The sequence below is a fragment of the Candidatus Phytoplasma ziziphi genome (assembly GCF_003640545.1).
GTDB lineage: Bacteria > Bacillota_I > Bacilli_A > Acholeplasmatales > Acholeplasmataceae > Phytoplasma > Phytoplasma ziziphi.
Window position 1 is genome coordinate 403,701 of record NZ_CP025121.1, and the last position, 57,671, is coordinate 461,371.

Genomic DNA, 57,671 nt, shown 5'->3' on the forward strand with positions numbered 1-57,671 from the left:
AAAATCACCGATGAATTAACCAAAAAACTAAATGAAGTTTCAGGCGATATCGTAAGAGAGTTAGTATTTAAACACTCTGATTTAGAACAACAACTAGAAGACAAAAACGTAGAAATCGAAAATACGAAAGAAGAACTAAAACAAAAAAATCCTAGTTATGCTCACTCCCAAAAACGCTACGAAGAAAAACAAAAAGAAAAACAATATGCTAAATTTTTTAAACCAATTACTAATAAATAATCATTAAATTTAACCTAATAACTTTTTTATTGGATATTTAAAATATAAAAATGTATAATAGTGATAATATTCATATTTTAATATTTAATAATAATTACTATTATTAGAAAGGAAATGAAATTTATGAATAATAATAATTTTTTAAAAAAACATTTAATAACTATCGTAGTTATTACTGGGATAATATTAGCAATTATAATTACTTATGGTAAAAAAGATAATAATATTCTAACACCTCCAACAACTTCAAAAATTATTGATAATTTAGAATCTTCAACAAAAAATAAAATCGCAGAAAAACAACAATTAATAAAAAAATTAGAAGAAGATTTTATGATTTTAAAAAAAAATTTTGAAATTAAAAAAAATGATAGTAATAAATATTATGATTCCACTAATGAATTACAATATTTAGAATCTGATCTAAACATGTTTTATAATTATTATTTAAAGGATTTAAAAGATTCGTTTACTTTCCCTAAAATATTTAATGGTATAAATATAACTAAATATCGTATAGAAGATATCATTAAAAAAAATTATTATGAAAATGAATTTAATCAAATTCAAGAAAAAATAACAGCATTTAAATATAAAATAAAACAAATAATTCCTAAATTTAAAATTACTCAAGATCATTATGATAAAGTTAAAGTTTATATCACATCAAAAACTGATGACAAATCTTTATTACCCAAAGAAATTTCCCCAGAAGAAAAAATAGAAATTGATCAAATTAGAGAAATGTGGAAACAATATTTAAATTTTCAAAACCAAGACCAAGCAAACATTGATAAATATCAAGAAGAATGTGATAATTTTCATCTCAAAATTCAAGAAATTAAAGATAAATTTCCTTCATTAGAATCAACCAATTTTGATTTACAACAAAAAATTGACGATAAACAAAAAAAAATTAATGTAAAACAAGAAGACCAAAAACAATTCAAATATTTGCCAAATCAACCTGAATCAATTAGAACAACGAGAAAAAACAACTATGATAGTTTGCAAGCCGAAATTTCTAAATTACAAGACGAACGAAATGAAATAATGCATCAAATAACTCAAGTTTCACTCCAAATCGCCAATTTAGAAGCTGATCAAACAATGTACGAAAATATGTTATCTCGTGCCATCAAATTAAGAGATTCAATACAGTGTGATTATGATGAAACCTCCACAAATCGTCTATTCGGCTCCCCCCTTTCCGAACTTCAAAAACTCTACGAAATCACCCCATCCGAGGGATAAAAAATTAAAGGAGTTATGAATTAATGTTTAAATTAAAAAAACATTTATTTTTATTTCAAATAATTTTATTTATTTTTTTAGGATTATTATTTGTCATTGACAATAATAAACAAGTAATGGCAGCTCCTAATGAAGAGTTTGTTGGTAATATGAGAATCGTTAATGTAACTTTTTCAAATATTAATATTATTAAAAATTTTCAACCATTTTCACAATATTTTGATTTTACACTAACTGGTCCACGTTATAATGGAAACATAGCAGAATTTGCAATGATATGGAAAATTAAAAATCCACCTCATAATTTATTAGGTGTTTTTTTTGATAATAGTACAAGAGATGATGAAGATGATAAATATACTTTAGAAGAATTAAAACAAATGGGTAATGGAGCTGAAAGTATGTATATTTTTTGGCAATATGAACAAAAATAATTTTTCTGAATTAATAAAAGGAGTTAAAATAATGTTAAATTACAAAATCAATTTAAAATAATAAGGTATTTGTTTGTTTATTTTCTTGGGATTATTATTTATTATTAAAAATAAACAAGTGATGGCGATGAATAATAGTCATGTTTCGCCAAATAACGGACATGATAATAATCATATTAATCTTGAATTACAATTTAGTATTTTACGAGATTTAAATTTGCAACAAAATAGAATAATTCAACAAATTTTTAATGCTAGAAATAAATAACTCTTCTGAAGAAGTTATTAGCCATTTTATGAGGCAAAATGTTGAATTAAGTAGTCGTATCGCTGTTCAACAAATTATTGTTCCAATGCGATGCCACAACAAAACAATCCAAATCAATCAAATAATCCTAAAAGACTTTAAATAATTTAAAGCATATTTTATTGTTATTATCAATATTAAATGAGAATTAATTAATGTTTAAAATCAAAAATAATTTATTATTATCGAATATATTTTTATTTATTTTATTAGAATTATTATTCATCATTAATAATTATCAAGTTATGGCAATGGATAATAACGATATATCTGAAAATAATTCAATTGTTGATAATAATAATGAATATAATACTTTTAGAAACTTATTATTAAATCAAGGAAGAATATCTTAATAATTGATTAATGCTCTTTTTAATCATAGTCCAGAAACAGAAATTAATGTTTTATTACGTCAATTACAACAAATACATCAACAAATAATAATTTATCAACAAAGACAACTAAATAATCAGGAACGAATGTTAAGAAATTTTGATAATAACACAACAAGAATTCAATTAGAAAGAGAATATTTATCGTTAACACAAAAGGATGATAACAGCTATCAATAATACGCCACTTTATGCTTCAGAAGAACAAATAAATAATTTAAGAAATATTCAATCAGAAATAGACCAAAATCAAAGACAAATTAATATTATAATACAACAAACCCAACTAAACCCAAATCAACCAAATAATTCTAGAAGATGTTAAATAATTTAAAATGTATTTATTATTATCATCAATATCAAAGGAGTTTTAAAATAATGTTAAAATTTAAACATAATTTATTTTTCTTGAATATTTTTCTATTTATAATTTTAGGAATGTTCTTAATTACTAATAATTTTCATCAAATAATGGCTGCGTCTAAAAACAATGGAAAAGATATAATTTCATCCAAGGAAGAAGCAAAAAATAATGTAAAAAAATATTACGAATTATATAATACTCTTGAAAATTATTCAGAAGAAGAAAGAAATAAAATTATTCAAATGTTATCAAATCCAGAAATAATAAAAACATTAGAAGAAAAAATTAAAGAAACTAAAACTCAAGAAAAAGGTTCTTTTTCCAAAAAACCTGATAATTTAAAAAAATAATTTAAAATTAAATCTTATTAATTAATTAAGGCCTTTTCAAAGGGTCTTTTTTTTATTTAACAACACACACAACTTGGAAAGGAAACAAAAAACTATGTTAATAAAAAAAATCTTTCAATCTCTACCTAGTAATCTCATTTTTTTCGTCATCACCTTACTTTCATTTATTCCAATTATCACCATTTATTATGTCATTAAATTCTACCTTTTAACCATTAAACTAAGCATTAACCAACTAAAACAAGGAATAGTGGTTCAATTTTATCAATATTTAACCACGAAGCAACCCAATCATGTGGAAATTAATCAATACTTAGTTAACTAAGTTAAACAACAACCTTAAAACTATAAGTGATTATTTCTTTACTTATCAAAATCAATGGTTAAACTTAGGTTTATTAACAATTATTTTATTATTTCTTCCCCATTTTTTATATCTAATTGATTTTCTTTTTAAATGTCTTTATCATATAATTAAATTTATTTATTATTTAGGAAAATATCTTTTTTCATTATTAAAAAAAATTTTTAAGAAAGGTAAATAACCATGCAAATCAAACTATCACAACGTACCAAAGAATGGTATCAACACCGCAAACAATATATTAACGCTTCCGAAATTGCTTCCATTACGGGGTTAGACCCTTTTCGTTCCATGGAACAGTTAGTTCATGATAAACTCTTTGGTACCACTTTTACCACTAATCAATATACTCTCCATGGCCAAAAAATGGAACCTATCGCGCGACAGTTTTTCATACAAAAAACCAATTTAATTTTCGAAGACACCATTTTCACTGATGATCAAGTTAACCTTTTTTCCGCATCTTTAGATGGATACAACAAACAACATCAAGCTGTTTTAGAAATTAAATGTCCTTTTGTTAATGAAAACCAAGAAGTCTCATCCGCTTGGACTAGTTTTTTAACCAATCCTCATTTAGAAAATATTCCTCAATACTACTGGGCCCAAGTTCAATGTCAACTTTATTGTAGTCAAGCTAAATTTGCTTACTTTTTGGTTTATTTTAACGACCAAAACTATCATGTGGTACGAATTTATCAAGACAATAACTTCATTAATAAAATGATTGCAGATGGTAAAAAATATTTAGAATTACTACACAAATCCAAACAAGAATTATCACAAACAACTTATTTAAAACGATTAAGTAAATTTAAATAATAATTAAAACTCTAAGACCTTCAAATTGAAGGTCTTTTTTTATGCCCAAATTTCAAACCAAATTGGTTCCTTAGAAAGTAAACAAATAATGTACGAAGGAATGTTATCTGGTACCATCAAATTAAGAGATTCAATACAGTGTGATTATGATGAAACCTCCACAAATCGTCTATTCGGCTCCCCCCCTTTCCGAACTTCAAAAACTCTACGAAATCACCCCATCCGAGGGATAAAAAATTAAAGGAGTTATGAATTAATGTTTAAATTAAAAAAACATTTATTTTTATTTCAAATAATTTTATTTATTTTTTTAGGATTATTATTTGTCATTGACAATAATAAACAAGTAATGGCCATAGATACTAACAATAATAATTTAGTTTGGCAAAACATCACTAGAAATAACAACAAGATGCGCGAATACACAACAGAAAGAAACAATATAATTGAATATATACTGATGACCGACGAACAATTACAACCCCAACGTCTCCAAAATTTAATAATGCTTCGAGATAATTACAACGAATTAATTCGTAATTTAGAACAACAAAACAATTTATTTTATCACATTATCAATAATAATAATCGCAATCATTAACATATATCCACATATAAGATTCTCTCTATGAGAATCTTTTTTTGTTGTAATTTATACAAAGATATTTGATAATTCAAGTAGTCAATAAATAAATAAAAATAAATAACAAAAAGTAAAAGAAAACAAACATAAACTAAAGGAGTGGGTAAAAATGCAAGCGCAAGATTATTTAGGCATAGTTGCTATTATAGTTGATATCTGTATTCCATTAGTTTGGTTATATTTAGGACATAAGTTTCTAAAAAATCAACAAATAAATCAACAAGAATATGAAAAACGACAACAACAAGAAAAACAAGAATACGAAAAAAAACATCAAGATCATTCATACGCAAAGTATTTTATTTTACACAATTTTATAATAAAATCCACATCTAAGGAGGTGTCACCAAATTATGCGTTCAACCAAAATTCCCTTTATTTAAATATTTAAAATATTTAATAATTATTTTAATAACAATTTTTATTTCATTTTATATTTTTGCGCAACCATATTTTCACTGTCACCACAAGTTCCCTATAAAACTAGCTGAATACGAAGCCATTAAACAAGAATGGTTGACAACTCAACCAAAACTCAAACGTTATGATATCAGAGTTTCATCAAGGAAAGATATTCCTAAAATTTTGGAATATTTTGAAATTAAAATGGAAACGACAAACATATCGATAACACCTTCATATAACCGTAGTGCCGACAAATACATTGATTTGTATTTAAAAAAACCACCAGAAGGTCTCTTAGGTGTTTATTTTAAATCAAGATTTAATCCTTTTAATGAAGAATATCCCGTTAAAGACAATGAATATACCTTATAAGACCTTTTAAAATACGAAATCGCCATTGAAGAAGCTTTTGTCTTTTGGGACGCTAATGTAATTCTTAACGAAATAGAACCTGAAATCAATTTAATAGAAACCAATATTTTTGCCGACCAAATCCAAAACAAAGAAAAAATCATTAATGATTTTTTAATTAAAAATAATGTTATCAAAGAACCAATAACCATTAAATTAGGCTGTTATAACGCTACCCCTAATACTGGTTTAGTTTTACTTTTGCCGAAAAAAACCTTAAATAATCTCAATAAAACTGAAATAGATGCTATTTATTTTGACGATGGTATTAGAATTTTAAGTGTTTCTCCCCAAACCAAAATTACTTCAGAAAGTATAGAAGATTTACTACAACTTTCCAATGGTGCTAAAAACATCTATCTTTTTACTTTTGATATCTACAAAAAAATAATAAAAATTGACCTTCCCGACTCTGAAAACCCTTATGAAGCTATTCGCAATTGGAAAAGAGATAATAACTTTTATAATTTCGAAGGAAAATATAACCAACGCCTAATGCGATTTCACGCAGACATTGAAGTGAAAAAAGAATCTATTATTGATAAAAAATTTGATCTATCAACTGACGTTACAATAATAGAACATATTTTTGAAACTAAAAATACAATTTATTACATCATCTGCCAAGATTTATCATTTAAACTTAATTTGTTAGACAACTATCACACTCAATATTTAAATTGGCTAAAACAATGTTATATCCAATATAACGGTTATTATACAGTTAATGAAGTCCGAAGTAAAATCGGTCGTTCTAACAAAACCCTTTATGATGAAAACGGCAACACCCATTATTATACATATCAAGAGGGTTGGATCTATGATAATTGGCAGATTGACGGTGTAGAATGTGTTGATAAAAGATATTATCAATTTTTAGATACTACTCCGCCACCCAAAAAACCCAAAGAATTAAATTAATTTTTAATTCTTTTTTTATTACAAAAATTTAAATTCAAAAAAAAGAAAGAAGGCAAAACTAATGAAAGATCAAATTAAAAAATTAGAAAAACAAATTAAAAATAAAAAGGAAATAAAAATGACAAACCAAAAAAAAGAATTTAATATATTTGATATCGCTAAATATCTTTTAGACAATTGTCTTCAAAAATATGGGAGCGGTATTACACAAATACAAAAATTATTATATTATGTGCAAGGAGAATATTTAATTCGTTATTACAAACCATTATTTAATGAAGAAATTCAATTTTATCAATATTTAACCACGAAGAATTCAAATTATCATGTGGAATCTATTTAATACTTGGTTAACTAAGTTAAATAATATTCTTCATAAAATAAGTAGTTATTTTCTTATTTATCAAAATCAATGGTTAAACTTGGGTTTATTAATAATTATTTTATTATTTATCCCTCATTTATTATATTTAATTGATTTTATCATTAAAACTATTTATTACCTTTTCCGTTTATTTTATTATTTAGGTAAATATTTGATATTATTAATTAAAAAAATATTCAAGAAAGAAGAAAAATAAAAATGCAAATCAAAAATTTAAATCAACGTACCAAATTATGGTACCAACACCGCAAAAAATACATCAACGCCTCCGAAATCGCCTCCATTACGGGATTAGATCCCTTTCGTTCCATGGAACAATTAGTCCATGATAAACTCTTTGGCACGACTTTTACTTCCAATCAATATACTCTTCATGGACAAAAAATGGAGCCAATCGCACGTCAATTTTTTATTAACAAGACTAATCTAATTTTTGAAGATACTATTTTTACTGACGATCAGGTTAATCTTTTTTCTGCTTCTTTAGATGGTTACAACGAACAAAACAAAATCGTTTTAGAAATAAAATGTCCTTTTGTGAATGAAAATCAAGCAATATCATCCACTTGGACTCAGTTTTTAACTCATCCTCAACTCGAACATATCCCTCAATACTACTGGGCCCAAGTCCAATGTCAACTTTATTGTTCCCAAGCAACATTTGCCTACTTTTTAGTTTATTTTAATGATAATGATTATCATGTAGTCAGAATTTACTTAGACAATAATTTTATTACCAAAATGATTCAAGATAGTCAAAAATACTTAACTCTTTTAACCAAAGCCAAAAACGAATTAGAAAAAACCACTTATTTAAAACAATTAAGCAAAATCAAATAATTAATTCATACTTTTAGACCTTCAAATTGAAGGTCTTTTTTTTATACCCAAATTGAAAATTAAAGGAGAAATCAATCATGAAATTAATCGTTTTCGAAGGACTTGACGGGAGTGGAAAAACTTCTCTTATTCACGCCCTTCAACCCCAATTAAAAACCCCTCATCAACTGTATCAAGGTTTAGGGAGTAGTTCACTTGGGAAGGAAATTAGAGATTTATTTTTAAATTTTCAACAAGTAGATTATATCACTCGTTTTTATTTAAGTCTGGCTAATATGTCTCAAATCCAAGCGGAATTAATTGTTCCTCAATTAAAAAATAACCAATTAATTATCTTAGACCGTTGGTTACCATCTACTTATGCTTATCAATTATTTCCCTTTTCTAAGGAAAAGAAACAACTTTTACCTTTAAAAAAGATCTTTAAGATAAATCATGAAACTATCTTAAAAAAACCTGATTTATTAATTTATTTAGACATTGACCCTCTTATCGGAAGAACCAGAAAGAAAAATCAAAAAAACCATCAAAGAGATCTCATTGAAAGACAATCATTAACTTATTTTCAAAATGTTCGCCAAGGATATGATCATTATATCACTCATTATACTAGTGGAGTTAATAAATTAATTTTAAACGGAAGTGATTCTATCAAATCTAATGTCAAACAAATTATTAAACAAATAGGAGTACTATCAAATGGCGATCATAACTAAAAAGACCTGCCAAAATGGCAATACTTACATCTATTTTTCTAATGGAAAAATCAAAACCATTCATAAAGATGGCATCATTACCTGGAAAACAAAAAGAATTTTTAAAACTAAAAAAACCAACAAAAGACCTTAATTTAAAGGTTTTTTTTATTTAAAGAAAGGAATATCAAATGTTAAATAACCAAGATTTTTTTAATATTCAACAATTTAATACTAATATCCAAACTGTGGAAATCTTAAAATGTTTTTTTAAAAAAACTACCTTTAATCTTTCTGTTGACAAGTATATGAAAACCAATTACCAACAATTAAACCATTATTTTAACCAAAATAACATCAACTCTCAAAGTCAAAAAGTCATTTGTGGTAAAATCAATGAATATTTAATTTTATTATACTTAAACAATAAAGGAATCACTAATTTATACCCTCAAGTAAATTTATTTTTTATCCCTGACATTAAATTTGATTTAGTTTTATTTACTAAAAAGAAAAGAATCATCGCTTTTAATTTTAAAACATGTCTTCGTGAACGCTATAAACAAGCCATGATAGAGGCCCAACAACTCAAAAAATTAGATACTCGTTTTGAGTTTTATTTATTAATCAACAACGAACCAGAAACTCAAAGACTAAACAATAAAATCAACCAAGGAAAAATCCAAGGCATTAATCAAGTAATTAACTTATTTTCCAATTCAGCCAACAATTTCTTACAAAACTTAATTACCCGTCAATTCATCCCTTTTTCTAACATCAACATCATTAAAAAAATAAAAAAGGATTTAATATAAAATGTTAACCAACGAACAAAAAGCGTTAAAACAAATCATTTCCTATATGAACCAAAATAAAGCTGAACAATTAAGTTTTTATTTTCAGCTCATTGATCCACAATCTTTTTTAGATAAACAACATACAAAAATCTTTCAGGCCTTAAAATATTTAACTTTAGGAAAAATAACTAATCATCCCTTTGATAAAATAAAGTCTCAAAATGAGATAATCGAAGAATTACTCACCTATCTTCAAACCTATTTCCCCCAAGATAACTTTACTAAAGAATCATTATCTTTTTTAAGTGATGATTTTAGTAAGGAAAATAACCTTAATTTCTTAGATAACTTAAAACATACCTATACCCAAGAAAAACTGTTCCGACAACTCTTAAAATTTATTAGTCCTTCTTTTGAAAATCAAGATCCTTACACTAAAAACTTATATTACCAAGAAATCTTTGATAAATTAAGAAAATTTATGACTTTGATTCCTCACAAATCAGACCAAACCTTATTAACTTTAAATCAAATGTCCTCTTGTCATCCTGAGTTTTTTAAAACCGATCAACAATCCAAACAAAAAATCCAAGAAGAATATTACCGCTTATCAAAAACTTTCCGAGGCTTAAATCAAGCCACAAAAGGATTTAAAAAAAGTCAAATCATCACCATTGGGGGCTATACTGGATTAGGTAAAACCACTTTTGTCTACAATCTTCTTTTAGATATCGCCAAAACCAAACATCAAGAAACTAAACATTATCCCCATATGTTAGTTTTTTCTTATGAAATGACCTTAGAAGAAAATTTAAGTCGATTATTAGCCCACCAAACTCAAATTCCTCTAGATGTTATTTTAGATAAAAATTTGAAAGATTTAAACATCACACTACTCAAATACACGGAAAGGATGAAACAAGCCAAACAATTTTTTGTTAACATTAATTTATCGTTTAGTTATGACAAAAGTAAAAACATTGATTATATCATTGATTTAGTTTATCGCCTTCATTTAGAAAAAAAAGTTGAAATGATTGTCATCGATCATCTTCAAATTACAAAAGCCACAAATCATTTAGAAAATGACCGTCTAGCCATTGACGAAATTATGACTAAACTCAAACAATTAGCCATGGAATTAAACATCGTTATTATCATTCTCTCACAATTTTCGAGAGATACTTATAGCCATTACCAAGGAAAATCCCCTGAAATCACCGCTTTAAAAGGAAGTGGTGGTATCGAAACCAACTCCGACATCGTCTTAATGATGTCTGAATTCCAACCCAAACTATCCAAAGACCAAGAAAAACCTTTGAATATCTATAATCAAAATTGTAATCAATTATATTTAGCATCAAAAAACAATGAATCTCAAAAAATCATTGAATTATCTATTAAAAAGAATCGAAGTGGTACTAAAAAAAACTTAGTTTATCACTTTGAAATGACCACCCAAACCTTTCAAGAAATAGGTTATATCTTACCTTATCTATTAGAAAATTATTAAGGAATTTATCAATGAATTATCAAGAAAAAATAAAACACATCCAAATTCATTTCCCCATGTCAGTTTTATTAAAAAAATTAAATATCATACCACCAAACTTCAACCCCAAATATCGTTTCCCTTGTCCCATTCATCAAGGAAACAATCCTACTTGTTGTCATTTCACTTCTACTAACAAAATTCATTGTTGGAAATGTGGTCGAGATTACGATCTGATTGATGTTTATATGACTATCCGTCAAATTAAATCTTTTTCTAAAGCGATTCAAAGAATAGAAGGATTTATGAATTCTTTCGAATTTAAAACCTTAATCCAACAAGAAAAAGAAACAACGCAAACAACTACTAACCCTTTTCAACAACCATATCATCCAATTAAACCAAAACAACCAGTTGACGAACAGGAAATTAATATCAAAAAGAAACAATTATTTAAAAAAATCTCACCCTTATTCAACCAAATTAGAGATTATTATCATTATTTATTAACCATTAATCGCAACAACGAAAGCCAACCAGGAATAGAATATTTAACTCAAAAAAGAAAACTCACTGTAGAAACTATTAAAGAATTTAAACTAGGCTATGCCCCATTATCTGATAAACCTTTATCTTTTCGGTTAGTAAATTACTGTCAAAAGAAAAATATTAATATCGATAAATTATTAGAATATGGTTTTATCAAAGAAAAAACTAATCAACAAAGAAAAAAATATTATCATGATACTTTCCATGGTTCAATTATTATCCCCATTGAAAATGGTTATCATCAAACTTTTCATTTTTATCAAAACCATTTTCGCGAAGTTTCTTACTTTCAACCAAAATATCAATCATTAAATAATTTTAGTAAAACACCGACCTTTCATTTTAGTTATCGTTTTTTTGAAGCGTTACCTTTTATCAAACAAACAAAAACCATTATCATTCATGAAGGTTTTTTTGATGTCATTAGTTGTTGGCAAAATAGTATTAAAAACGTGGTCGGTCTCATTTGTGTCACTCAATTACTTTCTCAATCTCAACTAGAAATTCTCAAAAAAGAAAATATCAAAGTCATTATCGCCTTAGATAACGACGAGACAGGCCGAAAACGAAGTGAAGCCTTAGGAGAACAACTTAAAGAAGCAAACTTTTATACGAAATTAGACACATTTTACCTCCTTACGACCAAACTTGTAAAGATGTCGATGATTTATTACGTCAATACGGAAAAGAAGCATATCAAAAATGTTTTTTAGACCCATACATTACTTATGAAGAGGCCAAAAATAAAATCATCGTCGATTTAGCGGTTCATTTCTTTGGCGAAGACAAAGTAGAAGTAATTAATTAAATTATTATTTTGTTACACCAATATATAACATCTATACATATAAATACATTAACACACTCTCATAAAAGTATATATAAACCTAAATTCAACTATTTAGGGTTTTTATTTTTATAACAAACAATCAAAAAGGAGAAAACAAATGAAAACAATTATAGAAAAATTTATTAATAATGGCAGGAAAAAATTTATTGGTGAATACGATAAAGAAACTGAAACAGCCATTAAACAAATTCATTATCAACCTGATGGAACATCTATTAAATGTGTATATGAATACGATAAAAATAATAAAAAGCCATTTAAAAAAACTTATTACCGATCTGACGAAAAAATTCTTAAAAGTGTATATGAATACGATAAAGCCACAGGTAAACTAGTTAAATATACTTATTATCAATTTGATGGTAAAACTATTAATTTTGTAACTGAATACAATAAAAATACTGGTAACAAGGTTAAAAAAACTCATTATCAATCAGACGGAAAAACTATTAGAAAAATAACTGAATACTAAATAACCCAAAAGGAGAAAAAAGATGAAAAAAGATACCAATCAAGAAATTAGAATCGGAGGTTGGAACACAAAAACCACCCCTAACGACTTAACCCAAATTAAAAACTTTTTAAAAATATTAAAAGAAGATTTAATCAATCTCACTATTATTGCTCATTCTAAAAAGAAAAATACCTACCAAGAAGCTAATTACCGTCCGAAAAACCAAACTCTCTTTGTCGATCCTCAAATCTTAGAAGAAATGAAAAAAACAAAAATAACCTTAATTAATGATAATTTCTCTTCTAGTAATAGGTAAACTATTACTTTCTGATTTAACCCCGCTTAAAAGCCAAAATAACCCCCTTAAACACCTATTTAATATCTTCCAAATCAATTATAAAAATGAATTTAAAAATATCATCAAAGAATTAATCGGGAAAATTGATGTCAACCAATTAAAAACTTTACAATTATATCAATTAGACCCTCAAAAACTAGATAAATACCATAAACCCATGAAAACTAACTATAAAAAAGGGTTAAACATTATTTATTATCGAAAAGAAGACTTAAAATATATTCAATTCTTTTTAACAAAAGATAAACAAGGATATCGGGTGAAAAAACTACATCCTATGTATAAATATTTAATAAAAAAAGAAAACTAACAACTTTATAATACTTTATAACACTTTACTAACAGTTTTATAACAGTTTTATAACAGTTTACTAACAGTTTGTCTTTAAAAATAATCTATATAAAGACTAACTTATTCAACCAGTGATATTTTATATTTTATATTGATATATAATAATGATATCGATATTTGATATTATCGCATTATCATTTTTAATATCATTATTATTTATCGATATCATAAAAACCTCTTTTTTAAGTAATTTTATTTTTTTAATTTATTTCAATCATTAAATCAAATTTAATTTTTAAATTAATTGCCTTACCAAGTATTTATTTATTATATATATGAAAAAAAAGATGAAAGCGCTGAAGAGCTTATTTATCCAATAAAAAATCTTTTAGAGTTATAATAATTGATGTATTTGAAAATAATTGGTATTAAGATGCAAAAATTAAAACAAAAAATTAAATTATTACAAAAAATTATTGAAAAAATTAAAAAAATTGATAAAAAAATGGTTTTTCATTTAGTCAACCAATTCAATCAAACTCTTAATTTAACCACTATTTTAAAAACAATTCAAATTAAAAGAAGTACTTATTATTATTGGTTGAAAATGAAAAATAAACTAAAAGAAAAAGAAGAAAAATACCTGTTACAACAAAAAAGAATTAAAGCTTTATGTCTCCATTATCAATATTTTTACGGCCATCGAAAAATCACTGATTTATACCAAAAAACCTTTAATGAATTTATCACCAAGAAAAAAGTTTACACCATCATGAAAAAAAATAACATTAATTGTTGTTTAAGAATTAAAAAAAATTTTACTTATCGTAATTTAAAAAATAATCTCCAAATAATTCCTAATTTAATCAATCAAGATTTTATGGCCACCAAACCCCTCCAAAAACTCTTTACTGATATCACTTATTTCAAAACTAATCAAGGTTTTCTTTATTTTTCTTGTATTATTGACTCTTTTAACAACCAAATAATCGCTTCACATGTTTCGAACCAACAAAATAAAAATTTAGTTTTAAATACTATTAAAAAAATTACCTTTATTAAAAGAACCTTGTATTATTCATTCCGATCAAGGCAAAGTTTATCAATCAATCAAAATTCAAAAAAACTTTAACGAAAAAAGGTTTTTTAATCAGCATGTCAAGAAAAGCCACCCCTCGTGATAACGCCGTCATTGAAAACTTTTTCGGCCAAATGAAAAGTATTTTACAACATCAACATCCATTTTTATTTCAAAAATCTCCTGATAAAATGAAAAAATTAATTAATCATTTTCCGAAATTTTGGAATACTAAATGGATTTTAACTAAATTAAACAATTCAACTCCATCTCAATATATTCAAAATTTGAGATAAATTTTTAGTTGATGTAAAATAAAATAATATAACCTTGTAAAAGGTTATTTTAGTGCGCCTTTTTTTAAGAAAAATAATATAATTAATAATAAAAGTTAATTTTTTTTCATTTTGTTGGAGAGTTTTTCACTTTTTTTACCTAACTATATAGTGTAAGGGTACAATATTTAAAAAAATATCTTTTGAAATTAAAGAATTATTAAAAAAAGTTTAGACACTTTTTAATTCAACAAAATATTTCTTTAGTTTGAAAAGATATGAAATTATCTATTAATTTTTTAGTCTTAAAGAGTTATTTTAAAATAAAAAGTGTCTAAACTTTTGGAACAGTCCAGGTAATAACATTGGATGGAATTATCTCAATGATATATGGTCAAATAATAATACTTGTTTCAAATGTGAAACTTACGACTATAAATACATCATGAACTGTCCTTTCGGCAAAGTCAAACAAGACAAACAAAAAAAATAAGAAAATGATTATAACACAGTCCCACAACATTAGAAAAACTATTGTTTGTTTAAATCTAGAGAAACATGGAGTGGTAAGAGAATAGATGGCTTATTTCAATATTTAGATAAAAATTTATATTAGTTTGTGCGATACTACAATATTTCAACCAGACGACAATAAGACTATCAGTCCCTATTAGTATGTGAATAAAAATAATTATGTAATCCATTATTATGGAGAATATAATTATTTCAATAATACCTATGCTTTTAAAAATCTTTCTATTGGCGATGAAATGAAATTTTCTGATAAAACGAAAGTTAAATTTAATGGTTATTGTGGCCGCCGCAACCACCTCTAACTAAACCATTTCATATGCAATAATCAAAACAAAAAGAACTTATTCATTTAAGTTCTTTTTTTATTTTAAAAGTGTTTAAATTTCAAAAAAAGTTATAATTAAAATAAATAAAAAAGGATAAAAAATTATGCAAAATATCAAAAAAAACACAAATTATAAAAAAAATATTTATATTACATTAATGATTTTAATTTCTATTTTAATTTATTGTTTAATTAATAAAAATAAAAAAATTAATATAGTTAATAAACAAATAACATGGAATCTAAATCCATCAACGGAAAAAGAATATAATATAGCCTTAAAACAATGGGAAAATCAGTGTTATTTTAAAAAAGGAAACGAATATATCGGTAGTGAAATTAAAAATAAAATAGGAAACAATAATAAAACTTTACATTGTTTGCGAGGAAATATAACGAGAGGTAGTGATGGGATAAACGGAGAACAAACTCGAGAAGTTAATTCAGAGTTGAAATATGAATATATAAAACATTATTTTTCTTCTGATATTATGCGTTTTACCAATACAATTGAGTTTCCTATCTATTTTGATGATAAATGGTTAATAAAATTTGACACCTATTGCGACACTACGCCTCCACCAGTTAAACCATAATCTATGAAATAAGGGCGCAAATATACGATATAATGTCGCAATTTAGCCAATTGCCATGCTCGTAACGAACATATTCAAAAAGACGTATCTTTATTAAAATATTCTAGAAATTATTAAAAATATTTAAAAGATTATCAACATTTGATAATCTTTTTTTTATTATTTTTTTAAATTAAATTTAATTATTATTGTTAATCAATATCATAAAAATAAAATAATAAGAAAATTTAATTTTCTTATTATTTTTAAATGCCTAAATTTCGTTTTAAAACAATAAAATTATTTAAAATGTATGTTATTTAGGTCATTTCACTTTTGGTCTTTTTTTGTTTTTTTGGGATATAGTATAGTGTAGGAGTTAATTAGTTTTTTAATTAACCAATAACTAAATAATATTTTTTTTATTTTAAATAATCTTTTAAAGGAATTAATTTCAAAATTAATCTTTTAATATTTTTTCTCTATTTTAAAAAGTACCACATTGTGAATAAGTCCACCTTTTTTTGCCTTTTGGTGAAATATCAATAAAAAATTTTCCAAAATCAATTAAACTTTTTAATTATCAACAAAAATTTTAGTATAATTTTTAATTATGGGTTTATTATTGATTATAAATATAATATTATATATTTGATTTATTTCAAATTTATTTCGAAAATAATTAATAATCAAAATATAAAAAAACTTATATTAAAAAAATAGTTATTTTTTTGATAATAAATAAGTTATTAGCACAAGATAAAATTAAAAAAATATATTTTTGAATAATTATTTAATTTTTTTAATATTTTTTAAAAAAATAAAAAGAAATGATTTTAGAAAATGAGAATATTACCTTATGAACTTTATCCATATAGTTCGGATTTATCTTTATGTGCTCTCAGAAAAGAGTTTGGGATGTATGATTATTTTTTAAATAATCAAAAAAATAATAAATCTATGGAACTTTTTTTAAAAAAAGGACGAAATTATTTTAATTTATCTATTTATCAATGGATTCAAGAAATGAAAAAAAGAAAACATTATGTCAATAGTTTTCATTTTTTTTATGCATTGAATAATAAATATCAAATTATAGAAACAGATTTATTTTTAATTTTAGAATGTTGTATCCAATGGGAAATAAAATCTTTTGTCCCTTATAATACTAATTTGACTTGGTATCAAATTTTTATTAAGATTACCAAATTAAGAAAAGTTAATATCGAACAATTAGATTTGACACTTTATAATCAACTTTTGCAATGGTATAAAGTTAATTTTATGCGTTTAAACAAACAAGGTTCTTTAAAACCTTATCAACTGGATATGACTAAAGTTATAAAATATTTTAGCAAATTATTAAATTTTTAATTTTAATTTATAGAGTTTAACTTATGTTAGTTAAACTCTATTTTTTTTAGAAAATAAATTTTTTTTAATAAAAATTTGATTTTTAAAATTACTTTTTAAAACTTAAAATTAAGTTGGCGATTTAATATTTTTTTAAACTAAGACAATATTTAATATTTTTTGAAGAATTCATAAATTATTCAATTTTTTTTGTTTTTTTTTATTGTAAAATTAATATGTAGAAGTAATTTTGTAGAAATTATTCTCACAATTTTAAAAATATATTTAAAACATATTGAATTAGATAGGAAAACAAAATGATAGAAAAACAAATGAATAGAAAAATTCATATTCAAAGTTTTATATCTTTAATTTTTGTTTTTATGTTTTTATTTTTAAATGTTTTTTATTTAATAAAAATTGAAGCTGTTAATACGCCATTAAGTAATGATTTATCCCAAAAAAATTTAGGTGAAATTATATCTCAAGGCTCAACAGTTACTCAAGAAGAAATTATAAGTAAAATTAAAGAAAAAAATCAATCTTTAGTAAGTAAAGATTTAAAAGTCTCTGAGATAACTACGACTAAAGCTAAAGTTAAATCTGATGATTTTACAGGCGAAGTAGATGTTATTTTTACTGTTAAACAAAAGGAATCACCAAAAGTTGAATTATCTACTGTTGTAAGAACAAAAAATTTAGGTGAAATTATATCTCAAGGCTCAACAGTTACTCAAGAAGAAATTATAAGTAAAATTAAAGAAAAAAATCAATCTTTAGTAAGTAAAGATTTAAAAGTCTCTGAGATAACTACGACTAAAGCTAAAGTTAAATCTGATGATTTTACAGGCGAAGTAGATGTTATTTTTACTGTTAAACAAAAGGAATCACCAAAAGTTGAATTATCTACTGTTGTAAGAATAAAAAATTTAGGCGAAATTATATCTCAAGGGTCAACGGTTACTAATGATGAAATTATAAAACAAGTTAAAGACAAAAATACTGATTTAAAAGAAAAAGATGTTCAAGTAGCATCAATAACAGAAAATAAAAAAGCTAAAGTTAAATCTAATGATTATAAAAGCGAAGTAGATGTTATTTTTACTGTTAAACAAAAGGAATCACCAAAAGTTGAATTATCTACTGTTGTAAAAACAACAAATTTAGATACAATTGAAACTAAAGATACAAAAGTTACTAATGATGAAATTATAAAACAAGTTAAAGACAAAAATATTGATTTAAAAGAAAAAGATGTTCAAGTAGTATCAATAACAGAAAATAAAACAGCTAAAATAAAATCTACTGATTTTACAGGCGAAGTAGAAGTTGAGTTTGCTGTTAAGAAGAAAAGTTTTTTTAGCTTATTTATGATAGCCATTATTTTAAGTATAGGTGTAGCAGCTTTTGCTTTATTAGGTTATTATTTTTATGAAAAAAACAATAAAAAAATAGATTAAAATTTATTTTGAGTATATTTTAGATCGAATAATTAATTTTTTAATTATTCGATTTTTTTATATAAATAATTTTGAGTTTTTTATTGATTTATTTGTTAAATTGAAATATAATATTAATTGTGTTTTTGAGAATTAAATAAAATTGTCGAAATTTAATTTTTTAATTATTCGATTTTTTTATATAAATAATTTTGAGTTTTTTATTGATTTATTTTTTAAATTGAAATATAATATTAATTGTGTTTTTAAGAATTAAATAAAATTATCGAAATTTAATTTTTTATATTCAAATTAAAGTTTTGGGTTAAGAATTTTTAATATATTAATCATTTTTTGTATATGTAAAGTTCGAAAATAATTTATTTTTAGTTATAATAAAAAAAATTTAATTAAAAATATTTTTTTACAATAAAATAAAATATTTTTTGTATAATAATAAAGTTAAATTAATTTTATAAAAAAAATAAATTCTATAATTTATTCTTAATAAATATTTAATTGTTATTAAATTTATAAGTTAAAGATATATAAGAAAGTCATATATTTTTAATTATAAATTTTTGATTTTTTTAAAAAAAGTAAAACATTTTTAATTATAATTTAGTATAATTATAAATGTTGTTAAAAATTTATTTTAATTTATTTATTTGTTATACATTGTATTAAAATTGTTTGAGTTTTTTTGAGATAAAAAAATTATTTTTTGGATTTATTTTATAAATCGGAGGGGTAGCGAAGTGGCTAAACGCATCAGTCTGTAAAACTGCTCCGTAAGGTACGATGGTTCGAATCCATCCCCCTTCACCATTTGAATATTTTTTTATCTTATTTATTTAAAAACTTTTGTTTTTGAAAACTGAAGATGATATTTTAATATTAATTTTTAATTAATAAAACAAGATTTTTGTTATTAAAATATCAAAAATTTTATAAACCAAGAGTTTGATCCTGGCTCAGGATGAACGCTGGCGGCGCGCCTAATACATGCAAGTCGAACGGAGACCCCTCAAAAGGTCTTAGTGGCGAACGGGTGAGTAACACGTAAGTAACCTACCTTTAAGACGAGGATAACAATCGGAAACGGTTGCTAAGACTGGATAGGAAATAAAAAGGCATCTTTTTGTTTTTAAAAGACCTTCTTCGGAGGGTATGCTTAAAGAGGGGCTTGCGCCACATTAGTTAGTTGGTGAGGTAAAGGCTTACCAAGATTATGATGTGTAGCTGGACTGAGAGGTTGAACAGCCACATTGGGACTGAGACACGGCCCAAACTCCTACGGGAGGCAGCAGTAGGGAATTTTCGGCAATGGAGGAAACTCTGACCGAGCGACGCCGCGTGAACGATGAAGTATTTCGGTATGTAAAGTTCTTTTATTGAAGAAGAAAAAATAGTGGAAAAACTATCTTGACGTTATTCAATGAATAAGCCCCGGCTAACTATGTGCCAGCAGCCGCGGTAAGACATAGGGGGCGAGCGTTATCCGGAATTATTGGGCGTAAAGGGTGCGTAGGCGGTTAGATAAGTCTATAATTTAATTTCAGTGCTTAACGCTGTCTTGTTATAGAAACTGTCTTGACTAGAGTGAGATAGAGGCAAGCGGAATTCCATGTGTAGCGGTAAAATGTGTAAATATATGGAGGAACACCAGAAGCGTAGGCGGCTTGCTGGGTCTTTACTGACGCTGAGGCACGAAAGCGTGGGGAGCAAACAGGATTAGATACCCTGGTAGTCCACGCTGTAAACGATGAGTACTAAGTGTCGGGGCAACTCGGTACTGAAGTTAACACATTAAGTACTCCGCCTGAGTAGTACGTACGCAAGTATGAAACTTAAAGGAATTGACGGGACTCCGCACAAGCGGTGGATCATGTTGTTTAATTCGAAGATACACGAAAAACCTTACCAGGTCTTGACATACTCTGCGAAGCTATAGAAATATAGTGGAGGTTATCAGGGATACAGGTGGTGCATGGTTGTCGTCAGTTCGTGTCGTGAGATGTTAGGTTAAGTCCTAAAACGAACGCAACCCCTGTCGTTAGTTACCAGCACGTAATGGTGGGGACTTTAGCGAGACTGCCAATTAAACATTGGAGGAAGGTGGGGATAACGTCAAATCATCATGCCCCTTATGATCTGGGCTACAAACGTGATACAATGGCTGTTACAAAGAGTAGCTGAAACGCGAGTTTTTAGCCAATCTCAAAAAGACAGTCTTAGTCCGGATTGAAGTCTGCAACTCGACTTCATGAAGCTGGAATCGCTAGTAATCGCGAATCAGCATGTCGCGGTGAATACGTTCTCGGGGTTTGTACACACCGCCCGTCAAACCACGAAAGTTAGCAATACCCGAAAGCAGTGGCTTAACTTCGCAAGAAGAGGGAGCTGTCTAAGGTAGGGTTGATGATTGGGGTTAAGTCGTAACAAGGTATCCTTACCGGAAGGTGAGGATGGATCACCTCCTTTCTAAGGACATACATATAAAAATCATCATCTTCAGTTTTGAAAGACTTAGGTTAAAATATAAGTTTTTCTTTTTACAAAAAAAAGTGTTTCTCTTATATAAAAGACCAAAGGGCCTATAGCTCAGTTGGTTAGAGCACACGCCTGATAAGCGTGAGGTCGGTGGTTCGAGTCCACTTAGGCCCACCAATTTTATATCAGGAAATTATTTACTTCGAAGAAAGTTCTTTGAAAAGTAGATAAACATGATTTGCTTAATTCAATTAAAGTTGAAGAAAGTAAGGGCGTACAGTGAATGCCTTGGCACTAAGAGCCGATGAAGGACGCAATTAACGGCGATACATCATGGGGAGTTGTAAATAAATGAAGATCCATGAATTTCCGAATGGGGCAACCTACTACAGTAAAATTGTAGTTTTTTGATTGTAAAATCAAAAAGGGAACGCAGTGAACTGAAATATCTAAGTAACTGCAGGAAAAGAAAGTAATAACGATTCCGCTAGTAGTGACGAACGAACGCGGAAGAGCCTTGGATACTATTAACTAGTTACAAAATAAAAAGCAACTTGAAGTTTCTGGAAAGAAACACCAAAGAAGGTGACAGTCCTGTAAGGGAAAACTTTTTATCTAGAGTATCCTACAAGTACGGCGAGACACGAGAAATCTTGTTGGAAGACAGGAGGACCATCTCCTAAGGCTAAATACTTCTTAGTGACCGATAGTGAACTAGTACCGTGAGGGAAAGGTGAAAAGAACCCCGAGAGGGGAGTGAAATAGATCCTGAAACTGTATGCCTACAATTAGTCAGAGCTCGTTAATGAGTGATGGCTTGCCTTTTGCAGAATGAACCGGCGAGTTATGATATAGAGCAAGGTTAAGTTTTAAGGAACGGAGCCGTAGCGAAAGCGAGTTTTAAAAGGGCGTTTAGTTGTATGTCATAGACCCGAAACTGAAGTGAGCTAGCCATGAGCAGGTTGAAGTTTAGTTAATCCTAAATGGAGGACCGAACCAGGACACGTTGAAAAGTGTTTGGATGACTTGTGGCTAGGGGTGAAATTCCAATCGAACTCAGAGATAGCTGGTTCTCCCCGAAATAGCTTTAGGGCTAGCGTTGATTAACAGTTTTTATGAAGGTAGAGCACTAAATAAGTGATGGCTTCACCTCGAAGTACTGATCTTAATTAAACTCCGAATTTCATAAAAAACAATCAGCAGTCAGACTGTGGGTGATAAGGTCCATAGTCAAAAGGGAAAGAGCCCAGACCGTCAGCTAAGGTCCCAAAATTAATGTTAAGTGGAAAAGGAAGTGAAGACGTTAAAACAGCTAGGAAGTTGGCTTAGAAGCAGCCATCTTTTAAAGAGTGCGTAATAGCTCACTAGTCTAATGACTTCGCACCGAAAATTTATCGGGGCTCAAACATTATACCGAAGCTACGGATATTAACGTAATGTTAAATATGGTAGGGGAAGCGTTCTGATATCAGTGAAGCCATAGCGGAAGCAGTGGTGGAGAGATCAGAAGTGAGAATGCCGGTGTAAGTAACGAAAAGATAGGCGAGAATCCTATCCGTCGAAAACCCAAGGTTTCCAGGGGAAGGTTCGTCCGCCCTGGGTTAGTCAGGTCCTAAGGCGAGGTAGAAATACGTAGTCGATGGCAAGCAGGCGAATATTCCTGCACTAAAAAAACAACTGATGGAGGGACAAAGAAGGCTAGGCATGCCCTTTATATGGATTAGGGTTGAAGGATCAAGTTTGAGAGAACAGGTAAATCCGTTTTCTTATTCCAAAAAATGAGATTCGAAGGTAAGATGACCGATGTCATACTTTCAAGAAAAGCTTCTAGGGTTAATTGTTTTTTTACCTGTACCGCAAACCGACACAGGTGGGTAGGTAGAGTATACTAAGACGCGCGAGAAAACTCTTGTTAAGGAACTCGGCAAAATTGCTCCGTAACTTCGGGATAAGGAGAGCTTTTGTGTAAAAAGCAAAAGCCACAGAAAAGAAGCCCAAGCGACTGTTTATCAAAAACATAGGTCTCTGCTAAACCGTGAGGTGATGTATAGGGGCTGATGCCTGCCCGGTGCTGGAAGATTAAAAGGAGATGTCAGGGTTAAACCGAAGCATTGAATTGAAGTCCCAGTGAACGGCGGCCGTAACTATAACGGTCCTAAGGTAGCGAAATTCCTTGTCGGGTAAATTCCGACCCGCACGAAAGGCATAACGATTTGGGCGCTGTCTCAACAAGAGTCTCGGTGAAATCAAATTATCGGTGAAAATGCCGATTACCCGCGACAGGACGAAAAGACCCCATGGAGCTTTACTGTAGCTTAATATTGAGTTTGAGAAATTAATGTACAGAATAGGTGGGAGACGGAGAACTTTAGACGCCAGTTTAAAGGGAGTCACCTTTGGGATACCACCCTTTAATTTTTTATGTTCTAACCTGCGTAAGTGTATTACGAGGGACAGTGTTTGGTGGGCAGTTTGACTGGGGCGGTCGCCTCCTAAAGAGTAACGGAGGCGTTCATAAGGTTCCTTCAGAATGGTCAGAAATCATTTAGAGAGCGTAAAGGCATAAGGGAGCTTGACTGCGAGACCTACAAGTCGAGCAGAGACGAAAGTCGGACTTAGTGATCTTACGATACCGCATGGAAGGGTCGTAACTCAACGGATAAAAGCTACCCTGGGGATAACAGGCTTATCGCTTCCGAGCGTTCACAGCGACGAAGCGGTTTGGCACCTCGATGTCGGCTCATCGCATCCTGGAGCTGGAGAAGGTTCCAAGGGTTGGGCTGTTCGCCCATTAAAGCGGAACGCGAGCTGGGTTCAGAACGTCGTGAGACAGTTCGGTCTCTATCCGTCGTGGGCGTTGGAAATTTGAAAAGAGCTGTCCCTAGTATGAGAAGACCGGGATGGATATACCGCTGGTGTTTCAGTTGGTTCGCCAGAGCCATAGCTGAGTAGCTATGTATAGAAAGGATAAACACTGAAAGCATCTAAGTGTGAAGCCTCCTTTGAGATGAGATTTCCCTATGAGATCCCTGAAAGACTATCAGGTAGATAGGCTAGAGGTGTAAGAAGAGTGATCTTTTAAGCTGACTAGTACTAATAGATCCATTGACTTTGATTTTATGAAGAATTAAAAAGGTTATGTTTATCTAGTTTTGAAAGATCCTTGGTAATTAATGAAAGGGGAAACACCTGTTCCCATTCCGAATACAGCAGTTAAGTCCTTTCAACCTGAAGATAGTTTTTGATTACAAAAGCGAAAATAAGATTCGCCAAGGTTTACTTTAAGAGGATTAGCTCAGTTGGGAGAGCGTCTGCCTTACAAGCAGAAAGTCGGGGGTTCAAGTCCCTCATCCTCTACCATTTTATTTATAAAAGGCCAAAATAGCTCAATAGGTAGAGCAACTGACTTGTAATCAGTAGGTTACGGGTTCGATTCCTGTTTTTGGCACCACTAATGTCCCGTTAGCTCAGTTGGTAGAGCACTTGACTTTTAATCAAGGTGTCAAAGGTTCGAGTCCTTTACGGGACACCATTTTGTTATTATTTTAATAATAAAAAAAATATGTTTAAAAGCCTGGATGGTGGAATTGGTAGACACGTGGGACTTAAAATCCCATGGTTAAAAGCCGTGCCGGTTCAAGTCCGGCTCTAGGTACCATTTTATATAGGGGTTTTAGCTCAGTTGGTAGAGCACCTGTCTTGCACACAGGATGTCAGCGGTTCGAATCCGCTAAACTCCACCATTTAAAATAGTAATAAAATGTTATAATATAAATAAAATAATAAATACAAAAAATAAAATTAAATCAATAAATTATGGCGGTGTAGCTCAGCCGGTTAGAGCGTTCGGTTCATACCCGTGAGGTCGAGGGTTCGAATCCCTCTGTCGCCACCAAATGGACCTGTAGCTCAGCTGGTCTAGAGCTACCGGCTCATAACCGGTTGGTCGTAGGTTCGAATCCTACCAGGTCCACCATTATTTTAAAAAAATTTCGGAGAAATACCCAAGTGGTTTAAGGGGCCAGTCTTGAAAACTGGAAGATCTGAAAGGATGCGGGGGTTCGAATCCCTCTTTCTCCGCCAAAATTTGTTAAAATTATTTTTATTTTTTTTGTATTAATTTATTATGATCGCGGGATAGAGCAGTTTGGTAGCTCGTCGGGCTCATAATCCGAAGGTCGAAGGTTCAAATCCTTCTCCCGCAACCAATTAAAATTAAAAAAAGGTTTGATGGTGTAGTGGTTAACATGCTTGCCTGTCACGCAGGAGATCGCGGGTTCGAATCCCGTTCAGACCGCCATTTATAAGGCTCTGTAGCTCAGTCGGTAGAGCAGTGGCTTGAAGAGCCTCGTGTCGGCAGTTCGATTCTGCCCGGAGCCACCATTTAGATATAAATTTTTAATTACGCAAAGTTAATTTTTTTTAAAAAAAATTTTTAATATTTTATTATTTTAATTTTTTAATTAATTTATTATTATTTTATTTTTAAAAAATAATATTTATTTAGAAAGAAATAAGCAATTGAAAAGAATTAAATTTTTTTTAAAAAAAATTAATTTTATTTTTTTATTTATATTTTTGTTTTTATTAAGAGTTAGTTTAATCAATCTTAAAGCTATTAATAATGATGAAGAATCGAAAAAATATTATAACGAATTTGTAGAATCCACAAAAATCAGTGATGTCGTTGAGATTCAAGACAAAAAATACAATTTATCTACTAAACCAAAACTTAAAGTAGATAGTTTATTTTTTAAAGTAATAGAGCAAAATAAAAAAATATCTTTTGATTCTTTAAGACAATCAAATATATCTTTTGATGTTGAAAATGAAAAAATAGAAATTAATGATTTATTACAAAATAAATATAAAAAAGATTTACAGAAAAAACATGTTATTTTAGGATGGAAATATGATTTAGGGTCTTTTTTGTCTAAAAAAATAAGATTATTTTATGGAATTGATAATGTTCGTACTGTTTCGTGTTCTTCATTTCAAGAATGTTTAAATTTTAAACAGTTTATTTTTGGTTTATTGTATCATAATATTCCTAAAATAGATTTTTTATTTAATTTTTTAGATATTTCAGGTTTTAAAGAAGAATTTATTGATAATAAATATGATAAAATAGGTTTAGAAACTGTTTGTTTTTATTCTTTATTAACGAAAGATCCTTCGTTAGGATATTTTTATTTTAAAGATAAAGATATAAAAGATATTCATTCTGTTGATATTTCTTTTTGTAATTGCAAAATTTCCGGTTATTCTTTGATAGATTTGATTTTTGAAATAATTAATCTAAAAAATGAAGATTTGATTATTTTTAAACAACATTTGAATTCTTATATTGAACATTTAAGTAAAATGGATGAAGAAACAATATCAAAAAAAGAGATTGATGTTTTGCATGAAGAATTTTTAGAAAATATAATTGATATTGATGATATGGATATATTAGATAAAAAATTTCTTTTACATTTAATAAAAAAAATAAGTTCTATTTTTGTTCCTAAAATTTTTTCTCTTCATTGTTCTGTAGATCATAAAAATACAAAACCTTTAAAAGAAATGAATTTTGAATTATCTTTATTAAAAGAACATCAAACGATAGGTTTTTTGTTGAAGATAGAACAAAATGAAAATAATATATTTTATCTTTGTTTTTATGAAATTTTTAAAGACGAAAAGCAAAATGAAGAAAATTTACGATTGATAGATAAAATTTTCGTTTTAGATTCAAATACTAAAGAAAATTTATTTTTTAATCATTTAACTATTAATATTAAACAAAATAAAAAAATTTTTTTAAAAAAAATTAATTTGTTTGGATTCGATTCTGTTCATTTATTTTCCTAAAAATATATAATGTGTTATTTTACATAAAATATATATAATATACAAAGAGTTGTTTTTATTTTAAAAAATAAAAAATAAAGGTATAATTTAATATATGAATTTTTTACAAAATGTTAGTTCCGATAGAGTTACCGAAAATGATTTTCTTGTTTTGATTGAAATTTCTAAAGGTAGTAAAAAAAAATATGAGATAGATAAAGAAACAGGTTTTTTAAAATTAGATCGTATTTTAAATACTTCTTTTGTTTATCCTGCTAATTATGGTTTTATTCCTTTAACTCATTGTGAAGATAATGATCCTTTAGATGTTTTTGTTTTATCACAAGAAACATTGGAGTCTATGGTTATTGTTCAATGTAGGCCTATTGGAGTTATTAAAATGATTGATAATGGCGAATTAGATAATAAAATAATCGCTGTTCCTATTCATGATCGTTCTATGGAAGTATATCAAAATATTAAAGATGTTCCGGTTCCTCTTTTGTCAGAAATAAAACATTTTTTATCTCATTATAAAGATTTAGAAAAGAAAACAGTTGTTATAGAAGATATAGAAGATAAATTTAAAGCATTTACTGTTATCACAAATGCTTTAGATAAATATAGAAAATTAAAAAAATAATTTAAATTTTTTTGTTAATTTGTTTACGAATATTAAAAAGATTCGAAATCATTTATGTATTTTTAATAAATGATTTCGGAAAATAAAAAAACAAAGTGATCGAAAATAATGATAAAAATAATTTTGAATAATAAAAAAGCTTTTTATGATTATTTTTTAGACAAAAAATATATTGCCGGAATTCAATTATTAGGCAACGAAGTAAAATCTATAAGATTAAAGAAAGTTAATTTACAAAATGCTTATATAAAAATTGAAAATAACGAAATTTTTGTTTTCAATATGTTTGTGGAAAAATATGAATTTTGTAATAAATTCGATTACGACGATAAAAGAAAAAAAAAACTTTTGCTGAACAAAAGAGAAATTTTGCAAATCAAAAACAAAACACAAGCTAAAGGATTAAGCATCATTCCTACTAAAATTATTTCTGATAGAAATTTATTAAAATTAGAGATTTATTTAGCTCGTGGAAAGAAAAAATATGACAAGAGATTAATCTTGAAAAAGAAAGACGATGATTCAAAAATTAAAAAAACTTTATCTTATATATAATAATGTATAATTTTTTATATGTATTTTATTAAATGTTATGCTTTCGATTTAATAAGAAAATATTATTTTTTAGACTTTAACCATTCATTTATCTTTTCTGTTATTTTGTTTATGCAATCGAACCATTTCTTAAAAATTTGATATTTTAAAGTGTCTTTGTTAGCTAAATAAAATTTTTCTTTCAATATTTCTTCTGATGCGAAATTGTATAAAATAGCTCCCAAAAAAGCTCCTAAAATAACGCCTATCAAAAAAATTAATAATTTATTTATGAACATATTTTTTTATTATATAAACCTCTTAGATATTTTTATTTTATTTATTTAAAAAAATTATTGATATAAAGATATCTAAAAAATATTTTTTTGTCAATAATTTTTATATTTTTAAATCATAATAATTTTAACATATTTATTGTTTGACAAAAATATTTTAATGAAATTTAAACCAAAAAAATAATATTTTAGGATAATTTAAAATCCTAATAATTAATATAAATTAATTATTTTTTTATATATTATATGTTTCGAGATAAATATGGATAGGTTTATAAAACATATTTTTATATAAAAAAATATTATAATAATTATGTATTATTTTATTAATGATGACATTTTTTGTTGTGGTGATTTATATTCTATATTAAATAAAAAAAAGGAGTTTTAAAATGCCATATATTGATAAAATTTTAGCTCGTGAAGTTTTAGATTCTAGAGGGAATCCTACATTAGAAGTTGAAGTATATACTTTAGCAGGTTTTTTTGGAAGAGCTATCGTTCCTTCAGGAGCTTCTACTGGGGCATATGAAGCAGTAGAATTAAGAGATAATGATTCTAAAAGATTTTTAGGCAAAGGCGTTTTGAAAGCAGTTGACAATGTTTCAAAGATTATCGAACCAAAATTAAAGAATGTTTCTGTTTTGGAACAAAATTTGATTGATAAAATGTTAATTGAACTCGATGGAACGCCTAATAAATCTAATTTAGGAGCTAATGCGATTTTAGGAGTTTCTTTAGCTTGCGCTAAAGCGGCAGCTAATTATTTAAATTTAGAATTTTATGAATATGTAGGTGGCGTTCAACCTAAACAATTACCTGTGCCTATGATGAATGTTATTAATGGTGGCGCACATGCATCTAATAATGTGGATTTTCAAGAATTTCTTATTTTGCCCACTAATTTTTCAACTTTTAAAGATGCTTTACGTTGTGGCGCTGAAATTTTCCATCATTTACACAAAATTTTGAAACAAAAAAATTTACCGACTACTGTAGGCGATGAAGGTGGATATGCTCCTGATTTGAATTCTAACGAAGAAGCTTTACAATTTATTATTGAAGCTATTAAAAATGCTGGTTATAAACCGGGAGAAGATGTTTTTTTAGGAATGGACGTTGCTGCTTCAGAATTTTATGATAAAGAACAAAAAAAATATGTTTTAGCTTCTGAGAATAACAAAACTTTCAGTAGCGAAGAATTAATTTCTTATTATGAAAAAATAGTAAATAAATATCCTATAATTTCTATTGAAGATGGATTAGATGAAAACGATTGGGACGGATGGAAAATTTTAACAAAAAGATTAGGTGACAAAATTCAATTGTTAGGAGACGATTTGTTTGTTACTAATGTTGAAAGATTATCTAAAGGTATCGAAAATAAAATAGGAAATGCTATTTTAATTAAATTAAATCAAATAGGTACTTTAACAGAAACTTTAGAAGCAATTGAGATGGCTAAAAAAGCTTCTTATACAGCTGTTATTTCGCATCGTAGTGGAGAGAGCGAAGATACTACTATAGCTGATTTAGCTGTCGCTACTAACGCAGGACAGATCAAAACAGGTTCTATTTCTAGAACTGATCGAATTGCTAAATATAATCAATTATTAAGAATCGAAGAAAAATTAAAAAATAGCCCTTATTTAGGATTAAAAAGTTTTTATAACTTAAAAAAATAATACTAAAAAGTAAATAAAATTAATGGGAGATTTTTTTGAATAAATTTGTAAGTTTAATTATTTTAGATGGTTTAGGGTTATCTTCTAAAAAAGAAAATAATGCTTTTTATTTAGCTAAAACTCCTTATTTAGATCATCTTTTCGCTAATTTTCCTAATACTACTTTAAAAGCTTCTGGTCAAGAAGTAGGATTACCCGAAGGTCAAATGGGTAATAGTGAAGTGGGCCATTTAAATTTAGGAGCTGGTAGAGTTATTGATCAATATTTGAATAAAATAAATAAATCTATTCGTAATAAATCTTTTTTTACTAACGAAGCGTTTTTAAAAGCGATAAAGCATGCTAAAACAAACAATAGCAAAATACATTTATTAGGATTAGTTTCTGATGGTGGAGTTCATTCACATTTAAGTCATTTTGAATCTTTATTAGATTTGATGATAGAGCATAAAATAGAAGATAGAACTTATTTGCATGTTTTTACAGACGGAAGAGACACTGATCCTTATTCAGGTTCGCAATATATTGAAAAAATTTTGAATTATGGTTGTCAAGTGGCTTCTGTAAGCGGTAGATATTTCGCTTTAGATCGTGATAATAATTGGGAACGTATTAATTTAGTTTATAATATGTTAGTCTCTGGAGAAGGTCCATTGATAAATTCTCCTTTAGAAGGTATCAAAAATTTTTATAAAAAAGAAATTACTGATGAGTTTATTCCGCCTTTTATTGTAGATAAAAAAGGTTTAATTGATGATAATGATAGTATTATTTTTGTAAATTTCCGTTCTGATCGCGTTATGCGTTTGGCGGTCGCTTTATCAAATCCTTTAATGACTTCGCATTTTAAGTCTGAAGGCAAAAGATGTTTTGAAGGAAAAAAACTACTTAAAAATCTTTGTGTAGTTTCTATGACTTATTATTCTCAACATGTCTCGGGAATAATCGCTTTTAAATCGGAAAGTTTAAAAAATGTTTATGGAGAAGTTATTTCTAATAATAAACTTCGTCAATTAAGAATTGCTGAAACCGAAAAATATCCTCATGTTACTTTCTTTTTTGACGGTGGTAAAGAACAAAAGTTTGAAAACGTTGATAATATTTTAGTCCCTTCTCCTAAAGTTCCAACTTATGATTTGAAACCAGAGATGAGCGCTTTCGAAGTTGCTGAAAAAGCCGAAAAAGCTATTTTATCTCGAAAATACCAAACTATGATTTTAAATTTTGCTAATCCAGACATGGTGGGGCATACTGGATCGCTTGAAGCAACCATTAAAGCAGTAGAAGCTGTTGATAAATGTTTAGAAAAGGTAGTTAAAGTTATTTTGGAAATTGGCGGAATTGCTTGTATTGTTGCCGATCATGGAAACGCAGAACAAATGAAAGATGAAAGAAATGAACCTCATACTGCTCATACAACTAATTTAGTTCCTTTTATTTTAGTTAATAGTAAATTTAATTTGAAATCAGGTTCTTTGTGCGATGTATCCCCTACTTTATTAGAATTGCTCGAAATCTCTCAACCAATAGAAATGACAGGAAAAAGTTTAATTTTATATTAATAAAATTTTTTCTTTATTAATTTATATTTTTAAAAATAATATATTAGTATATCAAAATAAGAGAATTAATACTTTTGATTTAAGAAAAAAATATAAAAAAATACAGAAAAAATTATTATTAAAATATTAATAACAAAATTTAATAAAAAAGGAATTATTATAAATGACACATAAAGAAGAAATAAATAAAATAGCAGTTTTAACTTCTGGCGGAGATTCTCCAGGAATGAATAGTGCTATTAGAGCTATTGTTTTAGCAGGAACTAAAAAAAATTGCACTATTTATGGCATTAAAGATGGTTATTTTGGTTTATATAATAATGAGATTGAAATTTTAACTCCTGATAATTTATCACGTATTATTAATGTTTCAGGAACTTTTTTAGGAACTTCACGTTTTCTTTCATTTAAAGATGATTTAAGTGTACGTCAAAAATGTGTACAAAATTTAAAAAAAATAGGGATTGATAAATTAATTATTATTGGCGGAGACGGTTCTTATAATGGGGCTACGAAATTAGAAGAATTAGGGATCAAATGTATAGGTCTTCCGGCTACTATCGATAATGATATTACTGATACAGATTTTACAATTGGTTTTAGTACTGCTGTTAATAATGTTATGGATGCTATTGAAAAATTACGAGATACTTCTTTATCACATAATAGATGTACTATTCTTCAGGTTATGGGAAGAAATAAAGGCGATTTAGCTTTATATGGCGGGATCGCCGCTGGTGTAGATTTGATTGTCACAAAAGAAAATTTTATACCTAAAAAAACGATTTTAGATAAAATCAAAAGTTTAAAAGAACAAAAAAGAAGACACGCTATTATTGTTATTACCGAAAATATTTTAAATGTTTTTGATTTAGCTAAAGACATCGAAAGTTATAGTGGTTTTGAGACGAGAGCTCAAGTTTTAGGTCATATACAAAGAGGCGGTACTCCTACTGTAGAAGATTGTGTTTTAGCTACAAGAATGGGTGTTTTTGCTGTTGAATTGTTGAATAAAAATATTCATAATTGTGCAATAGGTATAAAAAAACAAGAAATAATTCATACTAGTTTTGACAATGTGTTGAATAATAAAAGCACACCTGATAAACTTTTTAATATTATTGAATATTTATAATTAGTTTATAATGTTTTTAATTTTATAACAAAAAGAATGATACAAAATTAAATTATTTTATATTTCAAAAGATTTATAAAAAAATAATTTATAAATTATTAAAAAAATTATATTTTAAGGAAAATATGCAATGCAAAAAACACTTAATAAATTAGATATTTCGAATATCGCAAATAAGAAAATTTTATTAAGAGCAGATTTAAATGTTCCTTTAGAAAAAGGAGTCATTACTGATGATAGTAGAATTAAAGCCATTTTGCCCACCGTAGAATATCTTAAAAAAAATCAAGGTAAAATAGTTATCCTTTCTCATTTAGGAAGAGTCAAAACACAGGAAGATTTACACAAATTAAGTTTAAGAGTAGTAGCCGACAGATTATCTTTTTATTTAAATCAAAAAGTTGTTTTTGTCCCTAGAACAAAAGGAGAGTTATTAGAAAGAGAAATTAATAATTTAGAATGTGGTTCTGTTTTATTAATGGAAAATACTCGTTTTGAAGATCTTGATAGCAAAAAAGAAAGTAAAAATGATGCTCAATTAGGTAAATATTGGGCTTCATTAGGTGATGTTTTTGTTAATGATGCTTTTGGAACTTGCCATCGTTCTCATGCTTCTAATGTTGGTATTTCTACTTATATTTCAGAGAAATGTTTTGGTTTTTTAGTTGAAAAAGAAATTAATTTTTTACATAAAATTGTTAATAAACCTCAAAGACCTTTAGTTGCTGTTTTAGGCGGCTCTAAAGTTTCTGATAAAATCAAAATTATTGAAAATCTTTTGAAAAAAGTAGATTTTCTTTTGATTGGCGGCGGAATGTCTTTCACTTGTTTGAAGTCTCAAAATTTGGAAATCGGAAAAAGTTTGTTAGAAGAAAATGAAATTCCTTTAGTTAAAAGATTATTAGCTTCAAAAGAAGGCAAAAAAATTATTTTGCCACAAGATTTTGTGTGTGGTTATAAATTTGATCCAGACACTCAAACTCTTATTTCTGATTTTAACAAAATCCCTTGTAATATGATGGGGTTAGATATCGGACCTAAAACTATTTCTTTGTTTCAACATTATATTATGTCTGCGAAAACAGTTGTATGGAATGGTCCTGTAGGAGTTTTTGAATTTGAAAAATTTTCACAAGGAACAAGATCGATAGCACAAATGATTAGCAAAATTAAAGATCAAGCTACTACAATTATTGGTGGCGGAGATAGCGCAGCTGCAATATCTAAATTTAAATTAGATAATAATTTTAGTCATATTTCTACTGGCGGAGGAGCTTTTTTGGAATATTTAGAAGAAAAAGAAATGCCAGGTTTAAAATGTATTGAGAAAGTTTGTTAATAATAAGAAGGTAAAAAAATTATGAAAAAAAGAATAGCGATTAATGGCTTAGGACGTATTGGAAAATTATCTTTTCGTTCTTTATTTGGAAATAGTAATATTGATATTGTAGCAATTAATGATTTGTCAACGCCAGAAACTTTAGCTTATTTATTAAAATATGATAGCGCACAAGGTAGTTATAAACAAGATGCTATTACTTTTGATGAAAATTCATTAATAGTAGAAGGTAAAAAAATTCATATTTTCCAAGAAAGAAATCCACAAGATTTGCCTTGGGGAAAATTAGGAATAGATATTGTTTTAGAATGTACCGGTTTTTTCACAAGCGAAGAAAAAGCTAAATTACATTTAAAAGCAGGAGCTAAAAAAGTTTTAATTAGTGCACCAGCTACTGGCAATGTTAAAACGATTGTTTTTAATGTTAATGATGATATTTTAACAAAAGAAGATGATATTATCAGTGGAGCTTCTTGTACAACTAATTGTTTAGCCCCAATTGTAAAAGTTTTAAATGATAATTTTGGTATTGATCAATCTTTTATGACTACTATTCACAGTTATACTAATGATCAATCTCTTATTGATCAAACACATTCGAAAGGCATTTGGACTAGAAGAGGAAGAGCTGCTTCTGTTAATATAGTTCCAAGTTCCACTGGAGCTGCAAAAGCGATTTCATTAGTTATTCCTGAATTAAAAGGTAAAATAGATGGAACAGCGATTAGAGTGCCGAGTGTAACAGGCTCTTTAGTGGATTTAACAGTTGAATTGAAAAAAGAAGTTACTGTAGAAATGATTAATGATGTTTTTAAAAAAAATGCCAATGAAACTTTAGCTTTTATTGAAGATCCGATTGTTTCATCTGATATTATCGGAACAAGTTTTGGTTCTTTATTTGATTCTAATACAGTTCAAATTTTAAAAGAAAGACCACGTTTTGTAAAATTAATTTCTTGGTATGATAATGAAATGAGTTATGTAAGTCAATTAACTCGTTTACTTTTGAAAATGGTTGAACTTGTTTAAATTAAATAGTATTGAAAATTTTGAAATTTTTTATTTTTTAAAAATAAATTTATAATTTTTGCTTGGTTCCCAAGAAAGGAAAAAAAATGTTAACTTCAGATAGAAACATTATTCAAAAGGCACATGAAAATAAATATGCAATAATACAGGTTAATATTAATAATTTAGAATGGATTAAAGCCGCTTTAGAAACTGTTGAAGAATTAAAATCTCCTGTTATTTTAGGAGTTTCAGAAGGAGCTGCTAAATATATGGGTGGTTTCGAAACAGTGGTCGCTTTAGTAAAAAATTTAGATTTTTTTTATAATATTTCTGTTCCTGTTATTTTACATTTAGATCACGGATCTTATGAAGGCGCACAAAAAGCTTTAGAAGCAGGTTTCACTTCAGTTATGTTTGACGGAAGCCATTATCCTTTTGAAGAGAATTTAAAGAAAACTAAAGAAATTGTTTCGCTTTGTCATAAAAAAGGTATTTTAGTTGAAGCTGAAGTAGGTGGTATCGGTGGAGAAGAAGACGGTATTATAGGCCAAGGTGAAATCGCTGATCCTTATGAATGTCAAAAAATCGCTGAATTAGGTGTTGATATGTTGGCCGCCGGAATCGGTAATGTGCATGGAAAATATCCTATGGATTGGAAAGGATTAGATTTTGGAGTTTTTGAACAAATTCGAAAATTAACTAATAATAAAACTCCTTTAGTGCTTCATGGAGGCACTGGTGTTCCTGAAGAAATGATTCGAAAAGCAATTTCTTTAGGAGTAGTTAAAATAAACGTTAATACTGAATTTCAATTGTCTTTTGCAGAAGCCACTAGAAAATATATCGAAGACAAAAAAGATTTAGTAAATAAAGGTTTTGACCCAAGACAATTATTAAAGCCAGGTTATTTAGCTATAAAAGCAGAACTTAGAAAGAAATTAGAACTTTTCGGAAGCATTAATAAAGCTTAATTTTATCCAAAATATAAAGGAGTTTACAGGGATTTTAATGAATTCTAATAAAAGAATGTTTTTTTTTGATATTGACAACACTATTTTAAGTTCTCGATCACAAACTATTTTGCCACAAACTTTAAAAACTATTAAAACTTTATCCGGACAATCTAATACTTTGTTAGGAATAGCTACAGGACGTAATATTAAAAGATTAAATGTTTTAAGCGAAATACAACATTGTTTTAAACATTTAGTTTTATTTAATGGTGGTTTGACACAAATTAATGATAAAGTCATTGATGATCGACCTTTTGATAAAAAAGAGGTTCAAAATTTAATTGATAAAGCTCATGCAGTAGGTATGAAAATCGGAATGACAGGACTTTACCAAGAAATTGTACCTAGTGAACAAGATTTAATTTCGCCTACTTTAGGTTACAAATATTGTACTAATAAAAATTCTGTTGTAGAACCTACATTTCATTTAAACAATAATGTTTATCAAATTTGGCTTTTTGAACCTAATAATGAAAAACTTGAAAAATTTATCAAAGATTTAGGACAATTTGAAATTTATTATTGGAGAACTCATTGTGGGGTAGATTTAGTCCGTAAAGGAGTTAATAAAATACATGGAATTAGAAAAATTAAAGCTTTATATCCGGAATATAAATTGATTTGTATGGGAGATGGCGAGAATGATGTTGATATGATTAAATATTCTGATATTGGCATTGGTATTGGATTATCGCATTCTCATAATGAAGGAGTTAAGAAACATGCTAAATTAATAGCTCCTGATATTGAAGAAGATAAACTTTATGATTTTTTTATAAAAAATAATTTATTTTAATTTAAATTAAAGATAATTATTTATATAAGTCAAATTTTTTATTTAAAAAATAAATAATTTGACTTATTTTTTTACTTAAATCAAAATAAAGTTTTTAACTATTATTATATTTTTATATAATATAAATATATTAGATATTTTGTATTATATAAAAATATAATAATTTAAAGATATTGGTTAGTAATATTTTATATTTTTTAACAAAGATTATTTTATGTTTGATTATGATATTTAAATAAATATATTTTTTATACAAACAAATAATTTTTACAAAATATTTTTATTAAAAATTTAGTTAGAATTTAATTTTTATATTTTAATTTATTGATTTATATTTAGCTTTAATTAAAAAATAAAGTAAAGGTAGCATCATAAATTATGATAAAAAATAAAAATTATAAACTAATCAATTTAAAATATTTTTTTTATTTTATTATTTTCATATTTTTTGTTTGTATCCAAAGTGTAGCTTACGCCGAAAAGACTTATAATTTTGATTTATTATCAAGAAATGATTTTTCAAGCCCTAAAATAAACGATTTAAAACAATTTTTGATAAATCAAATAAATCAAAAAAGAATTTTAGTAGATGATAAAGATAAAACACTTTTTTTAAAAAATATGTCATTAGCTAAGATTATTGATAAAAGTAGTAATTTTCCTTCTGATGCTTCTTTTTTTATGCCAGGTAATAAATATTATTTTGTATTAGGAATTCCGCCATTAGTTAGATCAAATGATAATTTATTGCAAAAGTATAAGTTTTCTTTTATTTATGAAAATAGATTTTCAAAAATATTAAAAATAACTAATTTAGGAACTTTTAATGATTTTAATATCCAAACAATTATAAATCAAATCAAAAATTTAAATCCTATTTTAAATAAAAACGAACTTCGATTTGATGGAATTCCAAATTTACAAGAAGCTATAATTACTTCTAAAGATTTCGAAGGAAAAGTTTTAGTTACTTATAATATTAAAAAAAATACACCCCAACATTCTAAGTTGAAAGATTTTTTGAAAAAAACAGAATTAGGTATTTTAGATGAAATTAGTATTCAAACAATTATAAATAAAATCAAAAATTTAAATCCTATGTTAAATAAAAATAATCTTCAAGTTGAAAAAATACTAAGTAATAGAGAGGCCATTATTTTTTCTCAAGAATTTGAAGGCAAAGTGTCTGTAACTTATAATATTAAAAAAAATACGCCCCAAAATTCTAAGTTGAAAGATTTTTTAACAAAAACAGAACTAGGAAATTTAGATGAAATTAGTATTCAAACAATTATAAATAAAATTAAAAATTTAAATCCTATGTTAAATCAAAATAATCTTCAAGTTGAAAAAATACTAAGTAATAGAGAAGCTATTATCTTTTCGCAAGAATTCGAAGGGAAAGTGTCTGTTACTTATAATTTGAAACAAAATACACCCAAAATTACTAAATTGAAAGATTTTTTAACAAAAACAGAACTAGGAACTTTAGATGAAATTAGTATTCAAACAATTATAAATAAAATTAAAAATTTAAATCCTATGTTAAATAAAAATAATCTTCAAGTTGAAACAATACTAAGTAATAGAGAAGCTATTATCTTTTCGCAAGAATTCGAAGGGAAAGTGTCTGTTACTTATAATTTGAAACAAAATACACCCCAAATTCCTAAATTGAAAGATTTTTTAACAAAAACAGAACTAGGAACTTTAGATGAAATTAGTATTCAAACAATTATAAATAAAATTAAAAATTTAAATCCTATGTTAAATAAAAATAATCTTCAAGTTGAAACAATACTAAGTAATAGAGAAGCTATTATCTTTTCGCAAGAATTCGAAGGGAAAGTGTCTGTTACTTATAATTTGAAACAAAATACACCCCAAATTCCTAAATTGAAAGATTTTTTAACAAAAACAGAACTAGGGACTTTGGATGATTTCGCAAATCAAACAATTATAGATAAAATTCAAAAATTAAATCCTAATTTAAATTCAAAAAAATTGCGATTTGATGGAATTCCAAATTTACAAGAAGCTATAATTACTTCTAAAGATTTCGAAGGAAAAGTTTTAGTTACTTATAATATTAAAAAAAATACACCCCAACATTCTAAGTTGAAAGATTTTTTGAAAAAAACAGAATTAGGTATTTTAGATGAAATTAGTATTCAAACAATTATAAATAAAATCAAAAATTTAAATCCTATGTTAAATAAAAATAATCTTCAAGTTGAAAAAATACTAAGTAATAGAGAGGCCATTATTTTTTCTCAAGAATTTGAAGGCAAAGTGTCTGTAACTTATAATATTAAAAAAAATACGCCCCAAAATTCTAAGTTGAAAGATTTTTTAACAAAAACAGAACTAGGAACTTTAGATGAAATTAGTATTCAAACAATTATAAATAAAATTAAAAATTTAAATCCTATGTTAAATCAAAATAATCTTCAAGTTGAAAAAATACTAAGTAATAGAGAAGCTATTATCTTTTCGCAAGAATTCGAAGGGAAAGTGTCTGTTACTTATAATTTGAAACAAAATACACCCAAAATTACTAAATTGAATGATTTTTTAACAAAAACAGAACTAGGAACTTTAGATGAAATTAGTATTCAAACAATTATAGATAAAATTAAAAATTTAAATCCTAATTTAAATTCAAAAAATTTGCGATTTGATGGAATTCCGAATTTAGAAGAAGCTATAATCACTTCTAAAGATTTTGAAGGCAAAGTGTCTGTAACTTATAATATTAAAAAAAATACACCCAAAACTCTTCATTTGATTGATTTTTTGAAAAAAACAGAACTAGGAACTTTTAATGATTTTAATATCCAAACAATTATAAATCAAATCAAAAATTTAAATCCTATTTTAAATAAAAACGAACTTCGATTTGATGGAATTCCAAATTTACAAGAAGCTATAATTACTTCTAAAGATTTCGAAGGAAAAGTTTTAGTTACTTATAATATTAAAAAAAATACACCCCAACATTCTAAGTTGAAAGATTTTTTGAAAAAAACAGAATTAGGTATTTTAGATGAAATTAGTATTCAAACAATTATAAATAAAATCAAAAATTTAAATCCTATGTTAAATAAAAATAATCTTCAAGTTGAAAAAATACTAAGTAATAGAGAGGCCATTATTTTTTCTCAAGAATTTGAAGGCAAAGTGTCTGTTACTTATCATTTGAAACAAAATACACCCAAAATTCCTAAATTGAAAGATTTTTTAACAAAAACAGAGCTAGGAACTTTGGATGAAATTAGTATTCAAACAATTATAAATAAAATTAAAAATTTAAATCCTATTTTAAATAAAAACGAACTTCGATTTGATGAAATTCCTAATTTACAAGAAGCTATAATTACTTCTAAAGATTTCGAAGGAAAAGTTTTAGTTACTTATAATATTAAAACAACGCCTTCACAAATTATGCAACAAACTTTTCGATTAAGAGATGTTTTGAAAACAACAAAACTAGGAATTTTGGATGAAATTAATAATCAAATAATTATAGCGAAAATTAAAAATTTAAATCCTATTTTAGATCAAAACAATCTTCAAGTGGATGGGATATTAAATCCTGAAGGCACTATTATAGTTTCTAAAGATTTCGAAGGAAAAGTTTCAGTTACTTTTGATATATTAGAACAACAAAATAAGAATAATTTGGCAAATTATATAATATTTATTATTATTTTTTTATTTGTATTTATTTTATTATTTTTAATTTATCTTTTATAAAAAATCAAAAATTTATTCTTAATTTTATTGATATGATAATTTTTAATTATTTTTTAATATTTTTTTGAAGCACTATATTAATTCCTAGTTAGTTTTCTTTTTTTATTTTTTTTAAAATATTTTTTTAAAAGAATAAAAATCTATTTTAGACAGTTTTTGAAGCTGTTTTGAAAAAAAATTATTTTTTGTGATTTTTATGTTGACAAATTGAAAAAAATAATTTAAACTATTAATAATCATTTTTTTGAGAATCGCTTTTAGTGGTAATTTTGAAAAAAACTTTTATAACAGTCTCTTCCCATGCATAATAAAAAAAGACTTTTTTAAAGTATTTTTTTATTATATGGATAATATTTTTAAATTTTTAATTAAATTTAATGTAGTAATTTTTTGAAATTTTTATTATTGACGATTTTTATTAGGTTTTTTTCTATAATTTATTATTAAAAATCATCATAATATAATGAACATATTTAAAAATAGTTTTTATTAATATTAATTAAGTATTATTATTTATTAAAAAAATATTTAGAATAAAAATAAATAACGTAAAAACGCTAATTTTTATATAAATTAGCGTTTTTTATGTTATAATGTTCTATAAATGTTTTATATTGTTTTCAATTATGTTTTTTAATAAAAAAACATTTTATGATATAAAAAAATATTTAAATTTTTTTTAATCTAAAATTAAAATAGGAGATTTCGAATTTATAAATGACTAAAATTAAGAAATATAACGCTGACAGTATTCAAGTTTTAGAAGGATTAGAAGCTGTTAGGATAAGACCTGGTATGTATATCGGTTCTACTTCTGAAAAAGGTTTATACCATTTAGTTTGGGAGATTATAGATAATTCTATAGATGAATCATTAGCAGGTTTTGCTGACGAAATTAATTTAGAAATTTTAGATAATAATATTATTCGTATTTCCGATAACGGAAGAGGTATACCAGTCGATATCCATCCAAAAACTAATAAACCAGCTGTAGAAACTATTTTGACTACTTTGCATGCTGGCGGAAAATTCGATAATTCTTCTTATCAAATTTCTGGAGGATTACATGGAGTTGGAGCTTCTGTTGTAAATGCTCTTTCTTCTTGGTTTATTGTCGAAATTCATTTGAATAATGAAATATATTATCAAAAATATGAAAAAGGCACTCCAATCATTCCTTTAACTAAAAAAGGGTTCACAAATCAAAAAGGAACAATAATTACATTTACTCCTGATCCGACAATTTTTGAAATTATGGAAAATTTTAATTATAAATTAGATGTTTTAAAAGATAGAATGCAACAGATAGCTTTTTTGAACAAAAATATTAAATTAAACATTATTGATAGTAGAGTTCAACCAGTTCAAAAATTTAATTTTTATTATAAAGAAGGTGTTAAGGAATATATTTTATACTTAAATCAGAATAAAAACACTTTAACTCAAATTTTTTATAAAGAATATTTTTCTAACAACATATTTTATGAAATTACTTTCCAATATACAAATAAATATAACCAAAATATTTATTCTTTTGTTAATAATATTCCTACAAAGGAAGGCGGGACACACGAAGAAGGTTTTAAAATAGCTTTAAATAGGATATTAAATAAATATGCTAAAGATAAAAAAATATTAAAAAAAGAAACCAATTTAATTAGCGAAGATACTTTAGAAGGTATTACAGCTGTTATTTCTTTAAAACATCCTAATCCATTATTTGAAGGTCAAACTAAAAATAAATTAGGCAGTCATGAAGTTAGGCAATTTATTTCTAAATCTTTTGGTGAATTTTTGGAAAGTCATTTATTAGAAAATCCTCAAGAAGCTAAGCAAATAATAGATAAATGTTTATTATCTATGAAAGCTAGAATAGCTGCTAAAAAAGCACGTGAAATTACTAGAAAAAAAATGTCTTTAGACTTATTAAATTTTAATTCTAAATTAACTGATTGCTATACAAAAGATCCTATTTTATCTGAATTATATATTGTAGAGGGAGATTCGGCGGGAGGTTCTGCTAAACAAGGAAGAGATTCTCAATTTCAAGCTATTTTACCATTAAGAGGTAAAATTATTAATGTAGAAAAATCTCATGCAGAAAAAGTTTTAAGTAATAATGAAATTGTCTCTTTAATACAAGCAATAGGAACAGGTATTGATAAAGAATTTAATTTAAGTAAAGCGCGTTATCATCGTATTATTATAATGACAGATGCTGATGTCGACGGAGCTCATATTAGAACTTTAATTCTTACTTTCTTTTTTAGAAATTTAAAACCTTTAATTGAAAATGGTTATATTTATTTTGCGCAACCGCCTCTATACAAAGTAGAAAAAAATAAACAAATTAAATATTTTTATAATGAAAAAGATTATAAAGAATATAAAAACATCATTGAAATTCAAAATAAAAAAATTTCTTCACAAAGATACAAAGGTTTAGGGGAAATGAATCCAGAACAACTTTGGGACACTACTATGGATCCGAAACACAGAACTTTATTGAAAGTATGTTTGAAAGACGCTGTAGAAGCTGATAAAATTTTTGATAAATTAATGGGGAAACTTGTTTCTCAAAGAAAAAAATTTATTGAACAAAACGCTTACAAAGCAAATATAGATATTTAATTTATTAATATTAAAAAGGCGATTAAATTATGTCAAATAAAATTAAAAAAAATGATTCTTTAAATAATTCGAATTCTGATATTTCAGAAATAAATAATATAGGATCTGTTAAAGAAGTAAATATTAGTCGCGAAATGGAAAAATCTTTTTTAGATTATGCCATGAGTGTTATTGTTTCGAGAGCTTTACCAGAAATTCAAGATGGTTTGAAACCCGTTCAAAGAAGAATTATATATAGTATGAAAGAATTAGGTGTTTCCGCGCAATCTAGTTACAAAAAAGCTGCTAGAATTGTCGGTGATGTTATGGGTAAATATCACCCTCATGGTGATAGTAGTATTTATGAAGCAATGGTAAGAATGGCACAAAATTTTAATTATCGTTATCCTTTAATTGATGGTCATGGTAACTTTGGTTCTATTGATGGAGATTCTGCTGCGGCAATGCGTTATACAGAAGTACGTATGTCTAAAATAGCAATGGAATTAATTAAAGAAATAGATCAAAATACTATTGATTTTGTAGATAATTATGATGGAAGTGAAAAAGAACCAGTAATTCTTCCGACAAGTTTCCCTAATCTTTTAGTAAATGGAGCAACGGGTATAGCTGTAGGAATGGCTACTAATATTCCTTCTCATAATTTAGGCGAAGTCATTGATGCTTTGACCGCTTATATAAATAATAAAGAGATTTCTATTTCTGAATTAGCAAAATATATTAAAGGTCCTGATTTTCCTACTGGTGGAGAAATTTTAGAAGTTGATAAATTGCAAGAAACTTATGAAAAAGGAAGAGGAAAAATTATTATTCGTGCTAAAACGGATATTGTGACTTCTGAAAAAAATAAAAGTTCGATAATTATTACGGAAATTCCTTATCAAATTAAAAAAAGTAATTTAATCAAAAATATTGTTTCTTTACATAAAAACAAAATTTTAGATGGAATTACAGATTTGAGAGATGAGTCTTCTAATCGCCAAGGTATTAAAATTGTTATTGATTTAAGAAAAGATATTAATCCTAAAATATTTTTAAATAATTTGTATAAACGTTCTCAAGTACAAGTATCTTTTCATTTTAATATGATTGTTTTAATTAATAAAAAACCTCAACTTGTTAATTTGAAACAAATTTTAGAAGCTTTTTTTTCTTTTAGAATAAATATAATTAATCGCCAAAAACAATTTGAATTAAAAAATGCTTTAGCTAAAAAACATTTAATTCAATCAGCGGTAATTGTTTTAAATGATATTGATGACGCAATCGAATTAATAAAAAATTCTAGTAATGTAAAAGAAGCACGTGAAAAATTAATGCTAAAATATAATTTTGATGAAATTCAAAGTAAATATATTTTAGAGATGAGTTTACAAAAAATAACAAATTTAGAAATAGAAAAAATAAAAATAGAAGAACAAAATTTAATTAAACAAATTTCAGAATGCGAAATTATTATTAATTCTCAAACTAAAAAAGAACAAATTCTTAAAAAAGAATTGTCACAATTAAAAAAAGTTTTCCAAGACGAAAGAAAAACTTTAATAAGAAAAGATATAGAAATTAATATATCTGAAGAAACTTTAATTCAAGAAAAAGCTATTCTTATTACTATTACTAATAAAGGTTACATCAAACGTTTAGATTTAGATACTTATAAAAAACAAAATAAAGGCGGAATTGGCGTTAGCGGAATTGTTATGAATGAAAATGATTTCGCGAAACATATAGTTATTACTTCTACTCATGATTATCAATTATTTTTTACAAACAAAGGAAAAGTTTACCGCATGAAGGGTTATGAAATACCTGATTATTCGCGCCAAGCCAAAGGCATACCACTTATAAATTTAGTTCCTTTAAGCGAAGGAGAATTCTTGACTTCTGTTACAAGTATTAACCTTAATTCGAAACAAGAACATAATTATTTGGTTTTAATAACTAAAAAAGGTTTAATAAAAAGAAATAATATCGCAGATTATCAAAATATTCAAAGTAAAGGGAAAATAGCTTTCACTTTAAAAAATGATGATGAAGTTTTGACAGTTTTAAAAAGTTCAGGCGAACAAGATATTATTATGGCGAGTTCTGATGGTAAAGCTATTCGTTTTAACGAAAAAACTATTAAAAAAACTAGTAGAATGGGCAGCGGAGTTATTGGAATGAAATTAAATTCTGATGAAACTTTGATAGGAGCTACCATCGTTGAATCAGATAAACAAGATATTTTAGTTGTGACTGAATTAGGATATGGTAAGAAAAATAAAATTAATGAATATAAAAATCAAAAAAGAGGTGGAAAAGGAATAAAAACTTTAAAAATTACTTCTAAAAATGGTAAAATTATTGCATTAAAAGCTGTCTTGAATGGTGAAGAATTAATTTTAATTTCTGATCGTGGTAAAATAATTCGATTAGTTAACAATAACAAAATTCCAACCCCTAAATCCAAAGTAACTCAAGGAAATAAATTAGTTAAATTAAAAGATACTGATAAATTATTTAATTTTGTTGTTATCAATAATAAAGATACAGAAAAAATAGATATTTTGTAAATTAGTATTTTTTAATTTGTAAATAAAAAAATCATCTAAATAAATTTTTTAGAAAAATTAGTTGATTTTTTATTTTTTTATATTAAAATAATTTATTAAGGTTTGGATAAATATGTATTTTTCGAAAACAAAAAATTATTACAACATCATAACTTTTTCAAAAACTCAAACTAAGAATTTAGGGTTTTATTTGTGCCAAACAATTATTCAAAATTCTTTAAATAAAGAAAAAAAAAGATGTATTATTATCATTGAAGGAATAATAGGTTCCGGGAAAACAATTTTTACTAAAGGAATAGCGAAAAAATTAGGTATTAAAACTGAAGTTAAGAGCCCTACTTTTCTTTTATTAAAAACTCATCAAAATAAAAAACAAAAATTGCATCATTTAGATTTATACCGTCTTTTAGATGATAAATATGATGGCGAAAAGCAAATGAAATGTTTTGCAATAGAAATAGAAGAATTATTGGAAAATACAGATGAAGGCGATATTGTAGTAATCGAGGCAAACCAAAATATAATTTCTTTTTTTAATTATTGGGATTTTAGAATTCAAATTAAAGTTTTGAATAGTAAAAAAAGAGATATTTTAATAGAAAAAAATATTGATACATTGTAATATTGAATATCGAATATAAGAAAGTGATATTTTTCATATATGGTTTCTGATAAAATGAAAAAATATATTATTTTAGATGTTTCTACTAATGTTCAAATAGTTATTTTGAGTACTTCTACAAACATTATTAGTATAGAAACTAATTTATTAAAACAAAATTTTGTTTCTGACATAATTCCTTTGATCTCTAGAATATTAGAAAAAAATAATTTAAATTTAAAAGATTTATATGGTATTATTGTTGGAGTCGGTCCAGGTTCTTATATAGGGAGCAGATTAGCAGTTTTGACATCAAAAATTTTATCTTTAGAACTTAATATATCTTTATATGAAATAAGTAGTTTGTTGCTACTATCTAGCGGATATACACAAAAAATCAAAACTCCTAAGATTTATGCGAAACGAAATTTTTTTTATAGTTTAAGTTTAAAAAATGAAGAAATTATTTTAGCCGAAAATATCTATGAAAAAGATTTTTTAGATAGTTTCGAAAATCATTTTTTATTAGATAAAGATAATTTTAAAATATCTCCTTTAAAAATTTTGTTTTATATGAAAAAAGTAGAAAAACCTTCTTATTTAGTTCCTAATTATTATATTCAATCTTGAAATATAATTTGAATTTCGTTTTTAAAAAAAGAAAGAAGTTAGGTAATTGGCTATAATATGATTATTTTATCAATCGAAACTAGTTGTGATGAAACAAGTATTGCAGTTGTAAAAGATGGGAAAGATATTTTATCTAATGTGATTTTTTCTCAAATAAAATATCATCAAAAATTTGGTGGTGTAGTTCCAGAATTAGCTTCTCGTAAACATGTAGAAATTATTACTTTGGTTTTAGAAGAAGCTTTAAGAAAAGCTCAAATAAATCCTCGAGAAGTTGATTTGGTAGCTGTAACTCAAGGTCCCGGTTTAATCGGTTCTTTATTTGCTGGTGTTAATGCCGCAAACACTTTTGCTTATATTTATGACAAACCTTTAATAGGTGTTAATCATTTGATAGGTCATATTTATGCTGCCCAAATAGAGAATGAAATAAAATTCCCTTCCTTAGTTCTTTTGATTTCAGGAGGACATACGGAATTATTTTATTTTAAGAATCACTTTCAAATTAAACAAATAGGTACCACTTTAGATGACGCAGTAGGTGAAATTTATGATAAAATCGCTAGAACTTTAAATTTAGGTTATCCTGGCGGCCCTATAATTGAAAAATTAGCATCAAAAGGAGAAGATTTATTTTCATTTTCGCGCCCTTATTTAAAAAATAAAAATTTAAATTTTAGCTTTTCAGGTTTAAAAAGCCAAATTATAAATTTTATTAATAAAAGAAAAGATATTGATTTGGATATTAATAGCGTTTGCGCTTCTTTTCAATCTAGTGTCGCAGATGTTTTAATAACAAAAACTAAAAGAGCTTTAAATTTATATCCTTCTAAAGATTTAATAATTGTAGGAGGAGTGGCTTCTAATCAATTTTTAAAAAATCAATTTAAAAATTATTTTCCAGAATTAAGATTGATTATACCTTCTCCTACATATTGTACTGATCAAGCAGCTATGATCGGAGTTGCTGCTTATTATCAAAATATATTTGGCTCCTCTAAAGGGCAGAAGAAATATAATTTAACAGGGAATCCTGATTTATCTATAGGATAATCACAAAATATAAAATATATTTTATTTAAAAATTTACTGATAAAATAAGTGAGGTTATTTAATAAATGTTTCAAGAATCTAATTTTATCAAGAGTATTATCGCAAAAGATTTGAAAAATAAAAAATATACAAAAATAATTACTCGTTTTCCGCCAGAACCGAATGGGTTTCTCCATTTAGGACATGCGCGTTCTATTATTATTAATTTCGAATTAGCAAAATTTTTTAACGGGGAAACTTATTTAAGATATGATGATACAAATCCTATTGTTGAAAAACAAGAATATGTGGATTTTATTCTCAAAGATGTTAAATGGTTAGGTTATACACCAGATAAAATTTTATTTGCTTCTGATTATTTTGAAGAAATGTATGAAAGAGCAGTTACATTAATTAAAAAAAATTTAGCATTTGTAGATGATTTGAGTTCGGAAGAATTAAAAAAATATAGAGGAGATTTATTTACGCCAGGAATAAATTCTCCTTATCGTAATCGTAGTATAGAAGAAAATTTAGAATTATTTGAACAAATGAAAAATGGTGTTTTTAAAGAAGAAACCAAAGTTTTAAGAGCTAAAATTAATATGGCAAGTCCTAATATGAATTTAAGAGATCCTGTTTTATATAAAATTCTTGATGCTTATACTTTGAAAAACAAACATTATTTTATTTTTCCTTCATATGATTACGCACATCCTTTAGAAGACGCGATCGAAGGCGTTTCGCATTCTTTATGTTCTTTTGAATTTGAAGATCATCGACCTTTATATGATTGGGTCATAAAAGAAACCGAAATGGAACATGTTCCGACTCAAATAGAATTCGGTCGTCTTAATATTACACAAACCATTTTAAGCAAAAGAAGTTTAAAATTTTTAGTTAATTCCGGTTTAGTTCAAGGATGGGATGATCCTAGAATGCCAACTTTAAGAGGTATGAGAAATAAAGGATATACTCCAGGATCTATTAAAAAATTTATTCTTGAAATTGGTTTGTCTAAAAATAATACCCATGTCAACCAAGATATGTTACATTCGTTTTTAAGAGAAGATTTACAACAAAAAGCTAAAAAAATAATGGTTGTAGATGAACCTTTGAAAGTGACTATTATTAATTATCCTGAAGATAAAATAGAATCTTCTGATGTTCCTTATCATAATCATAAAGATCTTGATTTAGGAACGCGAAAAGTTTTTTTTTCTAAACATATTTATATTGAAAAATCAGATTTCCAAATGGAAAAATTAGATCCTAAATCTAAAAAATTATTTTTAAATGAGGAAGTTAGATTATTTTATTTTTATTTTATTAAAGCGGTGGATGTTGTAAAAAATCAAAAAGGCGAAATTATCGAAATTTTAGCTACTTATGATCCGAAAACAAAAAGTGGAACTTCTTTCAATGAAAGAAAACCTAACGGAACTATTCATTTTGTAGAAATAAATACAGCTAAAAAAGTTTTTTTAAATTTTTATCAACCTCTTTTTGAAAATAATAATCCTCAAGATTTAAAAGCAGAATTTAATCATTCTTCTTGGATACGAAAAACAGCTTTCGCTGAAGGTAGTTTAGATATAAATGCAAATTATAACAAATTCCAATTTATTAGGAAAGGTTATTTTTGTTTAACCAATACCGAAGAAAAAGTAATTAATTTTAACGAAATTATTTCTTTAAAAAAAATTAAATAAAAATAAAAAAATAAAATATGAAAAAAATAAAAGTTTTAATTAAAAATTCATATGAATTAGAATTACAAGAAAATGCTCAAAAAGGCGATATTATTAATTTAAAAGAATGTTTAGAATTAGATTTGAATTTATTACAACAACGTATACATAACGAAGAAATGCAAGAAAAAATAACAAAAATTCAACAAGAATATGAACAAAAAATAAAAACATATGATAACGAAAAAGAGATTTTATTGATTAAAAAAACAATGGAATTAGAAAATATAAAAAACAATGAAATTAATCAGTTAAAGAACGAAATTACTAAATTAACCTTAACAAGATCTAATTTTAATATTAAGTTAATAGGCGAAAATTTAGAAAAATGGTGTGATAATGAAATGCAAAATCAAATATTAATTACTGATGATATTTCTTGGTATAAAGATAACGAAATTATCAACGGAACTAAAGGTGATTTTATTTATAAATTACATTTTGACCAAAATAAAAAAGAAAATGAAATTTTAACTTCGGCTCTTTTAGAAATGAAATCAGAAACGAAATTATTAGAAAAAACTAAAAAACAAAAAAATGAACAATTTTTTAAAAAATTAGATAAAGACCGTAATAATAAAAATTTAGAATTTGCGTTATTAGTAAGCGAATTAGAATATGATAAAGAAAATGATAGTCCTGTTAAAAAAGTAAATGAATATAAAAACATGTTTATCGTTAGACCTTCTTATTTACTTATTTTTTTGAATATCATTACCGCTTTAGGAAGAAAAAATAAAGAATTAATTTTGGCTCTGTCAGAAAAAAAACAAAAATTTTGTGATGAAGAAGAAATAAATAAAAGTTTTCGGCAAATGAAAGAGCATATTTTAAATAATTCTTTAACTAAAATACAAAACAATTTATTAAAAATGTTAGAAGAAAACGAAAAAATTAAACAAATGTCAGAATCTTTAAATAGTTCTTATTTTAAAATTCAAAAACAAATACAAACTATTTCTCAAGATCATTTAAAAACAATTTTTAATCAAATTCAAAATTTTAAAATAAGTAAAATTATTAAACAAATTAATCGTTTAAAAAATAAATAATTTTCATCAAAAACATGAAAAAATTATTTTTAATTTAAATAAAATACTTATTTTCTTATTTACGAAACAACTACATATTCTAACGTGATCAGTTAATTTTATTTTGATTAGCAATTGTTCAATAATTGTTCAATTAGAAAAAAATATTATTTAAAAAAATGTTTAAATTATACAAAAAACATTTATAATATTTTTGGTGGTTTGTAATAAAATCACTTTCATAGTTAAAATAATAGTTAAAATAATAGTTAAAATAAAAAAATAAATTAGTAAATGAGGATTATATAATAATTAATAAAAATTATAATTTTATAAAATTTGGTTCCAAATTGTTTATTGTTACATTTTTATTTACGTTTTTGATTTTTTATGCTTCTGTTTTTGCTTTTACTAAAACATATTCAAATTCTCCAATTATGAATTCGAATGATATTGTTCCGACTAATAATGTTATTTCTGAAAATGACAAATTAAATGAAGAAGAAAATGATTCATCTGAAGAAGAAATCAAAGAAGAGAAATCGTTATTAAATGACGAAAAAACAGACGAAAATAAAAAAAATAAGAAAACCGTATTAAAAAGCATGTTAAAAACATTCAAAGGAAATAAAAATAATCAAAAATAAATATAAATTATAAAATAATATTAAATTAAAATATATAATTTATTTTAATTGTTCTGATTTTATCTTTTTATGAAAAAAAATAATAAAATAAAATTTAATTTTTTAAAAAAAAGAATTTCTAAAAGAGATTCTTTTTTTTAAAAAATTAATAATTTTGATAAATTTTTAATTTTAAATGTTATAAACAAATATTGTAATTGATTATATTATCAAAAATATTTTTTAGTTGTTGTTGAAATACTTTTTTTAATTTAAAAAAAGATTTTAAATATTGATTAATAATTGTAAATAAACTATAATATTAATATAATAAAATATTGATTTTAAATAAGTATGTGAATTTGTAAAATTATTTTTTATTCTAAATATTTATTAAAATTTTTTAAAAAGTTTTGATTTTTTTAATTATTTTTTTAATATAATGAAAAAATATTATTTTAATTATATTTTATATTAATTTATGTTAAAATTGTTTATGTAATAATTACAAATCATATTTTTATTATTTATTTATTTCGATAGCATTTTAAAATAACAAAAAAATGTTTTTTATATTTTTGTATTTATAAATAAAGATTAGGCCCGTTGGAGAAACGGTTAACTCACATGCCTTTCACGCATGCATTCACGGGTTCGAATCCCGTACGGGTCACCAATAATAATATTCCAAAAAAACACCCATAGCTTAACTGGATAGAGCATCTGACTACGGATCAGAAGATTAGGGGTTCGAATCCTCTTGGGTGTGCCATCTGTTTGTTTAATTTTTTTATATAATTATTAAGCGGGAAGTAGCTTAGCTTGGTATAGCGCCTGGTTTGGGACCAGGAGGTCGCGGGTTCAAATCCTGTCTTCCCGACCATTATATAAATAAGCGAATGTCGTATAATGGTTATTACCTTAGCCTTCCAAGCTAAAGATGTGGGTTCGATTCCCATCATTCGCTCCATAAAAATTTACATATATAAAAATAAATATAAGTATATTCAAAATTTTATTTTAATAAAAAAAAATATAATTAAAATAAATAAAATATTATATTTTTATTTTAATTATATTTTTTTTTATGAATTAGATTATAAATTCTATTGACATTTTAATGTTATTGTTATATAATTATATTATAAATTTTTAAGATGATTTTTTTTAAACTGATGTTAATGTTGTTTTATTTTTTTGTATAAAAAAATAAGTTTAATTGAAAGTTATTAAGTAAATTATAGATAAAAAATTGTCTAGGTAGGGAAGCGTTATATATTTATGGCTGATACTATAAATCAAAATGAAGAGTTAAAATTTAATAATAAAACTTTTTCTGTTAATAAAAAACAAGTAGTTAAAAAATGGTATTTAGTTGATGTTCAAGGAAAAGTTTTAGGAAGATGCGCCACTAAGATCGCTAGTATTTTAAAAGGTAAAGCTAAAACTCATTATACTCCAAATGTTGATAATGGCGACTATGTTGCTGTTATTAATGCGTCGAAAATTCATTTAACAGGGAAAAAATGGCAAAAAAAAGTTTATTATAGACATTCAGGTTATCCAGGTGGGTTATTTAAAATAACTGCTGGAGAAATGATGAAAAAATTTCCTACTCGTGTTGTGGAAAAAGCTATTTTCGGAATGTTGCCGCATACTAAATTAGGAAATCAAATGCGCAAGAAGTTGTTTGTTTATCCTAATGAATCACATAGACATGAATCACAAAAACCAAAAATTTTAGAGGTATAATTTGTAATGAATAAAAATCAATATTTTGGCTTAGGCAGACGTAAAAGTTCAGTTGCAAGAGTAATTTTAGTTTCAGGTTCCGGGAATATTAAAATAAATAAAAGAGATTTTGTCGATTATATTCCTTCTAAAGAAATTCGTATTGAAACTATTAAGCCTTTAAAATTAACTAAAACTTTAGAAAAATATGATATTGTTGCTAATGTTTATGGCGGCGGAATAACATCTCAAGCGGGAGCGATTCTTCTAGGGATAGCTAGATCTTTAGTTGAAGCGGAACCTAGTTCAAGAATTATTTTAAAAAAATTTGGATTATTAACAAGAGATTCTCGTTGTGTAGAACGTAAAAAATATGGTTTAAAAAAAGCTCGTCGTGCTCCTCAATTTTCAAAACGTTAATTTTTTATTTATATTTTTCAAAAAATTTTTAAGAGTCTTTTTTTACTATAAAAAAGACTCTTTTGTTTTATTTAAATATATAATTGTTATTTCTCAAATGTTAAATTTTTTCAGGTTAAGGATTCTATAAATATGAAAGAAATAAGATTACGTTACGCACCGAGTCCTACTGGTTTTTTACATATCGGAAATGCTCGAACAGCTTTGTTTAATTATTTATTTGCCCGTCGTTATAAAGGTAAATTTATTATTAGGATCGAAGACACTGATTTAAAACGTAATATAAAAGAAAGTGAATTATCTCAATTAGAGCAATTACGATGGTTAGGTTTATTTTGGGATGAAGGGCCAGATTTAAAAGGACCATTTGGTCCTTATAAACAATCAGAAAGAATATCTATTTATCAAAAATATACTCAGATTTTATTAGATAAAAAGTTAGCTTACAAAGAATATCAAGGAGATAATGATAAATGTGTAGTTCGTTTTAAAGTTCCTTTGAATACTTTATATGAGTTTAATGATATGATAAGAGGCAAATTATCTTTCGAAAGTGATCAAATAGAAGATTGGATTATAATTAAGGAAAACGGATTCCCTACTTATAATTATGCCGTTGTTATAGATGATTATTTAATGAAAATATCTCATGTTTTAAGAGGAGAAGAACATATCACCAATACTCCTAAGCAAATAATGATTTATAAAGCTTTTGGGTGGGATATTCCTATTTTTGGTCATATGTCTTTGATTTTAAATAAAAATAAAAAAAAATTAAGTAAAAGAGATGTTGATATAGTTCAATTTATTAAAAAGTACATTGATTTAGGGTTTTTACCTAAAGCTTTATTTAATTTTTTATTTTTTTTAGGTTTCGCTCCGAAAACTAATAAAACTATTCTTTCGATTGAAGAAATGATTTCTCTTTTTGATAAAACAAGATTCGTTAAAGCGCCAGCTGTTTTCGATGATCAAAAATTATCTTTTATTAATAATCAATATTTAAAACAAATGTCTGTAACGGAGATAGTTGGAAAAAGTAAATTTTTTTTAGAAGAGAAAAAAATTTTTCTAGAAGATAAATATTTACAGAACATAATTATTTTATTCAGAGATAGAATGAATTATATTCAAGAAATTGTTAATTTATATTTAGAATTTTTTGAACAAAATCAACAAATAGATAACAAAATTATACATATAATAAAAGAAATAGAAGATTTTTCTGTAATTAAAATTTTAAAAGATTTATTTTTAAAATTGGAAATTTTTCAATCATCTTTTATAGAGCAACTTATTCAAAAATTTAGCGAATTAACTAATTTAAAAGGAAAAAAACTTTTTTTAACTTTAAGAATAGCTTGTACTGGAAAGTTACACGGTCCTCACTTGTTAACGTATTTAGAATTATTAGGTAAAAAAAATATTTTAAATAATATTCAAAAATTATTAAATTTAAATTATTAAATATAAATAGAATAAAAAGGATTTTATTTTGAAAATTTATAATTCTTTAACTAATCAAAAAGAAAAATTTTATACATTAGAACAGAAAAAAATAAATATTTATGTTTGCGGTCCTACAGTATATGAACATTTGCATATAGGCAATATAAGGTCTTTGATTTTTTTTGATCTTGTGAAAAAATATTTTTCTATTTTAGGTTGGCAAGTTCGTTTAATAGTAAATATTACGGATATCGATGATAAAATTATTCAAAAAGCAATAGACAATGAAATGTCTGAAATTCAGATATCTCAAAAATATACAAAATATTTTTTAAATTTATTATCGAAATTAGAAATTACAACAATAGATAAACATCCTTTAGTAACTGATTATATTCCAGAAATAATATCATATATAGAGAAATTAACTCAAAAAGGATATACGTATATCATAAATGAAGGAGTTTATTTTAAATCGAATTTAATTCCTCATTATAGTTTATTAAGTGATCAAAATTTAACAAAATTAAAACAAAATTCTAGGAATATAACATTAGATGTTCAAAAAAAAAATAAAGAAGATTTTATTTTATGGAAAAAAACTAAAGTCGGAATTAAATATGATAGTCCTTGGTTTCCTGGACGACCAGGATGGCACACAGAATGCTTTGTAATGATTAATAGTATCTTTAAAAATACTATAGATATTCATGGCGGAGGAATTGATTTAAAATTTCCACATCATGCTAATGAACAATCTCAATTTTGGGCTATAGAGCAAAAAAAATTAGCTAATTTTTTTATGCATATAGGATATGTTGAATATAATAAAAATAAAATGAGTAAATCTTTAGGAAATGTTATTTTAGCGAAAGATTTATTAAATAAATTCGGTCCAAATATTATTAAAATGTTTTTTTTATCTTATCATTATTCACAACCTATTCATTATAATGATAATTCAATAGAAGAAATTAAAATAAAATATGATAAAATATTTTATACTTTAAATAAGAATAATTTTCAATTAATTTTAAATAAAATTTTTATTAAAGGCGTTGATTCGTTTTATATTGATAAATTTCATTCTTTGATGTCAAATGATTTTGATACTCCTAATGTTTTAACTTTAATTGAGGAATTATTAAAAAAAATAAATAAAACCGATGAATTAGAATATTTAGCTAGATTACAAAATACATTGATTTATTTATTGAAAAGTTTAAATATCAATGTTGTTTTAAAAAATGTTACTGAAGAACAAATTAAAATTTATTATTTATGGTTTGAAAAACATAAAAAAAAGGATTTTTCTGAATCTGATGTTTTAAGAAATATTTTAAAAAAAGATATGCTAATTTAAAAAAATATATTTTTGAAATTTTTCTTATTATATGATAAATATAGTTAAAGATGGTATATATAATATGATTAATCGAAAGAAAGATAATCAAATGAAAAGAAATGATTTGTTATTTGATATTAAAGGACTCAGTTCAGAAGAAGTAGAACAAAAAATAAAAGATAAACAAAATAATGTATTAACAAAAAATATTAATAAAAGTATTTTAGGAATTATTTTGAGTAATGTCTTTACTTTGTTTAATTTTTTATTGTTTCTAATTACTTGTCTTATTATTCATATAAAACATTTTGAAAACTTATTTTTTTTGTTTATCAATATATTAAATGTTTCTATTAATATTTTTCAAGAAGTTAAGGCGAAAAAAACCTTAGATAAAATTTCTATATTACAATTTAACCATACTAAGGTGATTAGAAATGGTTTTTTAACCGAAACGTTAATCGAAAATGTTGTTATTGATGATGTTCTTTTTTTGGAATTAGGTTCTCAAATTGTTGCTGATTCTAAAATAATAAAAGGGGTGTTAGAAGTCGATGAATCTCTTTTGACAGG

50 protein-coding genes, 17 tRNA genes, 3 rRNA genes and 3 pseudogenes (2 of these 73 cut by a window edge) are annotated in these 57,671 nt (G+C 25.8%); 72 read left to right on the forward strand and 1 reads right to left on the reverse strand.

What is annotated here, in order from left to right:
- From CWO85_RS02035 to smpB, 47 genes and pseudogenes are all read left to right on the forward strand, one after another.
- Window positions 1-240, forward strand: partial view of a coiled-coil domain-containing protein gene (locus CWO85_RS02035; RefSeq protein WP_121464016.1) — the 3' end only. The gene continues 1,383 nt to the left of window position 1, outside the view; the window shows 240 of its 1,623 coding nt (coding positions 1,384-1,623); its start codon lies off the left edge, out of view; the stop codon is at window positions 238-240.
- 123 nt (window positions 241-363) lie between these two features.
- Window positions 364-1,494: a hypothetical protein gene (locus CWO85_RS02040; protein WP_121464017.1), complete on the forward strand. Its 1,131-nt coding sequence runs from the start codon at window positions 364-366 to the stop codon at window positions 1,492-1,494.
- A gap of 23 nt (window positions 1,495-1,517) precedes the next feature.
- Window positions 1,518-1,928, forward strand: coding sequence for an SVM family protein (locus CWO85_RS02045; protein WP_121464018.1), 411 nt, complete (start codon window positions 1,518-1,520; stop codon window positions 1,926-1,928).
- Window positions 1,929-2,001: 73 nt separating this feature from the next.
- Window positions 2,002-2,196 carry an SVM family protein gene (locus CWO85_RS03760; protein WP_236628349.1) on the forward strand — a complete coding sequence of 65 codons (195 nt, stop codon included), beginning with the start codon at window positions 2,002-2,004 and terminating at the stop codon, window positions 2,194-2,196.
- A gap of 194 nt (window positions 2,197-2,390) precedes the next feature.
- Window positions 2,391-2,588 (forward strand): SVM family protein, encoded by a 198-nt coding sequence (locus CWO85_RS03765; protein ID WP_236628350.1) that lies wholly within the window; start codon window positions 2,391-2,393, stop codon window positions 2,586-2,588.
- 3 nt (window positions 2,589-2,591) lie between these two features.
- The gene (locus CWO85_RS03770) at window positions 2,592-2,807 is read left to right on the forward strand and encodes a hypothetical protein (RefSeq protein ID WP_236628351.1); all 216 of its coding nucleotides are present in this window, start codon (window positions 2,592-2,594) and stop codon (window positions 2,805-2,807) included.
- Window positions 2,788-2,952, forward strand: a complete 165-nt coding sequence (locus tag CWO85_RS03775; RefSeq protein WP_236628352.1) for a hypothetical protein — start codon at window positions 2,788-2,790, stop codon at window positions 2,950-2,952. Before CWO85_RS03770 ends, CWO85_RS03775 begins: the two co-directional genes overlap by 20 nt.
- 53 nt (window positions 2,953-3,005) lie before the next feature.
- The gene (locus tag CWO85_RS02060) at window positions 3,006-3,341 is read left to right on the forward strand and encodes an SVM family protein (protein WP_121464019.1); all 336 of its coding nucleotides are present in this window, start codon (window positions 3,006-3,008) and stop codon (window positions 3,339-3,341) included.
- Between the two features lie 547 nt (window positions 3,342-3,888).
- The gene (locus CWO85_RS02070) at window positions 3,889-4,527 is read left to right on the forward strand and encodes a YqaJ viral recombinase family nuclease (protein WP_121463931.1); all 639 of its coding nucleotides are present in this window, start codon (window positions 3,889-3,891) and stop codon (window positions 4,525-4,527) included.
- Window positions 4,528-4,615: 88 nt separating this feature from the next.
- Window positions 4,616-4,768: a hypothetical protein gene (locus tag CWO85_RS03640; RefSeq protein ID WP_161554978.1), complete on the forward strand. Its 153-nt coding sequence runs from the start codon at window positions 4,616-4,618 to the stop codon at window positions 4,766-4,768.
- A 15-nt stretch (window positions 4,769-4,783) separates the two neighbouring features.
- On the forward strand, window positions 4,784-5,128 hold the full coding sequence (locus CWO85_RS02075; RefSeq protein ID WP_121463932.1) for an SVM family protein: 345 nt from the start codon (window positions 4,784-4,786) through the stop codon (window positions 5,126-5,128).
- Window positions 5,129-5,279: 151 nt separating this feature from the next.
- Complete coding sequence (locus CWO85_RS02080) at window positions 5,280-5,561, forward strand: hypothetical protein (RefSeq protein ID WP_121463933.1); 282 nt, start codon at window positions 5,280-5,282, stop codon at window positions 5,559-5,561.
- A 125-nt stretch (window positions 5,562-5,686) separates the two neighbouring features.
- Window positions 5,687-5,947 (forward strand): hypothetical protein, encoded by a 261-nt coding sequence (locus tag CWO85_RS03780; RefSeq protein WP_236628353.1) that lies wholly within the window; start codon window positions 5,687-5,689, stop codon window positions 5,945-5,947.
- 240 nt (window positions 5,948-6,187) lie between these two features.
- Window positions 6,188-6,907 (forward strand): hypothetical protein, encoded by a 720-nt coding sequence (locus CWO85_RS03785; RefSeq protein WP_236628354.1) that lies wholly within the window; start codon window positions 6,188-6,190, stop codon window positions 6,905-6,907.
- A 61-nt stretch (window positions 6,908-6,968) separates the two neighbouring features.
- The gene (locus CWO85_RS02090) at window positions 6,969-7,250 is read left to right on the forward strand and encodes a Panacea domain-containing protein (protein ID WP_121463935.1); all 282 of its coding nucleotides are present in this window, start codon (window positions 6,969-6,971) and stop codon (window positions 7,248-7,250) included.
- A complete protein-coding gene (locus CWO85_RS02095) occupies window positions 7,234-7,488 on the forward strand; it encodes a hypothetical protein (RefSeq protein ID WP_121463936.1) in 255 nt (84 codons plus the stop codon). The genes CWO85_RS02090 and CWO85_RS02095 overlap by 17 nt, the downstream gene beginning before the upstream one ends.
- 2 nt (window positions 7,489-7,490) lie before the next feature.
- Entirely contained in the window at window positions 7,491-8,132 is a 642-nt protein-coding gene (locus tag CWO85_RS02100) for a YqaJ viral recombinase family nuclease (RefSeq protein WP_121463937.1), read from the forward strand.
- A 77-nt stretch (window positions 8,133-8,209) separates the two neighbouring features.
- Window positions 8,210-8,848: a dTMP kinase gene (gene tmk, locus CWO85_RS02105; protein WP_121463829.1), complete on the forward strand. Its 639-nt coding sequence runs from the start codon at window positions 8,210-8,212 to the stop codon at window positions 8,846-8,848.
- Window positions 8,832-8,981: a hypothetical protein gene (locus CWO85_RS03730; protein WP_201736602.1), complete on the forward strand. Its 150-nt coding sequence runs from the start codon at window positions 8,832-8,834 to the stop codon at window positions 8,979-8,981. Before tmk ends, CWO85_RS03730 begins: the two co-directional genes overlap by 17 nt.
- A gap of 37 nt (window positions 8,982-9,018) precedes the next feature.
- Window positions 9,019-9,642, forward strand: coding sequence for a hypothetical protein (locus tag CWO85_RS02110; protein WP_121463830.1), 624 nt, complete (start codon window positions 9,019-9,021; stop codon window positions 9,640-9,642).
- Between the two features lies 1 nt (window position 9,643).
- A complete protein-coding gene (locus tag CWO85_RS02115) occupies window positions 9,644-11,137 on the forward strand; it encodes a replicative DNA helicase (RefSeq protein ID WP_121463831.1) in 1,494 nt (497 codons plus the stop codon).
- Between the two features lie 11 nt (window positions 11,138-11,148).
- Window positions 11,149-12,473: pseudogene (locus CWO85_RS02120) on the forward strand (toprim domain-containing protein).
- A gap of 139 nt (window positions 12,474-12,612) precedes the next feature.
- Complete coding sequence (locus CWO85_RS02125) at window positions 12,613-12,987, forward strand: DUF2963 domain-containing protein (RefSeq protein ID WP_121463938.1); 375 nt, start codon at window positions 12,613-12,615, stop codon at window positions 12,985-12,987.
- Between the two features lie 22 nt (window positions 12,988-13,009).
- A pseudogene (locus CWO85_RS03845) lies at window positions 13,010-13,637 on the forward strand (phase variable surface lipoprotein).
- Between the two features lie 415 nt (window positions 13,638-14,052).
- Window positions 14,053-14,993 (forward strand): annotated as a pseudogene (locus CWO85_RS02135) (IS3 family transposase).
- Between the two features lie 942 nt (window positions 14,994-15,935).
- Window positions 15,936-16,427 carry a hypothetical protein gene (locus tag CWO85_RS02140; protein WP_121464021.1) on the forward strand — a complete coding sequence of 164 codons (492 nt, stop codon included), beginning with the start codon at window positions 15,936-15,938 and terminating at the stop codon, window positions 16,425-16,427.
- 822 nt (window positions 16,428-17,249) lie between these two features.
- Complete coding sequence (locus tag CWO85_RS02145) at window positions 17,250-17,780, forward strand: hypothetical protein (protein WP_121464022.1); 531 nt, start codon at window positions 17,250-17,252, stop codon at window positions 17,778-17,780.
- A 296-nt stretch (window positions 17,781-18,076) separates the two neighbouring features.
- Window positions 18,077-19,219: a hypothetical protein gene (locus CWO85_RS02150; protein WP_121464023.1), complete on the forward strand. Its 1,143-nt coding sequence runs from the start codon at window positions 18,077-18,079 to the stop codon at window positions 19,217-19,219.
- Window positions 19,220-19,942: 723 nt separating this feature from the next.
- Window positions 19,943-20,026: transfer RNA gene (locus CWO85_RS02155), tRNA-Tyr, on the forward strand.
- A gap of 123 nt (window positions 20,027-20,149) precedes the next feature.
- Window positions 20,150-21,682 (forward strand): 16S ribosomal RNA (locus CWO85_RS02160).
- A 109-nt stretch (window positions 21,683-21,791) separates the two neighbouring features.
- A tRNA-Ile gene (locus CWO85_RS02165) sits at window positions 21,792-21,868 on the forward strand.
- Between the two features lie 79 nt (window positions 21,869-21,947).
- Window positions 21,948-24,809 (forward strand): 23S ribosomal RNA (locus tag CWO85_RS02170).
- Between the two features lie 43 nt (window positions 24,810-24,852).
- A 5S ribosomal RNA gene (rrf, locus tag CWO85_RS02175) occupies window positions 24,853-24,967 on the forward strand.
- The 16S, 23S and 5S rRNA genes sit together here with 13 tRNA genes alongside, the layout of an rRNA operon.
- Window positions 24,968-24,975: 8 nt before the next feature.
- Window positions 24,976-25,051: transfer RNA gene (locus CWO85_RS02180), tRNA-Val, on the forward strand.
- A gap of 15 nt (window positions 25,052-25,066) precedes the next feature.
- A tRNA-Thr gene (locus tag CWO85_RS02185) sits at window positions 25,067-25,142 on the forward strand.
- A gap of 5 nt (window positions 25,143-25,147) precedes the next feature.
- Window positions 25,148-25,223: transfer RNA gene (locus CWO85_RS02190), tRNA-Lys, on the forward strand.
- Window positions 25,224-25,263: 40 nt separating this feature from the next.
- A tRNA-Leu gene (locus tag CWO85_RS02195) sits at window positions 25,264-25,349 on the forward strand.
- A gap of 9 nt (window positions 25,350-25,358) precedes the next feature.
- Window positions 25,359-25,434 (forward strand) — tRNA-Ala (locus CWO85_RS02200).
- A gap of 75 nt (window positions 25,435-25,509) precedes the next feature.
- A tRNA-Met gene (locus CWO85_RS02205) sits at window positions 25,510-25,586 on the forward strand.
- A gap of 3 nt (window positions 25,587-25,589) precedes the next feature.
- Window positions 25,590-25,667 (forward strand) — tRNA-Ile (locus tag CWO85_RS02210).
- Between the two features lie 18 nt (window positions 25,668-25,685).
- Window positions 25,686-25,774 (forward strand) — tRNA-Ser (locus CWO85_RS02215).
- Between the two features lie 48 nt (window positions 25,775-25,822).
- Window positions 25,823-25,899, forward strand: a tRNA-Met gene (locus tag CWO85_RS02220).
- 16 nt (window positions 25,900-25,915) lie between these two features.
- Window positions 25,916-25,991, forward strand: a tRNA-Asp gene (locus CWO85_RS02225).
- Between the two features lie 7 nt (window positions 25,992-25,998).
- Window positions 25,999-26,074, forward strand: a tRNA-Phe gene (locus CWO85_RS02230).
- A gap of 138 nt (window positions 26,075-26,212) precedes the next feature.
- Entirely contained in the window at window positions 26,213-27,547 is a 1,335-nt protein-coding gene (locus CWO85_RS02235; protein ID WP_121464024.1) for a hypothetical protein, read from the forward strand.
- Window positions 27,548-27,641: 94 nt separating this feature from the next.
- Window positions 27,642-28,169, forward strand: a complete 528-nt coding sequence (locus CWO85_RS02240) for an inorganic diphosphatase (RefSeq protein WP_121464025.1) — start codon at window positions 27,642-27,644, stop codon at window positions 28,167-28,169.
- Between the two features lie 108 nt (window positions 28,170-28,277).
- Entirely contained in the window at window positions 28,278-28,724 is a 447-nt protein-coding gene (smpB, locus tag CWO85_RS02245; RefSeq protein ID WP_121464026.1) for an SsrA-binding protein SmpB, read from the forward strand.
- A gap of 62 nt (window positions 28,725-28,786) precedes the next feature.
- Here the strand turns inward: smpB and CWO85_RS02250 are convergent, their stop codons facing one another.
- On the reverse strand, window positions 28,787-29,002 hold the full coding sequence (locus tag CWO85_RS02250) for a hypothetical protein (protein WP_121464027.1): 216 nt from the start codon (window positions 29,000-29,002) through the stop codon (window positions 28,787-28,789).
- 389 nt (window positions 29,003-29,391) lie between these two features.
- On the opposite strand from CWO85_RS02250, the gene eno reads away from it, so the two are divergent.
- The 25 genes from eno to CWO85_RS02375 form a co-directional block, all read left to right on the forward strand.
- The gene (gene eno, locus CWO85_RS02255; protein WP_121464028.1) at window positions 29,392-30,684 is read left to right on the forward strand and encodes a phosphopyruvate hydratase; all 1,293 of its coding nucleotides are present in this window, start codon (window positions 29,392-29,394) and stop codon (window positions 30,682-30,684) included.
- Window positions 30,685-30,719: 35 nt separating this feature from the next.
- The gene (gene gpmI / locus CWO85_RS02260) at window positions 30,720-32,246 is read left to right on the forward strand and encodes a 2,3-bisphosphoglycerate-independent phosphoglycerate mutase (protein WP_121464029.1); all 1,527 of its coding nucleotides are present in this window, start codon (window positions 30,720-30,722) and stop codon (window positions 32,244-32,246) included.
- Between the two features lie 163 nt (window positions 32,247-32,409).
- Window positions 32,410-33,381 carry an ATP-dependent 6-phosphofructokinase gene (locus tag CWO85_RS02265; protein ID WP_121464030.1) on the forward strand — a complete coding sequence of 324 codons (972 nt, stop codon included), beginning with the start codon at window positions 32,410-32,412 and terminating at the stop codon, window positions 33,379-33,381.
- Between the two features lie 130 nt (window positions 33,382-33,511).
- A complete protein-coding gene (locus CWO85_RS02270; RefSeq protein ID WP_121464031.1) occupies window positions 33,512-34,720 on the forward strand; it encodes a phosphoglycerate kinase in 1,209 nt (402 codons plus the stop codon).
- A 21-nt stretch (window positions 34,721-34,741) separates the two neighbouring features.
- The gene (gap, locus tag CWO85_RS02275) at window positions 34,742-35,749 is read left to right on the forward strand and encodes a type I glyceraldehyde-3-phosphate dehydrogenase (protein ID WP_121464032.1); all 1,008 of its coding nucleotides are present in this window, start codon (window positions 34,742-34,744) and stop codon (window positions 35,747-35,749) included.
- An 86-nt stretch (window positions 35,750-35,835) separates the two neighbouring features.
- Entirely contained in the window at window positions 35,836-36,702 is an 867-nt protein-coding gene (fba, locus tag CWO85_RS02280; protein ID WP_121464033.1) for a class II fructose-1,6-bisphosphate aldolase, read from the forward strand.
- Between the two features lie 37 nt (window positions 36,703-36,739).
- The gene (locus CWO85_RS02285; protein WP_121464034.1) at window positions 36,740-37,540 is read left to right on the forward strand and encodes an HAD-IIB family hydrolase; all 801 of its coding nucleotides are present in this window, start codon (window positions 36,740-36,742) and stop codon (window positions 37,538-37,540) included.
- A 378-nt stretch (window positions 37,541-37,918) separates the two neighbouring features.
- Window positions 37,919-41,296 (forward strand): hypothetical protein, encoded by a 3,378-nt coding sequence (locus tag CWO85_RS02290; protein ID WP_121464035.1) that lies wholly within the window; start codon window positions 37,919-37,921, stop codon window positions 41,294-41,296.
- Between the two features lie 717 nt (window positions 41,297-42,013).
- Window positions 42,014-43,927 carry a DNA topoisomerase (ATP-hydrolyzing) subunit B gene (gene gyrB / locus CWO85_RS02295; protein ID WP_201736607.1) on the forward strand — a complete coding sequence of 638 codons (1,914 nt, stop codon included), beginning with the start codon at window positions 42,014-42,016 and terminating at the stop codon, window positions 43,925-43,927.
- Between the two features lie 29 nt (window positions 43,928-43,956).
- Window positions 43,957-46,482, forward strand: coding sequence for a DNA gyrase subunit A (gyrA, locus tag CWO85_RS02300; RefSeq protein ID WP_121464036.1), 2,526 nt, complete (start codon window positions 43,957-43,959; stop codon window positions 46,480-46,482).
- 112 nt (window positions 46,483-46,594) lie between these two features.
- Entirely contained in the window at window positions 46,595-47,104 is a 510-nt protein-coding gene (tsaE, locus tag CWO85_RS02305; RefSeq protein WP_121464037.1) for a tRNA (adenosine(37)-N6)-threonylcarbamoyltransferase complex ATPase subunit type 1 TsaE, read from the forward strand.
- A gap of 54 nt (window positions 47,105-47,158) precedes the next feature.
- Window positions 47,159-47,713, forward strand: coding sequence for a tRNA (adenosine(37)-N6)-threonylcarbamoyltransferase complex dimerization subunit type 1 TsaB (gene tsaB, locus CWO85_RS02310; protein WP_236628355.1), 555 nt, complete (start codon window positions 47,159-47,161; stop codon window positions 47,711-47,713).
- A gap of 57 nt (window positions 47,714-47,770) precedes the next feature.
- Window positions 47,771-48,766, forward strand: coding sequence for a tRNA (adenosine(37)-N6)-threonylcarbamoyltransferase complex transferase subunit TsaD (tsaD, locus tag CWO85_RS02315; RefSeq protein WP_121464039.1), 996 nt, complete (start codon window positions 47,771-47,773; stop codon window positions 48,764-48,766).
- Window positions 48,767-48,831: 65 nt separating this feature from the next.
- A complete protein-coding gene (gene glnS, locus CWO85_RS02320) occupies window positions 48,832-50,457 on the forward strand; it encodes a glutamine--tRNA ligase (protein ID WP_121464040.1) in 1,626 nt (541 codons plus the stop codon).
- Window positions 50,458-50,474: 17 nt separating this feature from the next.
- On the forward strand, window positions 50,475-51,548 hold the full coding sequence (locus CWO85_RS02325) for a DUF2130 domain-containing protein (protein WP_121464041.1): 1,074 nt from the start codon (window positions 50,475-50,477) through the stop codon (window positions 51,546-51,548).
- Window positions 51,549-51,964: 416 nt separating this feature from the next.
- Window positions 51,965-52,174, forward strand: coding sequence for a hypothetical protein (locus tag CWO85_RS02330; RefSeq protein WP_161554983.1), 210 nt, complete (start codon window positions 51,965-51,967; stop codon window positions 52,172-52,174).
- A gap of 579 nt (window positions 52,175-52,753) precedes the next feature.
- A tRNA-Glu gene (locus CWO85_RS02335) sits at window positions 52,754-52,829 on the forward strand.
- Between the two features lie 19 nt (window positions 52,830-52,848).
- Window positions 52,849-52,925: transfer RNA gene (locus tag CWO85_RS02340), tRNA-Arg, on the forward strand.
- Window positions 52,926-52,959: 34 nt separating this feature from the next.
- Window positions 52,960-53,036: transfer RNA gene (locus CWO85_RS02345), tRNA-Pro, on the forward strand.
- A gap of 12 nt (window positions 53,037-53,048) precedes the next feature.
- Window positions 53,049-53,123, forward strand: a tRNA-Gly gene (locus CWO85_RS02350).
- Between the two features lie 311 nt (window positions 53,124-53,434).
- Window positions 53,435-53,905 (forward strand): 50S ribosomal protein L13, encoded by a 471-nt coding sequence (gene rplM, locus CWO85_RS02355; RefSeq protein WP_121464043.1) that lies wholly within the window; start codon window positions 53,435-53,437, stop codon window positions 53,903-53,905.
- Between the two features lie 6 nt (window positions 53,906-53,911).
- Complete coding sequence (gene rpsI / locus CWO85_RS02360; protein ID WP_121464044.1) at window positions 53,912-54,304, forward strand: 30S ribosomal protein S9; 393 nt, start codon at window positions 53,912-53,914, stop codon at window positions 54,302-54,304.
- Between the two features lie 132 nt (window positions 54,305-54,436).
- A complete protein-coding gene (gene gltX / locus CWO85_RS02365; protein WP_121464045.1) occupies window positions 54,437-55,771 on the forward strand; it encodes a glutamate--tRNA ligase in 1,335 nt (444 codons plus the stop codon).
- A 28-nt stretch (window positions 55,772-55,799) separates the two neighbouring features.
- Window positions 55,800-57,116, forward strand: coding sequence for a cysteine--tRNA ligase (cysS, locus tag CWO85_RS02370; RefSeq protein ID WP_236628356.1), 1,317 nt, complete (start codon window positions 55,800-55,802; stop codon window positions 57,114-57,116).
- A 64-nt stretch (window positions 57,117-57,180) separates the two neighbouring features.
- Window positions 57,181-57,671: the beginning of an HAD-IC family P-type ATPase gene (locus CWO85_RS02375; RefSeq protein WP_161554984.1), read on the forward strand. 1,807 nt of this gene lie beyond the right edge of the window; the window shows 491 of its 2,298 coding nt (coding positions 1-491); it begins with the start codon at window positions 57,181-57,183; its stop codon lies off the right edge, out of view.

Bases quoted from the DNA above. Each gene is read 5' to 3' on its own strand.
- rplM (WP_121464043.1), top strand. From the start codon at position 53,435: ATGGCTGATACTATAAATCAAAATGAAGAGTTAAAATTTAATAATAAA.
- gltX (WP_121464045.1), top strand. From the start codon at position 54,437: ATGAAAGAAATAAGATTACGTTACGCACCGAGTCCTACTGGTTTTTTA.
- tmk (WP_121463829.1), top strand. From the start codon at position 8,210: ATGAAATTAATCGTTTTCGAAGGACTTGACGGGAGTGGAAAAACTTCT.
- CWO85_RS02140 (WP_121464021.1), top strand. From the start codon at position 15,936: ATGCAAAATATCAAAAAAAACACAAATTATAAAAAAAATATTTATATT.
- CWO85_RS02100 (WP_121463937.1), top strand. From the start codon at position 7,491: ATGCAAATCAAAAATTTAAATCAACGTACCAAATTATGGTACCAACAC.
- CWO85_RS02265 (WP_121464030.1), top strand. From the start codon at position 32,410: ATGACACATAAAGAAGAAATAAATAAAATAGCAGTTTTAACTTCTGGC.
- CWO85_RS02150 (WP_121464023.1), top strand. From the start codon at position 18,077: ATGATAGAAAAACAAATGAATAGAAAAATTCATATTCAAAGTTTTATA.
- CWO85_RS03730 (WP_201736602.1), top strand. From the start codon at position 8,832: ATGGCGATCATAACTAAAAAGACCTGCCAAAATGGCAATACTTACATC.
- CWO85_RS02115 (WP_121463831.1), top strand. From the start codon at position 9,644: ATGTTAACCAACGAACAAAAAGCGTTAAAACAAATCATTTCCTATATG.
- gap (WP_121464032.1), top strand. From the start codon at position 34,742: ATGAAAAAAAGAATAGCGATTAATGGCTTAGGACGTATTGGAAAATTA.
- smpB (WP_121464026.1), top strand. From the start codon at position 28,278: ATGATAAAAATAATTTTGAATAATAAAAAAGCTTTTTATGATTATTTT.
- CWO85_RS03640 (WP_161554978.1), top strand. From the start codon at position 4,616: ATGTACGAAGGAATGTTATCTGGTACCATCAAATTAAGAGATTCAATA.
- CWO85_RS02290 (WP_121464035.1), top strand. From the start codon at position 37,919: ATGATAAAAAATAAAAATTATAAACTAATCAATTTAAAATATTTTTTT.
- CWO85_RS02045 (WP_121464018.1), top strand. From the start codon at position 1,518: ATGTTTAAATTAAAAAAACATTTATTTTTATTTCAAATAATTTTATTT.
- CWO85_RS02060 (WP_121464019.1), top strand. From the start codon at position 3,006: ATGTTAAAATTTAAACATAATTTATTTTTCTTGAATATTTTTCTATTT.
- CWO85_RS02095 (WP_121463936.1), top strand. From the start codon at position 7,234: ATGTGGAATCTATTTAATACTTGGTTAACTAAGTTAAATAATATTCTT.
- CWO85_RS02325 (WP_121464041.1), top strand. From the start codon at position 50,475: ATGAAAAAAATAAAAGTTTTAATTAAAAATTCATATGAATTAGAATTA.
- fba (WP_121464033.1), top strand. From the start codon at position 35,836: ATGTTAACTTCAGATAGAAACATTATTCAAAAGGCACATGAAAATAAA.
- tsaE (WP_121464037.1), top strand. From the start codon at position 46,595: ATGTATTTTTCGAAAACAAAAAATTATTACAACATCATAACTTTTTCA.
- tsaD (WP_121464039.1), top strand. From the start codon at position 47,771: ATGATTATTTTATCAATCGAAACTAGTTGTGATGAAACAAGTATTGCA.
- gyrB (WP_201736607.1), top strand. From the start codon at position 42,014: ATGACTAAAATTAAGAAATATAACGCTGACAGTATTCAAGTTTTAGAA.
- CWO85_RS02330 (WP_161554983.1), top strand. From the start codon at position 51,965: ATGAATTCGAATGATATTGTTCCGACTAATAATGTTATTTCTGAAAAT.
- CWO85_RS02145 (WP_121464022.1), top strand. From the start codon at position 17,250: ATGAGAATATTACCTTATGAACTTTATCCATATAGTTCGGATTTATCT.
- CWO85_RS03775 (WP_236628352.1), top strand. From the start codon at position 2,788: ATGATAACAGCTATCAATAATACGCCACTTTATGCTTCAGAAGAACAA.
- tsaB (WP_236628355.1), top strand. From the start codon at position 47,159: ATGAAAAAATATATTATTTTAGATGTTTCTACTAATGTTCAAATAGTT.
- CWO85_RS02125 (WP_121463938.1), top strand. From the start codon at position 12,613: ATGAAAACAATTATAGAAAAATTTATTAATAATGGCAGGAAAAAATTT.
- CWO85_RS02270 (WP_121464031.1), top strand. From the start codon at position 33,512: ATGCAAAAAACACTTAATAAATTAGATATTTCGAATATCGCAAATAAG.
- CWO85_RS02110 (WP_121463830.1), top strand. From the start codon at position 9,019: ATGTTAAATAACCAAGATTTTTTTAATATTCAACAATTTAATACTAAT.
- CWO85_RS02075 (WP_121463932.1), top strand. From the start codon at position 4,784: ATGTTTAAATTAAAAAAACATTTATTTTTATTTCAAATAATTTTATTT.
- CWO85_RS02040 (WP_121464017.1), top strand. From the start codon at position 364: ATGAATAATAATAATTTTTTAAAAAAACATTTAATAACTATCGTAGTT.
- gyrA (WP_121464036.1), top strand. From the start codon at position 43,957: ATGTCAAATAAAATTAAAAAAAATGATTCTTTAAATAATTCGAATTCT.
- rpsI (WP_121464044.1), top strand. From the start codon at position 53,912: ATGAATAAAAATCAATATTTTGGCTTAGGCAGACGTAAAAGTTCAGTT.
- eno (WP_121464028.1), top strand. From the start codon at position 29,392: ATGCCATATATTGATAAAATTTTAGCTCGTGAAGTTTTAGATTCTAGA.
- CWO85_RS02090 (WP_121463935.1), top strand. From the start codon at position 6,969: ATGAAAGATCAAATTAAAAAATTAGAAAAACAAATTAAAAATAAAAAG.
- CWO85_RS02070 (WP_121463931.1), top strand. From the start codon at position 3,889: ATGCAAATCAAACTATCACAACGTACCAAAGAATGGTATCAACACCGC.
- CWO85_RS02240 (WP_121464025.1), top strand. From the start codon at position 27,642: ATGAATTTTTTACAAAATGTTAGTTCCGATAGAGTTACCGAAAATGAT.
- CWO85_RS02285 (WP_121464034.1), top strand. From the start codon at position 36,740: ATGAATTCTAATAAAAGAATGTTTTTTTTTGATATTGACAACACTATT.
- CWO85_RS03765 (WP_236628350.1), top strand. From the start codon at position 2,391: ATGTTTAAAATCAAAAATAATTTATTATTATCGAATATATTTTTATTT.
- glnS (WP_121464040.1), top strand. From the start codon at position 48,832: ATGTTTCAAGAATCTAATTTTATCAAGAGTATTATCGCAAAAGATTTG.
- CWO85_RS02080 (WP_121463933.1), top strand. From the start codon at position 5,280: ATGCAAGCGCAAGATTATTTAGGCATAGTTGCTATTATAGTTGATATC.
- CWO85_RS02250 (WP_121464027.1), bottom strand. From the start codon at position 29,002: ATGTTCATAAATAAATTATTAATTTTTTTGATAGGCGTTATTTTAGGA.